Source organism: Paracidovorax wautersii (assembly GCF_900113035.1).
GTDB lineage: Bacteria > Pseudomonadota > Gammaproteobacteria > Burkholderiales > Burkholderiaceae_C > Paracidovorax > Paracidovorax wautersii.
Genome location: NZ_FONX01000009.1, coordinates 1 through 57,671 on the forward strand (window position 1 = coordinate 1; position 57,671 = coordinate 57,671).

37 protein-coding genes and 1 tRNA gene (1 of these 38 running past the window's edge) are annotated in these 57,671 nt (G+C 71.1%); 23 read left to right on the plus strand and 15 right to left on the minus strand.

The features are described from left to right. The 3 genes from BM070_RS13890 to BM070_RS13900 all read left to right on the plus strand — a co-directional run. Positions 1 to 7,233: non-ribosomal peptide synthetase (locus BM070_RS13890; RefSeq protein WP_139222831.1), on the plus strand; the 7,233-nt coding region annotated here is incomplete at its 5' end. After that, complete coding sequence (locus BM070_RS13895) at positions 7,233 to 15,152, plus strand: non-ribosomal peptide synthetase (protein ID WP_092940019.1); 7,920 nt, start codon at positions 7,233 to 7,235, stop codon at positions 15,150 to 15,152. The genes BM070_RS13890 and BM070_RS13895, both read left to right, overlap by 1 nt. Positions 15,153 to 15,157: 5 nt before the next feature. After that, positions 15,158 to 19,282, plus strand: a complete 4,125-nt coding sequence (locus tag BM070_RS13900) for a non-ribosomal peptide synthetase (RefSeq protein WP_092940020.1) — start codon at positions 15,158 to 15,160, stop codon at positions 19,280 to 19,282. 88 nt (positions 19,283 to 19,370) lie between these two features. Here the strand turns inward: BM070_RS13900 and BM070_RS13905 are convergent, their stop codons facing one another. Genes BM070_RS13905 through BM070_RS13915 form a run of 3 tightly spaced genes read right to left on the minus strand, consistent with a single transcriptional unit; the run spans position 19,371 to position 23,583 of the window. Beyond that, on the minus strand, positions 19,371 to 21,590 hold the full coding sequence (locus tag BM070_RS13905; protein WP_092940021.1) for a TonB-dependent siderophore receptor: 2,220 nt from the start codon (positions 21,588 to 21,590) through the stop codon (positions 19,371 to 19,373). Between the two features lie 32 nt (positions 21,591 to 21,622). Then, entirely contained in the window at positions 21,623 to 22,744 is a 1,122-nt protein-coding gene (locus BM070_RS13910) for a GNAT family N-acetyltransferase (RefSeq protein WP_092940022.1), read from the minus strand. Then, positions 22,741 to 23,583, minus strand: coding sequence for a formyltransferase family protein (locus BM070_RS13915; RefSeq protein ID WP_092940023.1), 843 nt, complete (start codon positions 23,581 to 23,583; stop codon positions 22,741 to 22,743). The genes BM070_RS13910 and BM070_RS13915 overlap by 4 nt, the downstream gene beginning before the upstream one ends. Before the next feature lie 347 nt (positions 23,584 to 23,930). Here BM070_RS13915 and BM070_RS13920 point away from each other — a divergent pair, with 347 nt between their 5' ends. The 4 genes from BM070_RS13920 to BM070_RS13935 all read left to right on the plus strand — a co-directional run bounded on the left by BM070_RS13920 (position 23,931) and on the right by BM070_RS13935 (position 28,249). Further along, entirely contained in the window at positions 23,931 to 25,634 is a 1,704-nt protein-coding gene (locus tag BM070_RS13920; RefSeq protein ID WP_092940024.1) for a cyclic peptide export ABC transporter, read from the plus strand. Positions 25,635 to 25,694: 60 nt separating this feature from the next. Further along, entirely contained in the window at positions 25,695 to 27,044 is a 1,350-nt protein-coding gene (locus BM070_RS13925; RefSeq protein WP_092940025.1) for a lysine N(6)-hydroxylase/L-ornithine N(5)-oxygenase family protein, read from the plus strand. Then, positions 27,037 to 27,822, plus strand: a complete 786-nt coding sequence (locus BM070_RS13930; protein ID WP_175518498.1) for a 4'-phosphopantetheinyl transferase family protein — start codon at positions 27,037 to 27,039, stop codon at positions 27,820 to 27,822. The genes BM070_RS13925 and BM070_RS13930 overlap by 8 nt, the downstream gene beginning before the upstream one ends. A gap of 247 nt (positions 27,823 to 28,069) precedes the next feature. Further along, a complete protein-coding gene (locus tag BM070_RS13935; protein ID WP_092940027.1) occupies positions 28,070 to 28,249 on the plus strand; it encodes a CsbD family protein in 180 nt (59 codons plus the stop codon). A 102-nt stretch (positions 28,250 to 28,351) separates the two neighbouring features. Here BM070_RS13935 and BM070_RS13940 read toward each other — a convergent pair whose 3' ends face one another. From BM070_RS13940 to BM070_RS25285, 10 genes are all read right to left on the minus strand, one after another. Beyond that, entirely contained in the window at positions 28,352 to 29,551 is a 1,200-nt protein-coding gene (locus BM070_RS13940; RefSeq protein WP_092940028.1) for a DUF2252 domain-containing protein, read from the minus strand. A 112-nt stretch (positions 29,552 to 29,663) separates the two neighbouring features. Beyond that, the gene (locus BM070_RS13945) at positions 29,664 to 30,212 is read right to left on the minus strand and encodes an Rrf2 family transcriptional regulator (RefSeq protein WP_092940029.1); all 549 of its coding nucleotides are present in this window, start codon (positions 30,210 to 30,212) and stop codon (positions 29,664 to 29,666) included. 228 nt (positions 30,213 to 30,440) lie between these two features. Beyond that, positions 30,441 to 30,800: a hypothetical protein gene (locus tag BM070_RS13950; protein WP_139222832.1), complete on the minus strand. Its 360-nt coding sequence runs from the start codon at positions 30,798 to 30,800 to the stop codon at positions 30,441 to 30,443. A 73-nt stretch (positions 30,801 to 30,873) separates the two neighbouring features. After that, complete coding sequence (gene kdpE / locus BM070_RS13955) at positions 30,874 to 31,605, minus strand: two-component system response regulator KdpE (protein ID WP_092940031.1); 732 nt, start codon at positions 31,603 to 31,605, stop codon at positions 30,874 to 30,876. A 32-nt stretch (positions 31,606 to 31,637) separates the two neighbouring features. After that, positions 31,638 to 34,352, minus strand: a complete 2,715-nt coding sequence (locus BM070_RS13960; RefSeq protein ID WP_092940032.1) for a DUF4118 domain-containing protein — start codon at positions 34,350 to 34,352, stop codon at positions 31,638 to 31,640. A 170-nt stretch (positions 34,353 to 34,522) separates the two neighbouring features. Further along, on the minus strand, positions 34,523 to 35,113 hold the full coding sequence (kdpC, locus tag BM070_RS13965) for a potassium-transporting ATPase subunit KdpC (protein WP_092940033.1): 591 nt from the start codon (positions 35,111 to 35,113) through the stop codon (positions 34,523 to 34,525). A gap of 16 nt (positions 35,114 to 35,129) precedes the next feature. Continuing rightward, positions 35,130 to 37,265 carry a potassium-transporting ATPase subunit KdpB gene (gene kdpB / locus BM070_RS13970; RefSeq protein ID WP_092940034.1) on the minus strand — a complete coding sequence of 712 codons (2,136 nt, stop codon included), beginning with the start codon at positions 37,263 to 37,265 and terminating at the stop codon, positions 35,130 to 35,132. A gap of 28 nt (positions 37,266 to 37,293) precedes the next feature. Beyond that, positions 37,294 to 39,102: a potassium-transporting ATPase subunit KdpA gene (gene kdpA / locus BM070_RS13975; protein WP_092940035.1), complete on the minus strand. Its 1,809-nt coding sequence runs from the start codon at positions 39,100 to 39,102 to the stop codon at positions 37,294 to 37,296. A gap of 1 nt (position 39,103) precedes the next feature. Beyond that, complete coding sequence (locus BM070_RS13980) at positions 39,104 to 39,199, minus strand: potassium-transporting ATPase subunit F (protein WP_092940036.1); 96 nt, start codon at positions 39,197 to 39,199, stop codon at positions 39,104 to 39,106. Continuing rightward, on the minus strand, positions 39,196 to 39,330 hold the full coding sequence (locus tag BM070_RS25285) for a hypothetical protein (RefSeq protein WP_281245421.1): 135 nt from the start codon (positions 39,328 to 39,330) through the stop codon (positions 39,196 to 39,198). Before BM070_RS25285 ends, BM070_RS13980 begins: the two co-directional genes overlap by 4 nt. Before the next feature lie 389 nt (positions 39,331 to 39,719). Between BM070_RS25285 and BM070_RS13985 the strand changes: the two genes are divergently transcribed. The 12 genes from BM070_RS13985 to BM070_RS14045 all read left to right on the plus strand — a co-directional run bounded on the left by BM070_RS13985 (position 39,720) and on the right by BM070_RS14045 (position 52,855). Next, complete coding sequence (locus BM070_RS13985) at positions 39,720 to 40,688, plus strand: ABC transporter substrate-binding protein (protein ID WP_245785227.1); 969 nt, start codon at positions 39,720 to 39,722, stop codon at positions 40,686 to 40,688. 41 nt (positions 40,689 to 40,729) lie between these two features. Further along, positions 40,730 to 41,578 (plus strand): ABC transporter permease, encoded by an 849-nt coding sequence (locus BM070_RS13990; protein ID WP_175518499.1) that lies wholly within the window; start codon positions 40,730 to 40,732, stop codon positions 41,576 to 41,578. Positions 41,579 to 41,754: 176 nt separating this feature from the next. Further along, complete coding sequence (locus BM070_RS14000) at positions 41,755 to 42,534, plus strand: ABC transporter ATP-binding protein (protein WP_092940039.1); 780 nt, start codon at positions 41,755 to 41,757, stop codon at positions 42,532 to 42,534. Positions 42,535 to 42,548: 14 nt separating this feature from the next. After that, positions 42,549 to 43,373, plus strand: coding sequence for a histidine utilization transcriptional repressor HutC (gene hutC / locus BM070_RS14005; protein WP_092940040.1), 825 nt, complete (start codon positions 42,549 to 42,551; stop codon positions 43,371 to 43,373). Positions 43,374 to 43,499: 126 nt separating this feature from the next. Next, positions 43,500 to 45,038 (plus strand): histidine ammonia-lyase, encoded by a 1,539-nt coding sequence (hutH, locus tag BM070_RS14010; RefSeq protein WP_092940041.1) that lies wholly within the window; start codon positions 43,500 to 43,502, stop codon positions 45,036 to 45,038. Positions 45,039 to 45,078: 40 nt separating this feature from the next. Beyond that, on the plus strand, positions 45,079 to 46,803 hold the full coding sequence (gene hutU / locus BM070_RS14015) for a urocanate hydratase (protein WP_092940042.1): 1,725 nt from the start codon (positions 45,079 to 45,081) through the stop codon (positions 46,801 to 46,803). Beyond that, entirely contained in the window at positions 46,803 to 47,462 is a 660-nt protein-coding gene (locus BM070_RS14020) for a HutD/Ves family protein (protein ID WP_245785228.1), read from the plus strand. The genes hutU and BM070_RS14020 overlap by 1 nt, the downstream gene beginning before the upstream one ends. Continuing rightward, positions 47,459 to 48,733: an imidazolonepropionase gene (gene hutI / locus BM070_RS14025; RefSeq protein WP_092940043.1), complete on the plus strand. Its 1,275-nt coding sequence runs from the start codon at positions 47,459 to 47,461 to the stop codon at positions 48,731 to 48,733. Before BM070_RS14020 ends, hutI begins: the two co-directional genes overlap by 4 nt. Further along, on the plus strand, positions 48,730 to 50,112 hold the full coding sequence (locus BM070_RS14030; RefSeq protein WP_092940044.1) for an FAD-binding oxidoreductase: 1,383 nt from the start codon (positions 48,730 to 48,732) through the stop codon (positions 50,110 to 50,112). The genes hutI and BM070_RS14030 overlap by 4 nt, the downstream gene beginning before the upstream one ends. Then, on the plus strand, positions 50,105 to 51,514 hold the full coding sequence (locus BM070_RS14035; RefSeq protein WP_092940045.1) for a formimidoylglutamate deiminase: 1,410 nt from the start codon (positions 50,105 to 50,107) through the stop codon (positions 51,512 to 51,514). Before BM070_RS14030 ends, BM070_RS14035 begins: the two co-directional genes overlap by 8 nt. A 54-nt stretch (positions 51,515 to 51,568) precedes the next feature. Next, entirely contained in the window at positions 51,569 to 52,399 is an 831-nt protein-coding gene (gene hutG, locus BM070_RS14040; protein WP_092940046.1) for an N-formylglutamate deformylase, read from the plus strand. Positions 52,400 to 52,612: 213 nt separating this feature from the next. Then, positions 52,613 to 52,855 (plus strand): hypothetical protein, encoded by a 243-nt coding sequence (locus BM070_RS14045; protein WP_245785229.1) that lies wholly within the window; start codon positions 52,613 to 52,615, stop codon positions 52,853 to 52,855. Here BM070_RS14045 and asd read toward each other — a convergent pair. Then, positions 52,848 to 53,705, minus strand: a complete 858-nt coding sequence (gene asd / locus BM070_RS14050; RefSeq protein ID WP_092940047.1) for an archaetidylserine decarboxylase — start codon at positions 53,703 to 53,705, stop codon at positions 52,848 to 52,850. The genes BM070_RS14045 and asd overlap by 8 nt on opposite strands. 354 nt (positions 53,706 to 54,059) lie before the next feature. On the opposite strand from asd, the gene infA reads away from it, so the two are divergent. From infA to BM070_RS14065, 3 genes are all read left to right on the plus strand, one after another. Continuing rightward, complete coding sequence (gene infA / locus BM070_RS14055; RefSeq protein ID WP_007856902.1) at positions 54,060 to 54,308, plus strand: translation initiation factor IF-1; 249 nt, start codon at positions 54,060 to 54,062, stop codon at positions 54,306 to 54,308. 118 nt (positions 54,309 to 54,426) lie between these two features. Beyond that, positions 54,427 to 54,503, plus strand: a tRNA-Pro gene (locus tag BM070_RS14060). 119 nt (positions 54,504 to 54,622) lie between these two features. Further along, on the plus strand, positions 54,623 to 55,408 hold the full coding sequence (locus BM070_RS14065; RefSeq protein WP_092940048.1) for an acetyltransferase domain-containing protein: 786 nt from the start codon (positions 54,623 to 54,625) through the stop codon (positions 55,406 to 55,408). A gap of 15 nt (positions 55,409 to 55,423) precedes the next feature. Here BM070_RS14065 and BM070_RS14070 read toward each other — a convergent pair whose 3' ends face one another. Then, positions 55,424 to 56,431 (minus strand): D-2-hydroxyacid dehydrogenase family protein, encoded by a 1,008-nt coding sequence (locus tag BM070_RS14070; RefSeq protein WP_092940049.1) that lies wholly within the window; start codon positions 56,429 to 56,431, stop codon positions 55,424 to 55,426. A gap of 325 nt (positions 56,432 to 56,756) precedes the next feature. Between BM070_RS14070 and BM070_RS14075 the strand changes: the two genes are divergently transcribed. Then, positions 56,757 to 57,671: the 5' portion of a long-chain fatty acid--CoA ligase gene (locus BM070_RS14075; protein ID WP_092940050.1), read on the plus strand. The gene runs 774 nt beyond the window's last position; only the first 915 of its 1,689 coding nucleotides appear in the window; it begins with the start codon at positions 56,757 to 56,759; its stop codon lies off the right edge, out of view.

Genomic DNA, 57,671 nt, shown 5'->3' on the forward strand with positions numbered 1-57,671 from the left:
CGGGGCTACCTGGGCCAGGCCGGCCTCACGGCCGAACGCTTCGTGGCCAGCCCGTTCGGGCAGGGCGAGCGGCTCTACCGCACGGGGGATCTGGTGAGATGGAATGCCGAAGGCCAGATCGACTACCTGGGGCGGCTGGACCACCAGGTGAAGATCCGGGGGCTGCGCATCGAATTGGGGGAGGTGGAGGCGCAGCTCTTGGGGCAGGCCGAGGTCAGGCAGGCCGTCGTCGTGGCCGACGAAGGCCCGGCCGGCACGCGCCTGCTGGCCTATGCGGCGCTGCAGCCTGGCGCGCAGGTGGATGCCGTCACGCTCCGGCAACGTCTGGCGCGCGCGCTGCCCGACTACATGGTTCCGGCTGCCGTGCAAGTCATGGACGTGCTGCCGCTCAATGCCAATGGCAAGGTCGATCGCCGAGCCCTGCCTGCGGTGCAGCTGGAATGCGCACAGGCCAGCGAGGCACCGCAAGGTGAACTGGAAACCGCCCTGGCAGCCGCCTGGGCCGAGACCCTGGCGTTGCCCCGCGTGGGCCGGCATGACCACTTCTTTGAACTGGGCGGCCATTCGCTGCTGGCGCTGCGCCTGCTGGAGCGCGTGCGGGCGCTGGGCTATGCCCCGCCCGTGCGCACGTTGTTCCAGCACCCCACGCTGGCTGCCTTCGCGCAGGCGCTGGCCGGCATGGCGCCGGGCACTTTGGCGCTGCCCGGTGCCGCAGCCGGCCCGCTACTGCGGCTGGACGCCGCGCAGGAAGCCATCATCGAAGCCGCCGTGCCGGGCGGCGCCGCGAACATTGCCGACATCTACCCGCTCTCGCCCCTGCAGGAGGGCATGCTGTTCCACCACCGGCTGCAGTCGCAGGGCGATACCTACATCACGCCGCTGGCCCTGGCTTTCGACAGCCGCGAGCGGCTGGAACGCTTCGTCGCCACGTTCGAGCGGCTGATCGCGCGCCACGACGCGCTGCGCACCGCGGTGCTCTGGGAAGGGCTGCCGGAGCCGGTGCAGGTGGTGTGGCGTGAAGCCCGGTTGCCGCTGCAATGGCTGACTTTGCAGCCGGGCGCCGATGCGGCGGCGGAGCTGGCCGCGCAGGTGCATCCCTCGCGCTACCGCATCGACCTGCGCCAGGCGCCCCTGCTGCGCGCCGTCGCGGCGCACGACGCTGCCGGCCAGCGCTGGCTGCTGCAGCTGCCCAGCCACCACCTCGTGCTGGACGCGGTTTCGCTGCGCCTGCTGGTGGAGGAAATCGCCGCCATCGACGCCGGCCGCGAAACCATGCTGCCACCCAGCCTGCCTTATCGCCGGCATGTGGAGCAGACGCTGCAGGCCCGGGCCGCGCAATCGCATGAAGCCTTCTTCAAAGACATGCTGGGCGATGTGGACGAGCCCACGCTGCCCTTCGGCCTGCACGACGTGCAGGGGGCGGCCGGGCGCGCCGACGAGGCCCGCTGCGCGCTGCCCGACGCGCTGGCCGCCCAGGTGCGACGCGAGGCGCAGCGCCATGGCGTAGGCGCCGCGGCGCTGTTCCATCTGGCCTGGGCGCTGGTGCTGGGCCAGGCCACCGGCCGGCGCGACGTGGTGTTCGGCACCGTGCTTTCGGGCCGCATGCAGGGCGAGGGGGCAGGGCGCGCCATCGGCCTCTTCATCAACACCTTGCCGCTGCGCGTGCGGCTGGGCAGCTGCAGCGTGGCTGAAGGCCTGCACCAGACCCACGACGCGCTGGCGCAGCTGCTGGAGCACGAGCACGCCAGCCTGGCGCTTGCGCAGCGCTGCAGCGCGGTGGAGGGCGCCGTGCCGCTCTTTTCCGCGCTGCTCAACTACCGCTCCCAGGCCCGCGGCGCGGCCGACCTGCAGCTGGGCGAGGGCGTCGAGGTGCTGGGCCTGCACGAGTTCAGCAACTATCCGTTCGACCTGTCCGTCGATGACCGGGGCGACGGCTTCGAGCTGGTGGCCCTCATCGACCGCTCGGTGGGCGCGCAGCGCGTTTGCGGCTGGGTGCTGTCCGCCGTGGCGGCCATCGTGCAGGCCTTGGCCACGCAGCCCGAGCAGGCCCTGTGCGCGCTCGACCTGCTGCCCGTGGCCGAAGCGCGTGAGCTGCAGGCCTGGGGCGCGAACCCGCTGCGCCATGCCGATGCGGAGCCCGTGCATCGCCTCATCGAACGCCATGCGCGGCAGACGCCCGAAGCAACGGCGCTGGTCTTCGGCGGGCAGGCCTACACGCATGCCGAACTCAATGCCTGGGCCAACCGCCTGGCGCACCATCTCATCGCCCAGGGCGTGGGGCCCGAGGTGCGCGTGGGTATCGCGCTGCCACGTTCGCCCGAGATGATCGTTGCCGTGCTCGCGGTGCTCAAGGCGGGCGGCGCCTATGTGCCGCTGGACCCGGCCTATCCCGCAGACCGGCTGGCCTGGATGGCCGAAGACAGCGGCGTCGCCCTGGTGCTGGCCGCATCGCAGGCCATGCCCGGCCTGCCGGCGCAACGGCTGCTGGCGATCGACGGGCTGGACCTGAGTGCTCAGCCGCAGCACGACCCCGAGCCCGCGCTGCATGCGGGGCAGCTCGCCTATCTGATCTACACCTCCGGCTCCACCGGCCGGCCCAAGGGCGTGGGCGTGCCGCACGGTGTGCTGGTGCGCCATGTGCAGGAATCCATACGCTTCTTCGGGCTGCAGGCGCACGACCGCATGCTGCAGTTCGCCACGCTGAACTTCGACGGTTTCATCGAGCAGACCTTTGCGCCGCTGGCGGCAGGCGCAGCCATCGTGCTGCGTGGCCCCGAGCTCTGGGACAGCGACGGCTTCCAGCGCGTGGTGGTGGAGCAGGGCATCACCGTGGCCGATCTCACGACCGCCTACTGGCTGCTGCTTGCGCAGGACTTCGCCCGCCGTGCGCCCTGCGCCCTGGGCGCGCTGCGCCGGGTGCATGCCGGCGGCGAGGCGATGGCGCCCGAAGGCCTTCAGGCCTGGCGCCAGGCGGGCCAGGGGCATATCGAACTGCTCAACACCTACGGCCCGACGGAGGCGGCCGTGACTGCATCGGTGCACGACTGCACGCCCTACCTGCACGGCCGCCCGGTGCCCCTACGCATGCCCATCGGCAAGCCGCTCGCTGAGCGCGAGCTGCACGTGCTGGGCCCGGACCTCGCGCTGGTGCCGCAAGGCGCGGCGGGCGAGCTGTGCATTGGCGGCGACCTGCTGGCGCGCGGCTACCTGGGCCGGCCGACCCTGAGTGCCGAGCGCTTCGTGGCCGACCCCTTCAGCGAACGGGGCGGGCGCCTCTACCGTACCGGCGACCGAGTGCGCTGGAATGAAGGAGGCGAGCTGGAGTACCTGGGCCGTATCGACCATCAGGTGAAGATCCGGGGCTTCCGCGTGGAGCTGGGCGAGATCGAGGCCCAGTTGCTGGCCCAGCCCGAGGTGCGCGAAGCCGTGGTGGTGGCCGATGCCGGCCCGCAGGGCCTGCGGCTGGCGGGCTATGTGTCGCTGCGTGAGGGGCAGGCCATCAATGCCACCGCGCTGCGCGATCGCCTGGCTGATGCGCTGCCCGACTACATGCAGCCTGCGGCCTTGATGGTGCTGCCGGCCCTGCCGCTCAGCGTGAACGGCAAGATCGACCGCAAGGCGCTGCCGGCGCCGCAGTGGGGGAGGGCGGGCGACGCAGGGCCCGGCCGCGAAGCGCCCGCCGGGCCGATGGAGACCGCGCTGGCCCAGGCCTGGTCCGAGCTGCTGGGTGTTCCGCTGGAGGGCATCGGCCGCGGCGACAGCTTCTTCGCGCTCGGCGGGCATTCGCTGCTCGCGCTGCGGCTCATGGAGCGCGTGCGCCTGCTGGGTCATGCCGTGCCGGTCCATGCGCTGTTCGCGCACCCTGTCCTGGCCGACTTCGCCCAGGCGGTGATGCAGCACGGCGTCAGCGAGCCGGTCGCCGTGCCGCCCAATGGCATTCCGCCCGGTTGCACGGCGATCGAGCCGGCCATGCTCACGCTGGTCGATCTGGATGCCGCGCAGATCGCGCGCATCGCCGCCGCCGTGCCGGGCGGCGCGGCCCACATCGCCGACATCTACCCGCTCGCGCCGCTGCAGGAGGGCATGCTGTTCCACCACCGCCTGCAGGAGCGGGGCGATGCCTACGTCACGCCGCTGGCGCTGGCCTTCGACAGCCGCGAGCGGCTGGAGCGCTTCGTCGCCTGCCTCAACCGCGTGATCGCGCGCCACGACATCCTGCGCACCGCCGTGCTGTGGGAAGGGCTGCCCGAGCCGCTGCAGGTCGTGCTGCGCGAAGCCACGCTGCCCATCGCCTGGCAGCCCGCCGCCGAGGCCGCCCCCGACGTGGCCCAGGCCCTGGCGGCGCTGGCCGACCCGGCGCATTTCCGCATCGACGTGCGGCAGGCGCCCATGCTGCGTGCCCTGGCCGCGCACGACCGCGCCCACGCCCGCTGGCTGCTGCAGCTGCCCAGCCACCATCTGGTGCTGGACCACACCACGCTGGAGCTGCTGGTCGAAGAGGTCGCGCTGATGCAGCAGGGCCGCGATGCCGAGCTGCCCGCGCCCGTGCCCTACCGCCGCTTCGTGGCGCAGGCGCTGAACGGCGTGAGCGCAGCAGAGCACGAGGCTTTCTTCACCCGCATGCTGGCCGATGTGGACGAACCCACGGCCCCCTTCGGCCTGCTGGACGTGCGCGGCGACGGAACCCGGGTGCGCGAGGCGCAGCGCCGCCTGCCCGCTGACCTCTCGCGCCGCCTGCGCGAGCAGGCACGGCGCCACGGCGTGGTGCCCGCCACGCTCTTCCACCTGGCCTGGGCGCTGGTACTGGGCCAGGCCACGGGGCGGGACGACGTGGTCTTCGGCACCGTGCTCTTCGGCCGCATGCAGGGCGGGCAGGACTCAGGGCGTGCCTGGGGCCTCTTCATCAACACGCTGCCGCTGCGCGTGCGCCTGGGCACCACCGGCACGGCCGACTGCCTGCACGCCACCCATGCGGCGCTGGCCGGGCTGCTGCGGCACGAGCATGCGCGTCTCTCGCTGGCCCAGCGCTGCAGCGGCCTGGCCGGCGGCGCGCCGCTCTTCACGGCGCTGCTCAACTACCGCTACACGCAGCCGCAGGCCGCGGGTGCCGAACTGCTGGAAGGCATGCAGGTGCTGGGCGCGGACGAGCGCACCAACTACCCCTTCACCCTGTCGGTCGATGACCTGGGCGAAGACTTCGAGCTGGTGGCGCAGATCCACGAGGCGGTGGACGCCGGCCGCATCGGCGCGCTGATGCAGGCCGCTTTGGCGGGCATCGCTGATGCGCTGCAAGGCGATGCGGCGCGGCCGGTCTGCGAGATCGCCTTGCTGGACGCCGAAGAGCGCGCCCGCATCGAACGCTGGAGCGTCAACGCCGAAGACTGCGGCGCCTTCGTTCCCGTGCATGCGCTCATCGCGCGCCGCGCGGCGCTGCAGCCGGATGCCGAGGCGCTGTGCCTGGGCGATGCCGTGATGCGCTACGGCGAACTCGACGCGCAGGCCAACCGCGTCGCGCACCGCCTGCGCGCGCTGGGCGTGGGGCCGGAAGTGCGGGTGGGCATCGCCATGGAGCGCTCGTTCGAGCTGGTCATCGGGCTGCTCGCCATCCTCAAGGCGGGTGGCGCCTATGTGCCGCTGGACCCGGACTATCCCGCTGACCGGCTGGCCTACATGGCGGAGGACAGCGGCATCGGCCTGCTGCTCACCCAGAGCCGCCTGGCGGAGCATCTCCCCGAGCCGCTGCGCGGGCTCCAGGCGCAGGTGCGTGTACTGGCGCTCGATACGCTCGACGTGTCGGCCGAACCGGCGCACGGGCCCGCCGTGCCGCTGCAGGCCGAAAGCCTGGCCTATGTGATCTACACCTCCGGTTCCACCGGCCGGCCCAAGGGCGCGGCCAACCGTCACGGCGCGTTGCACAACCGGCTGGCCTGGATGCAGTCGGCCTACGCACTCGCGCCCGGCGAGACCGTGCTGCAGAAGACGCCGTTCAGCTTCGATGTGTCGGTGTGGGAATTCTTCTGGCCGCTGATGGCCGGCGCCCGCCTGGCGCTGGCCGCGCCGGGCGACCACCGTGATCCGGCCCGGCTGGCTGCGCTGATCCAGCGCCACGGCGTGACCACGCTGCACTTCGTGCCGTCCATGCTGCAGAGCTTCCTGGCCCATGCGGACCTTGCCGCCTGCACCAGCCTGCGCCGCGTGGTCTGCAGCGGCGAGGCGCTGCCCGCCAGCGTGCGTGACGAACTGCTGCAGCGCCTGCCCGGCGCCGCGCTCTACAACCTCTATGGCCCCACCGAGGCGGCCATCGACGTCACGCACCACACCTGCACCGCCGATGGCCGCGCGCAGGTGGCGATCGGCCGGCCGATAGCGGGCCTGCGCACCTATGTGCTCGACGCCGCCATGCAGCTGGTGCCGCCCGGCGTGCCCGGCGAGCTGCACCTGGGCGGCCTGGGCCTGGGCCGGGGCTATGCGGGGCGCCCGGGGCTCACGGCCGAGCGCTTCGTGGCCGACCCTTTCGACGCAACTGGCGGCGGGAGGCTCTACCGCACGGGCGATCTGGTGCGCTGGAACGAGGACGGCGAGCTCGACTACCTGGGCCGGCTGGACCACCAGATCAAGCTGCGCGGCCTGCGTATCGAGCTGGGCGAGATCGAGGCCCAGCTGCTGGCCCAGCCCGAGGTGGGCGAGGCCGTCGTCGTCGCCCGGGAGGACGCAGGTGCCGGGGGCGCCACAGCGCTCGTCGCCTACGTGGCCGCGCGCCCCGGTGCGCCGGCGCCGGACACCGCGCTGCTGCGCCAGCGCTTGGCCCTGGCGCTGCCCGAGCACATGGTGCCCGCCGCCATCGTTCCGCTGGAGCGGCTGCCGCTCAACGCCAACGGCAAGCTGGACCGCAAGGCGCTGCCCGCGCCGGGCCAGGCGCTGGCGCGCGCCTTCGAGCCGCCGCTGGGCGACGCCGAAACCGCGCTGGCCGCGATCTGGGCCGAGCTGCTGGGCGTGCAGCGCGTGGGCCGCAGCGACCACTTCTTCGAGCTGGGCGGCCATTCGCTGCTGTCGGTGCAGCTGGCCGCGCGGGCCGAAGCCGCGCTGCAGCGGCCCCTGTCGCTGCTGGACATCTTCCGCCACCCGGTCCTGAAGGACATGGCGGCCGCAGCCCTGGACGCCGGCGACCGCAAGCCGCTGGCGCAGGCCCTCTCGGATATCGATTCGTTCATTGACAGCATGGAAGCCGCCTGATGCAGCAGCAGACGCCCCCCTCGGCCACTTACGACCACATCGGCCAGCGCTTCGCGCGCCTCGGCCCCGCGCAGCGGCGCGCGGTCTATCTGAAGATCAGCGCCGAAGGGCTCGGCATGGGGCAGTTCCCCGTCACCGTGCGCGATGCGGCGCTGCGCGAGGTTTGTCCGCCCTCGCATGCGCAGCTGCGGCAGTGGTTCCTGTGGCAGCTGGACCCGGAGAGCCCGGCCTATCACATCGCGGGCGGGCTGCGGCTGCAGGGGCCGCTCGACACTGCCTCGCTGCGGGCCAGCTTCGACGCGCTGGTGGCGCGCCACGAGGCGCTGCGCACCGCGTTCGCGGCCGATGCGCAAGGCGTGCTCGCCCAGCAGGTGCGGCCGAGCGGTACGGTGGATTGGCGCTTCACCGATCTGCGCGGGCGGCCCGATGCGCAGGCCGCCGCTGACGCGGCGGTGCGCGACTGCAGCGAGGCGCCGTTCGACCTCACCACCGGCCCGCTGCTGCGCGTGGGCGTGGTGCGCGTGGCGGATGACGAGCATCTGCTCGTGGTGGTCATGCACCACATCGTGTCCGACGGCTGGTCCATGCGCCTCGTAGTGGATGAGTTCGTGGCGCAGTACCGCGCCCGCGTGCTGGGCCAGCCGCTCGAAGCCCCGCCGCTGCCGGTGCAGTACGCCGACTGCGCGCTCTGGCAACGCCAGTGGCTCGAAGCCGGCGAGCAGGAGCGGCAGCTGCAGTACTGGAAGGCGCAGCTGGGCGAGGTCCATCCCGTGCTGCAGCTGCCCACCGACCACGCCCGGCGGGCGGACGGCCGCTACCGCGCCGCGCGCCACACGCTCGCGCTGCCGGCGGCGCTGGTCGCCGCGCTGCGCCAGCGCGCCCAGGCCGAAGGCGCCACGCTCTTCATGGCGCTGCTCGCGGCGCTGCAGGTGCTGCTCTACCGCTACACCGGCCAGCACGATGTGCGCGTGGGCGCACCGATCGCGGGACGCCGCCGTATCGAGGCCGAGGGCGTGATCGGGCTCTTCGTCAACACCCAGGTGCTGCGCAGCGTGATCGACGGCCGCACCCCGCTGCGCCATGCGCTGCATGCGGCGCGCGACGCCGCTTTGGGCGCGCAGGCGCATCAGGACCTGCCCTTCGAGGAACTGGTGGATGCGCTGCAGCCCGAGCGCACCCCCGGCACGCCGCCGCTGTTCCAGGTGCTGTTCAACCACCAGCAGGAGGATTTCACCGCGCTGCACACGCTGCCGGGCATCACCCTGAGCCCGCATGCGCTGGGCGAGCCGCCCGCGCACTTCGAGCTGGCGCTGAATGCGGTGGAGGACCGCGACGGCGCCCTGAGCCTGGGGCTGGACTATGCCCGCGAACTGTTCGAGGCGCCCACGGTGGAGCGCATGGGCGCGCATCTCCAGTGCCTGCTCGAAGCCCTGGCGCACCGGCCCGAGACCCCCGTCGGCGAGATCGACCTGCTGCAGGGCGCGGAGGCAGACGCGCTGGCGCTGTGGGGCAGCAATCTGCGCCCGGAAGGCAGCTGGGAGCCCGTGCATCGCCTGGTGCAGCGCCGCGCGCAGCAGGCGCCCGGCGCGACCGCGCTGATCTTCGGCGGCGAGCCGGTGAGCTACGGCGAGGTGGAGCGCCGCGCCAACCGCTTCGCGCAGCGGCTCATCGCGCTGGGCGTTCGGCCCGAGGACCGCGTGGGCATCGCGCTCGAACGGTCGGTGGAACTGGTCGTGGGCCTGCTCGGCATCCTCAAGGCCGGCGCCGCCTATGTGCCGCTGGACACCGAATACCCAGCCGAGCGCCTGGCCTACATGGCGCGCGACAGCGGCATCGCGCTGCTCGTCAGCCGGGGCCCGCTGCGTGCCCGGGTGCCGGTGGGCGAGGGCGTCCGCGTGCTGGACATCGAGCGCGACCAGGCCCTGGCCGATGGCGAAGACCCGGGCGCGCCCGCGCTCGCCGTGCATGCGGGCCAGCTGGCCTATGTGATCTATACCTCGGGCTCCACCGGCCAGCCCAAGGGCGTGATGGTGGCGCACGGGCCCTTCGCGGACCACTGCGTGGATACGGCCGCCATCTACGAGATGGGGCCGCAGTCGCGCGAGCTGCATTTCCTCTCGTTCTCGTTCGACGGCGCCCACGAGCGGCTCTTCACCGCGCTGTGCTGCGGTGCATCGCTGCTGCTGCGCGACGCCGCGCTCTGGAGCGCCGAGCAGACGCTGGACGCCATCGGCCGCCACGGCGTGACGCATGCGGGCTTTCCACCGGTCTATCTGCGGCAGCTGGCCGAATGGGCGCGGGAGACGGGCCATTGCCCTGACGTCGATCTCTACTCCTTCGGCGGCGAGGCCATGCCCCGCGAAGGCTTCGACGCCGTGCGCCGGCACCTGAAGCCCCGCCTGCTCATCAACGGCTACGGCCCCACCGAGGCGGTGGTCACGCCCATGCTCTGGAAGACCGATGCGAACGCGGCCTTCGGCGAAGGCTATGCGCCCATCGGCCGCCCCGTGGCCGGGCGCCGCGCGCTGGTGCTCGATGCCGACATGAACCGCGTGCCGCGCCAGGTGGCGGGCGAGCTCTATCTGGGCGGCACGGGTCTGGCGCGCGGCTACCTGGGCCGTGCTGCCCTGAGCGCCGAGCGCTTCGTGGCCGACCCGTTCGATACCGCCGGCGGGCGGCTCTACCGCACGGGCGACTGGGTGCGCTGGCGCGAGGACGGCCAGCTGGAATACCTGGGCCGCATCGACCACCAGGTGAAGGTGCGGGGCTTTCGCATCGAGCTGGGCGAGATCGAGGCGCGCCTGCTGGAGCAGCCCGAAGTGCGCCAGGCCGTCGCGGTGGCCGCGCCCGGCCAGCGCGGCACGCGGCTCGTCGCCTACGTCACGCCGAAGGAGGGCGCTGCCGTGGAGGCGGCAGCCCTGCGCGCCCGTCTGGCAGCGGCGTTGCCTGACTACATGGTGCCTGCGGCGATCATGGTGATCGCCGCGCTGCCGCTCGGCCCGGGCGGCAAGCTCGACCGCTCGGCCCTGCCGGCGCCCGAGCCCGAACGTGCAGCCGCCGGCGAGCCCCCGCGCGGCGCAGCCGAAGAGGCGCTGGCCGCCGTCTGGCGCGAGGTGCTGGGCCTGCCCCAGGTGGGGCGCGACGACAACTTCTTCGAGCTGGGCGGCGACTCCATCCTGAGCCTGCAGATCGTGGCGCGGCTGCGCCTGGCTGGCTGGAAGGCTTCGCCTCGCCAGGTGTTCGAGCGTCAGACGGTGGCGCTGCTGGCCGCCGTGATGGAGCCTGCCGGCTTGGCCGATGCCGCCGCGCCCGCAGGGGGCGTGCCAAGCCAGGTGGAAGGGGATGTTCCGCTGCTGCCCTTCCAGCGCGATTTCTTCGCCATGTCCATGTCCCGGCGGAACCACTGGAACCAGTCCGTGCTGCTCCAGGCGCGCGGAGCGATCGACGTTGCCGCGCTGCGCGATGCGCTGGCGGCCCTGGTGCAGCACCACGATGCACTGCGCCTGCGCTTCGAGCCGCTGCCGCAGGGCGGCTGGCGCCAGCGCTATGCGGCCTTCGATGCGGCGCAGCAGGCGGAACTGCTCTGGCTGCGCAGCGCCGCGGACGCCGCCGAACTGGAGGCACTGTGCGACCAGGCCCAGCGCAGCCTGGACTTGGCTGCCGGCCCGCTCTTGCGGGCCCTGGCCGTGGAGATGGCCGACGGCTCGCAGCGCCTGCTGCTGGCCATTCACCATCTGGTGGTCGATGGCGTCTCCTGGCGCGTGCTGCTGGACGACCTGCAGCGCGCCTATCGCCAGCGCCTGGCCGGCCAGCCGGTCGCCCTGCCGCCCAAGAGCAGCAGCGTGAAGGACTGGTCGCTCGCGCTGCAAGGCCATGTTGCCGCGCACGCCGACGAGATGGCGCACTGGCTGGCGCTGGGCGACGTGCCGGTGGGCTTGCCCTGCGCCCGCCCCGAGGCGCCCAACACGGTGCGCTACCAAGAGGCCATCGAAATACGCCTGGGCCGCGCCGATACCGAGGCACTGCTCAAGCAGGCGCCTGCCGCCTACCGCACACAGGTCAACGACCTGTTGCTGACCGCGCTGGGCCGGGCCCTTTGCGGCTGGAGCGGCCACACGCAGCTGCGCATCGACCTGGAAGGCCATGGGCGCGAAGACCTCTACGCGCACATCGATCTCTCGCGCACCGTGGGCTGGTTCACCGCGCTGTTCCCCGTGGCGCTGGCGCCGCTGGGCGCGTTGGGCGATGCCATCCGCCGCGTGAAGGAAGGGCTGCGCGCCGTGCCGAACAAGGGCCTGGGCCATGCGGTCTTCAGGCATCTGGGCAGCGCCCAGCAGCGCGAGGCGCTGGCGGCCCAGCCCCGGTCGCAGGTGGTCTTCAACTACCTGGGCCAGTTCGATGGCGGCTTCGGCGAAGAGGCGCTCTGGCGGCCCGCGCCCGAGGCCGGTGGCGCGCAGGTGGATGCCGATGCGCCGCTCACGCATGAATTCTCGGTCGATGGACAGGTGCTGGAGGGCGAGCTGTCGCTGCGCGTGAGCTTCAGCGCGGCGCGGCACGATGCGTCGCAGGTAGAGGCCTGGATGCAGGCCTTGCGCGAGGAGCTGCAGGCCATCGTCCGCCACTGCGCGGCCGGGCCACAGGGCTGCTCGCCATCGGACTTTCCGCTCGCGGCCCTGAGCCAGGCGCAGCTCGATGCGCTGGCGCTGCCGCCCGCTGCCGTGGCCGATCTCTATCCGCTCTCGCCCATGCAGTCCGGCATGCTGTTCCAGACCTTGCTGGAGACGGGCGGCGCGGCCTACCAAAACCAGCTGCGCCTGGACCTGCACGCGCTCGATGCCGCACGCTGGCGTGCCGCCTGGCAGTTCGTCTTCGGCCGGCACGAGGTGCTGCGCAGCGCTTTCGTGCAGCGCGAGGAGGGCCCGCTGCAGTGGCTGGACCGCACGGCGCTGCTGCCCTGGCGCGAGGAAGAGGGGCGCGGCCGGCCTGCCGCCGCGCTCGATGCGCTGGCGGCCGAGGAGGCCGCGTGCGGCTTCGACCTGGCCCGTGCGCCGCTCATGCGCTGCGTGCTGGTGCAGACCGGGCCGCAGCGCCACCATTTCATCTGGACCGTGCATCACCTGCTGCTCGACGGCTGGAGCACCGGGCTGCTGCTGGGCGACGTGCTGCGCCACTATGGCGGCCAGGTGCCTGCTGCACCCGCAGGCCGGTTCCGCGACTACATCGGCTGGATCGCCCGGCAGGACGCGGCGGCCAGCGAACGCTACTGGCGCGGCGAGATCGCCCGGCTGGATGGGCCTACGCGCCTGGCCGATGCGCTGCCCCGGCCGGCGCGGGCCCTTGAGGAGGACCGGGTCGAGGGCCACCGCTTCGGCGCCCTGCGCCACGACCTGAGCGCTGCCGAGACCCAGGCGCTGGTCGATTTCGCCCGGCGCGAACGCGTGACCCTCAACACCCTGGTACAGGCCGCCTGGGCACTGCTGCTGCAGCGCTACGCCCGGCAGGATGCGGTGGTGTTCGGCTCCACCGTGGCCGGCCGGCCGGCCGAACTGGCCGGGGTGGAGGGCATCGTGGGCCTTTTCATCAACACGCTGCCGGTGATCGTTTCCGCCCGGCCCGGCCAGGCCGTGGGCGACTGGCTTCGCGAGCTGCAGGCGCGCAACCTGGCCATGCGCGAGCACGAGCACACCCCGCTCTATGCCATCCAGCGCTGGGCGCAGGCGCCCGCGCCTGGGCTGTTCGACAGCATCGTGGTGTTCGAGAACTATCCCGCCGACCAGGCCCTGCATGCTGCGTTGCCAGGGGGGCTGTCGGCCGAGGTCGTGGCCCAGAACGAGGCCATGCATTACCCCATGACCGTCAAGGCGGTGCTGGAGCCTTCGCTGCAGCTGCAGTTCCACCATGCCCTGGCGCTGATCGGTGCGCCCCAGGCCCAGTCCATCGCCCGGCACACGGTGCGCCTGCTGCAGGCGCTGGCTGCCGATGCCGCACGGCCTGTCGGCGCCATCGGCCTGATGGACGACGCGGGTGCGGACGTGGCAGCGCTGCTGCTTTCCGGCCCCACGCCCGGCCTTGCCGCTGATGGGCCCGATGCGCCGCAGCCGCAGGCCCTGCACCAGCGGGTGGCAGCCTGGGCGGCGGCGCAGCCTGAGGCCACGGCAATGGCGTTCGACGGCCTGACGCTTTCCTACGGCGAGCTCGATGCTCGCGCCAACCGCATCGCGCATGCACTGATCGCCCAGGGCGTGGTGCCCGAAGACCGCGTGGGCGTGGCCTGCGAGCGCGGCATCGATCTCGTGGTTGCCCTGCTGGCCGTGCTGAAGGCGGGCGCGGCCTATGTGCCGCTGGACCCGCACTATCCGGCCGACCGCGTGGCCTACATGGCGCAGGACAGCGGGCTGCGGCTGGTGCTGGCGCAGGGCCATCTGCTGCCTGGCCTGCGGCTGCCGGCCGGCATCTCCGTGCTGGCGGTGGAGCCGCTGGTACAGGCGCCTTGCCCGGCCGCCGCGCCGGCCGTGGCGGTGTCGCCGGATGCGCTGGCCTACGTGATCTACACCTCGGGCTCCACCGGCCGGCCCAAGGGCGCGCAGCTGAGCCACCGCAACGTCACGCGCCTGCTGGACCGCACCGCGCCGTGGTTCGGCTTCGGCCCGCAGGACACCTGGACGCTGTTCCATTCCTACGCCTTCGACTTCTCGGTCTGGGAGATCTTCGGCGCTCTGTGCACTGGTGGCCGGCTGGTCGTCGTGCCCCACCATGTCAGCCGATCGCCGGAGGACTTCGAGCGGCTCCTGCGCCGAGAGCGGGTCACGGTGCTCAACCAGACGCCCTCGGCCTTCGGCCAGCTGGCCCAGCTGCCCCAGGCGCTGGCGCCGGGCCTGTCGCTGCGCTGGGTGATCTTCGGCGGCGAGGCGCTGGACCCGCAGCGCCTGCGCGGCTGGATCTCGCAGCATGGCGATGCGGCCCCGCAACTGGCCAACATGTACGGCATCACCGAAACCACGGTGCACGTCACCTTTCGCCGCATCACGGCGGCCGACGTGGCGGTCACGGGCAGCCCGATCGGCATGGCGATTCCCGATCTGGAGCTGCGCGTGCTCGATGCCCAGCTGCACCCGGTGCCGGTGGGCGTGGCCGGCGAGCTGCATGTGACGGGGGCCGGCCTGGCGCGCGGCTATCTGAACCGCCCGGGCCTGACGGCCGAGCGCTTCGTCGCCACCGCAGGCGGCGAGCGGCTCTACCGCACGGGCGACCTGGCGCGGCGCACGGCCACGGGCGACATCGAATACCTGGGCCGCATCGACCACCAGGTCAAGCTGCGGGGCTTCCGCATCGAGCTGGGCGAGATCGAGGCCGAGCTGCTGGCCCAGCCCGAGGTGCGCGAAGCCATCGTGCTGGCGCTGGGGGAGGGCGGCGCGATGCAGCTCGTGGCCTATCTCTCGGCCCAGCCGGGCCGCAGCATCGACACGGCCACGCTGCGGGCGCGCCTGGCCGGGCGGCTGCCCGAGCACATGCTGCCCTCCGTCTGCATGGTGCTGCCCGCGCTGCCGCTGAATGCCAACGGCAAGGTGGACCGCAAGGCGCTGCCGGCGCCCGAGCGCACGAGCGCCCGCGCCCATGCCGCGCCCCAGGGCGAGACCGAGCAGGCGCTGGCTGCCTCCTGGGCAGAGGTGCTGGAGATCGAGCGCGTGGGCCGCCATGACGACTTCTTCGAGCTGGGCGGCCATTCGCTCACCGTGCTGGGCGTGCAGGCGCGCATGCAGCGCCGCCTGGGCGTGCAGGCGCCGCTGCGGCTGTATTTCGAGCACCCGCAGCTCATGGCCCTGGCCGCCGCGCTGGATGCGGCCCGCCAGACGGCGCGCCAGGAAGCCGCCGAAGACCTGACGCAAATGGCTGCCCTGCTGGCAGCGCTGGAGGATTGACCCGCATGGACAGACAGGCCCTTGCCGAGCGTTTCGCCCGGTTGCCGCGCGAGAAGCAGCGCGTTTTCCTCCAAGCCCTGAGCCAGCAGGGCATGGACTTCGCGCTGCTGCCCATCGTCCCCGCCGCCCGCGCGTGCGATGCGGACGGCACGCAGCGTGCGGCGCTTTCCTATGCGCAGCAGCGCCAATGGTTCCTCTGGGAGCTGGACCCTGAAGCCTCCGCTTATCACATCGCCGGCGCGCTGCGCCTGCGCGGCAGGCTCGATGCCGACGCGATGCAGGCGTGCTTCGATGCGCTGGTGGCGCGCCACGAGGCGCTGCGCACCGTGTTCGATACCGATGCGGCAGGCCAGGTGTTCCAGCGCATCGCGCCCGCCGCGCCCTGCAGCTTCGAACGCATCGACGTGGAGCCGGACGCTGGTGAGGAGCAGGCCCGGGCTGCGGCCCGGCGGCTGACGGCCACGCCCTTCGATCTGCGCCGCGGGCCGCTGCTGCGCGTCGGCCTGATCCGCCTCGCGCCGGACGATCACGTGCTGGTGGTCGTCATGCACCACATCGTGGCCGATGGCTGGTCCAAGCAGGTGCTGGTCGAGGAGCTGATGGCGCTCTACCGCGCCCGTGTGCAGGGCACGGAAGACGCCGCGCTGCCCGCCCTGCCGGTGCGCTATGCCGACTACGCCGCCTGGCAGCGCCATTGGCTGGAAGCGGGCGAGGGCGCGCGGCAGCTCGATTACTGGCGTCGCCAGCTGGGCGGCACCAGCCCGGCGCTGCAGCTGCCGAGCGACCAGTCGCGCCGCGCCGACGGCCGCTACCAGGCCGCGGCCTTCGATGCCGAGCTGCCGCAGCCCCTGGTGCAGGCACTGCAGCGCCGGGCCCAGGCCAGCGGCGCGACGCTGTTCACGCTGCTGCTCGCCGGCTTCCAGGTGCTGCTGCACCGGCATTCCGGCGAGTCCGACATCCGCGTCGGCGTGCCTGTGGCCAACCGCCATCGGGCGGAGGTCGAGCGCGTGGTGGGCTTCTTCGTCAACATGCAGGTGCTGCGCAATGCCATCGATGGCCGCATGCCGCTGGCCCAGGTGCTGGCCCAGGCGCGCGAGGCCGCGCTGGGCGCGCAGGCCCACCAGGACCTGCCTTTCGAGCAACTCGTCGATGCGCTGCGCCCCGAGCGCAGCCTGAGCGTGAACCCGCTCTTCCAGGTCGCTTTCAACCACGAGCGCACCGACGGCCGCGCCTTCGAGGGGCTGCCGGGCCTGCAGGCCGAAGGCTATGCGCTGCCCGATCCCGCCGCGCAGTTCGAGCTGGTGCTCAACACCGCGGAGAGCCATGACGGGCGTGTTAACGCCACCTTCATCTATGCGGCGGAGCTGTTTACCGCCGAAGCGATGGAGCGCCTGAGCGGCCACTACACGGCTATCCTGCAGGCCCTCGCTGCCACGCCCGAGCTCGCCGTGGGCGACGTGGCCCTGCTGAGTGTCTCCGAGCAGGCCCAGCTGGCCGCCTGGTCCATCAACCCCGAGCGTGAACCCGCCTTCGAGCCCATCCACCGCCAGATCGCCCGCCAGAGCCCGCAGGCCACAGCGCTGCTCTTCGCCGATGAAGTGTGGACCTACGGCCAGCTCAACCGCCGATCCAGCCAGCTGGCCCACCGGCTGCGGCGCCAGGGCGTGGGCCCGGACACCCTGGTGGGCATCGCCATGCAGCGCTCGCCCGAGCTCATCGTCGGCATCCTCGCCATCCTCAAGGCCGGCGGCGCTTATCTGCCGCTGGACCCGGACCAGCCCGGGGCGCGGCTGGCCGCCATGGCGGGCGGCAGCGGCATCCAGCTGCTGCTGATCCACGAAGCCACCCGGGGACTGGTGCCTGAGCGAGCAGGACTTCAGTCCCTGGATATGGGCGAACTCGACCTGAACGCCGAGCCCGAGACCGAACCGGATATCCCCCTGCACGGCGACCACCTCGCCTACGTCATCTACACCTCCGGCTCCACCGGCCAGCCCAAGGGCGCGGCCATCCGCCACCAGGCCCTGCACAGCTGCATGGCCTGGATGCAGCGCAGCTATCGGCTGCAACCGCAAGCCGGCGACACCGTGCTGCACAAGGCCCCCATCGGCTTCGACGTCTCCTGCTGGGAAATCTTCTGGCCCCTGAGCTGCGGCGCACGACTCGTGCTCGCACAGCCCGGCGAGCAGCGCGACCCCGAACGCATCACCCAGCTCATCCGCCGGCACCAGATCACCACCCTGAACTTCGTGCCCGCCATGCTCCAGGCCTTCCTGGCGCACCCCGGCATCGAAGAACACACCCGGCTCAAACACATCATCGTCGGCGGTGAAGCCATGCCCGCGCAGACCCAGCGCCAGACCCTGCAGCGGCTCAAGAGCGCCAGCCTGCAGAACCTCTACGGCCCGACGGAGACCACCATCCACGTCACCCGCTGGACCTGCCGGGACGACGGCGCCAGCCAGGTGCCCATCGGCCGGCCCATCAGCGACACCCAGGCCCACATCCTGGATGCCGACCTGAACCCCGTGCCGCAAGGCGTGGCCGGCGAGCTCTACATCGGCGGCGTCAGCCTCGCCCGGGGCTACCTGGGCCAGGCCGGCCTCACGGCCGAACGCTTCGTGGCCAGCCCGTTCGGGCAGGGCGAGCGGCTCTACCGCACGGGGGATCTGGTGAGATGGAATGCCGAAGGCCAGATCGACTACCTGGGGCGGCTGGACCACCAGGTGAAGATCCGGGGGCTGCGCATCGAATTGGGGGAGGTGGAGGCGCAGATCCTGGGGCAGGCCGAGGTGCGCCAGGCCGTCGTCGTGGTGGCTGCAGGAACACTGGTGGCGTATGTCTCCGCGCAGCCGGGCAGCACGGTCGATGGCGATGCGCTGCGCGAGCGGCTCGCGCGGCTGCTGCCTGACTACATGGTGCCGCGCGCCATTGTGGTGCTGGACGTGCTGCCGCTCAATGCCAACGGCAAGGTCGATCGCAAGGCCCTGCCGGATGCGAGCCAGCTGCTGGCGGGCAGCCGCGCATTCGAGCCGCCCGGCGACGAGGCCGAGGCCGCTCTCGCGGCCCTCTGGCGCGAGCTGCTGGGCGTGCCGCAGGTCGGCCGGCGCGACAACTTCTTCGAGCTGGGCGGCGATTCGATCCTGAGCCTGCAGCTGCTCGCCCGGCTGCGCAGCACCCCGCCGGGCGGTACCGGTGCCACCCGCATCGCCCTGGCCGACGTGATGCAGGCCCGCGATCTGGCGGCCCTGGCCGCGCGCTGGCGCGAGTGCAGCGCAGGTGGAGAGGGCCGTTCGCTGCCTGCCGCCCCCGCTCACGGAGCGGTGTGTCTGCAGCCGGGCGGCGCGGGCATGCCGCTTTTTTGCCTGCCGGGCCTGATCGTCAACACCCGCGAATTCCTGCCGCTGGCCCAGGCAATGGCGGGCGAGCGGCCGGTGCATGCCTTCGTGAGCCATGTCTATACGGAGCAGCGCTGGCGCGGCTTCGCCATCGACACGCTGGCGGATGAATACGCGCGGTGCATCGCTGCGCAAGTGGGCGCTGGCGGGCGCTGCGCGCTGCTGGGCTGGTCCATCGGTGGCGACCTGGCTTTCGCCGTGGCCCAGCGCCTGCAGGGCCGAGTGGACGTGCGCCTGCTGGCGATGGTCGATGTCTTCGAGCCCGAGCCCATGCAGCCGGCGCACGCGCTCACCCCGGCCGAGGTCGATGCCGCGCTGCGGGCCTGGGTGGCCGGCTCCGGCATGCAGGCGCCTTGGCAGGATCTGCTGGCCCGCATGAGTGGCAGCGAGCGCCAGTGGGTCGCCGAGCAGCTGCGCGACCCGGCGCAGCCATTACCGCAGCGGGTCGCGGCGGGTGAACCGGGCGACGATGCCGCCGAACTGGCGCTCTGGGCCACGCTGGACAGCCGCGTGCGCCTGGCCCGCCATGTTCTGCCGCGTTCGGCGCAGCCGCTGCACGTGTTCCAGGCCGAACAGTCGCTGCGCATGGCCAGCCCCGGGCTGCGCGACTGGTCGCGCCACGCGCCGGTGGGGATGGCCGAAGTCGTGCCCGGCGCAGGCCATCTCGACGTCATCCGCCACCCGGCGCTGTGCGAGGCGCTGCGCCGGCATCTGCAGGAAGCGGATCGCTGATCCGCCAGGCCAAAGAAAAAGCCGGGGCCCTTGTGGGGCGCCCGGCTTTGCTTTGTCCATCAGCCGTTGCTGGCTGAAGGGCGGCTCATTACCAGCGATAGGTCGCCGTGGCGATCACGCGGCGCTGGTCGCCGTAGTAGCAGGTCTGCGCGGTGCCGTCGCAGTTGGCGAGATAGGTCTTGTTCGTCAGGTTGCGAACGTTCAGCGCCAGGCTCCAGTGCTCGAGGTCGTAGCCCACCATCGCGTCCACCAGCGTGAACGAAGGCACCTTGACCGGGGTGATGCCGCCGTTGCCGCGCGTGGAGCCGGTATAGCGCGCACCCAGGCCGATCTTGATGTTGTTGGGCAGGCGGTAGTCGGCCCACAGCGCCAGCTGGTTGCGCGGCACGGCCGTGTTCTGCTTGCCGATCTGCGCGGGGTTGGCGCTGGCGGTGACGTCGGCGCGCTGCATGTAGGTGTAGGCGGCCGTGAGGTTCATGCGCGGCAGCGGCTGCGTGGTGGCTTCGAGCTCGATGCCCCGCGTGGAGATCTCTCCGGTCTGGTAGGGCACGAAGTTCGGGGCGAAGGTCACGTAGTTGCGCCGGCGCAGGTCGAAGATGGCCGCGCTGTACATGTTGCGCGTTCCGGCGGGCTGGTAGCGCAGGCCGGCTTCGTACTGCCGGCCGGTCTCGGGCTCGAACGGCTTTTGCGTTACCGGGTTGATGGCGGTGATGGGGTTGAACGACTCGGTGTAGCTCACGTAGGGCGCGAGGCCGTTGGGCGCCAGGTACACCAGGCCGGCGCGGGTGGTGAACTTGTTGTCCTTGATGCTGGTGCGCGTTTCACCGCCCAGCCGGTCGAAGTAGTCGGTGCGCGCGCGGTCGTAGCGGCCGCCCAGGGTGAGCTGCCAGCGCTCGTTCCACTTGATCTGGTCCTGCACGTAGAAGCCCGTCTGCCGCAGGCGGGTGGAGTCGATCGCGTAGGGGGCGGGCACGTCGAAGGGACCGTTCGGGTAGCTGGGCGCGTTGATGTTCAGCACCGGGGCGCTGCCGCCGCTGAAGGTGTTCGACTCGAAGCGGCTGCGCTGGTAGTCGATGCCGAACAGCAGCTTGTGCTGCCAGTCGCCCGAGCGCAGGTCGGCCTGCAGCTGGTTGTCGATGCTGAAGGTGTTGGCCCATTCGGTGCTGCCGAACAGGGTGCGGCTCAGCGACTGGAAGTTGGCCGGGTTGAGCGGGTTGGCGTCGTCCACGGTGACGAAGCTGGGCGCCTGCAGGCCCTTGTAGTCGAGCTTCATGTGGCCCGCGCGCAGGTTCTGGCGGAAGGTGAGCTTGTCGTTCAGGCGATGCTCGAACTTGTAGCCGGCCAGTTCCTGGTCATGGTCGAAGCGGTCGAAGTTCGGGTTGCCCACGAAGAGCCCGCTGGGGATGTAGCTGCCGATGGCCGTGGGCACCAGCGAGCCGACCAGCGGGCGCGTGCGCGTGTAGACGCCCGCCCGGTTGCGCATGAACTGCGCATAGACGGTGAGCGAGGTGTCGCTGGAGAGATTCCATTTCAGCGACGGCGCCAGGTAGGTGCGGTTGTCGCGCTCGTCGCCCTCGGGCAGGTCGGCATTGCGCACCAGGCCCACCACGCGGTAAAGCAGCTTGCCTTCGGCATCCAGCGCGCCGGCGAAGTCGCCCGAGACCTGCTTGTGGCCGTGGCTGCCGTACTGCACCTGCAGTTCGCGGATGGGCGTGGTGGTGGGCAGCTTGCTCACCACGTCCACCACGCCGCCCGGGCTGCCCTGGCCGTAGAGCACCGAGGCCGGGCCGCGCAGCACGTCGATGCGTTCGGTGCCGTAGGGCTCGATCTTCCAGACGGCGAAGGTGTTGGCGTTGCGCAGCGGCAGGCCGTCCTGGTAGAAGCCGGGGCTGTAGGCGTCGAAGCCGCGGATGTTCAGCCAGTCGTAGCGCGAATCGGCGCCGTAGGGCGAGATGTTGATGCCCGGCGTGTAGCCCAGCGCGTCGCGCACGGTAGTGGCGCCGATGGCCTGGATGCGGTCGGCGGTGACGACCGATACGGACTGCGGCGTCTCGATGATCGGCGTGTCGGTCTTGGAGCCGGTGCGGCTGCGTCGTGCGCTGTAGCCGGTGACGCGACCGTTGTCGTCTTCCGCGCTGTCCTTGACGGTGACGGCGGGCAGCACAACCTTGGCTTCACCGGCTGCCGTGCCGGACGGAGTGCTGGTCTGCGCTGCCGCGGCGGCGCCCCAGAGCGTGACGGCCGTGCCGAAGGTGAGGACGAGTGCGGTGTTCAAGGGGCGAAGGCGTGGCCGTGCGTGAGATGGCATGTCGATGGTCTCTTGGGTTGAAAAAACGGGGGTCAGAGGGCCTGGGCCAGCGGCCGCCCAGAGACGGGCGCGGCGTCGTCGTGCGGCAGCCAGAGCGCATCGGTGAAATAGCGCTCGCGCAGCATCGAGACGAGCAGCGCGCGCTTGTGCGGCAGATCGAATTCCTTGACCTTGGCGTAGCCCGACTTGTCCAGGTTGCGGATCTGCTGCAGGTGGTCGATGCGCGGCTCGCCCATGGCGCGGCCGGTGCGCGCATCGCACAGGAAGATGTAGTGCGAGATGGAGGTGAGCCACGCGGTGGCGAAGGCGCGGCCGCGGAAGGCGGGTTCGCCCACCAGCACGTGCCAGCCGCGGTCGTAGTCGTGCACGTCGTAGAACGGTGCGATGCGGCTTTCCTTGGCCCAGTAGATCTCGAAGTAGGCGAAGGGCTCGCTGTCGAAGCTCGCCACCATCGAATGCATGTGCGGGTCGCGGCCGATGGCGTCGATGTAGGCGCGGTGCTGCTCTAGATCGCCGGCTTCTTCCCAGACGTGGGCCACGTCGGGGTCGTTCATCCAGCGGTGGAACATCGGCAGGTCGCGTTCGCGGTCGAAGCTGCGGAACGAGAAGGTCTTGCCGACCCAGGGCACGTAGCGCTGGTAGAGCAGGCCCTGGGGCTTCGGCGGGCGCACGGGGTGGCGCTTGCCGTCGGTGAGCGCGTGGCGCAGCGCCATGGGCGCATGGACTTCGGGCAGCCAGAGGCGCGGCTGCTGCCAGAGCGTGTCGCGCCAGGCGCGCAGGGCGCCGTCCGGGCCATCGGCCTCAGGCAGCAGCACGCCGCAGTGCCGGAGTTCGGCGAGGCTTTCCGTTCCATGCAGCACCAGGGAACGGCGGCCGGGCTGCAGCTCGAAAGCGGCCTGCATCGCGGCGAGGGTGTGCCGCTCTGCCTTTTGGCCGGCGCGTTCGCCCTCGCGCTGCGTGAGCGCCATGGGCTGCTGCGGCGGCACGTCCAGCTGCCAGAGGGAGGGCGAGCCGCCGTCAGCGGGATGGACCTGGAGCAGGCCGCCTGCGGTGCGGACCACCTCGTGCGCGCAGCCGTCGGGGTAGGCCACGAAGCGGTCGGTGGAGGCCGTGCCGGGCGCCGGGCCCGCTGTGGATGGGGTGTGCGATGTCATGCGGCTCCTCGGCGCACGTGCGGCGCCAGCAACGCCAGGCCCTGGTGCAGGGCCGGGAATAGGCTGCGGTGGAAGTTGTTCCAGCGCAGCTCCAGGATGGTGTCGGCCGGGTCGATGTCGGTGCCGAGCACGTCGAAGATCACCTCGCCGGAGTCGATGCCCGTGTCCACGTAGTGCAGCGAGGCGCCGGTCTTTTCCACCTGCGGCGCGGGCTCCGTCCGCAGGCTGCTCCAGTCGGCCACCTGCAGGCCGCGCGCGCCGTAGAGCGCGTCGAGCGTGGCATGGGCGCCGCGGCGCCGGTAGGGCGATTCGGTGCGTGTGATGCCCGGGTGGATGTTGACGATGCGGCGCTCGAAGCGGGCGCCGGGCCGCACCAGCGCATCGAGGATGACGAGCAGCCCGTCGAGCACGACCACATCGGCCTGCAGGGCGAGCAACTTGTCCTCCAGCGCCTCTTCGTAGGCGCGCTTGGCGGCCGGACGCTCCGGCGCATCGAGCGGCAGCGTGCGGTAGGTGGAGGGCACAGGGTGCAGGAGGTCGCGCAGCCGTCGGCCCTGGGCCTTGAGCTCGGGCGGAAAGATCCACGGCCGGCCCGGCGCCCAGGCGAAGCCGTAGTCCGCCAGCGCGGCCTGGTCCCGGGGGGATGCCGGGTCATCGTCATAGACGATGCCTTCCAGCGTGTATTCGTCGCCCAGCGGGGTGCTGTCCAGCGCCTCGGCCAGGTATTCGAGCGGCGACTTCATGTAGCGCGTGGCGCCACGGTAGTCCACGTGCTGGCCGGCCTTGTCTGCGGCGGCGTTGCGGAGCGAAAGGATATAGACGAGCTTGGCCTTGGGCATGTTGAGAGGCCGTGCCGGACCCGCCCCGCGCTGTGCGGGGATGGGCCTGCGCGACCTGGTTTTGCGGTGCGACAAAGACAAGACGAAACAGCGCGCGATCTGTTCACGCGATTTGTTACATGGCTTGCGAAATGGATCGTCTCGGGAGCGATCCGGGAGCGCTTCCAGGGGGCCTGGGAGCGCCGGGCCCGTGAACAACGGCGGCGCCCGCCCGTCATTGCAGCAACGGGTCGTTCCTCGCCGGAATTCCGCTTTCCTCGTCGCCCTGCACGCTGGTTCCTTCCGGCGCTGCGGTGCTGCCCATGCCGCCATCGCCCCTGCCGGGGCGCAGAGAGTTGGTCCGTCCTATGTCGTCTTCTGCCTCCAACGCACCCCCATCCCGGGCGAAAGCCAGCCCCGCCTCGGAGATCGGGCGCCTGCTCAAGCCCTTCGCGCCCTGGCTGGCACTTTCCGCCGTCACGGGCGTGGCCGCGGGCGCCGCCACGGTGGCGCTGCTGCGCACCATCAACCAGGTGCTCAACCAGCCCGGCGGCATGTCGGGCGGGCTGCTGATGACCTTCATCGCCCTGTGCGCCTTCGCGCTCTTCGGGCGCATGGCGTCCGACGTGTCGTCCAACTACGTGGGCCAGCGGCTGGTGGCGCAGGTGCGCAAGAGCCTGGCACAGAAGATCCTGGCTGCGCCCATCGATGCGCTGGAGCGCTACCGCACGCACCGCCTGATGCCGGTGCTCTCGCAGGACGTGGACATGATCAGCGACGTGGCCTTCGTGCTCTCGTCCATGCTGATCGCGTCGGCGGTGATGCTGGGCTGCCTGGCCTATCTGGCCATGCTCTCGCCCGCGCTCTTCGTGCTGCTGGTGCTCATGCTGGCCATCGGCGCCACGGTGCAGATCGCGGCGCAGGCGCGTGCGGAGACCGGCTTCTGGAAAGCCCGCGAGCATGAAGACCAGCTGCACAAGGCCTACCGCGCAATCAGCGAAGGCGCCAAGGAGCTGCGCATGCACCGCGCGCGCCGCTCGCAGATGCTGGGCGGGCAGATCGAGCGCATCGTGGACCTGATCCGCAGCGTCAACGGCCGCGCCATCAATCTCTACGTGATCGCCAATGCCTTCGGCTCGGCGCTGTTTTTCCTGCTGATCGCGGTGATCCTGGGCTGGGCCGCCTGGAAGAACACCGACCCGGCCGTGCTCAGCGGCTTCGTTCTGGTGCTGCTCTTTCTCAAGGGGCCGATCGACACCATCGCCAACGTGCTGCCCAGTGTGGGCCGGGCGCGCGTGGCGTTCCAGCGCATCGCCGACCTGTCGGCACGCTTCGCCACGCCCGAGCCGCACCTGCACCTGGAGCAGCCGGACGGTCCGGCCACGCTCCAGCACGGCATCGGCCTGCGCGGCGTGCGCTACGCCTTCGAGGCGGCCGAGGGCAGCGAACCCTTCGTGCTGGGCCCCATCGACCTGGAGCTGCGGCGTGGGGAAATGGTGTTCGTGGTGGGCGACAACGGTTCGGGCAAGACCACCCTCGTCAAGCTGCTGCTGGGCCTCTACGCGCCGCAGGAAGGCGACGTGCTGCGCGACGGCGAGGCCGTGGCACCGGAGGCGCGCGACGACTACCGCCAGCTGTTCACCACCGTGTTCTCGGACTTCTACCTGTTCGAAGACCTGGTCGGTGGCGGCGAAGGCTCGGCATCGCTGCCCCAGGCCGCGCTGCCCTACCTGAAGCGGCTGGAGATCGACCACAAGGTCAGCGTGCAGGACGGCTCCTTCAGCACGCTGGATCTCTCCACCGGCCAGCGCAAGCGCCTGGCGCTGGTGCATGCATATATGGAGGGCCGCCCGGTGATGGTGTTCGACGAATGGGCCGCCGACCAGGACCCGGCCTTCCGCCACCTCTTCTACACCGAACTGCTGCCCGAGCTGCGCGCCAAGGGCCACCTGCTGGTGGTCATCTCGCACGACGACCGCTACTTCCACCTGGCCGACCGGGTCATCACCATGCAGGCTGGCCGCATCGCCGGCATCCGCAGCCGTGCGGACCTGCAGGGCCTGGCCGCCTGAGCGCCAGGGTCTTCATGGCACGTCTTCCATCCTTCAACTTGTTCCAGGAACTGTCATCGCATGCAACCCATTCATGACCTGATCGGCATCGGCTTCGGCCCATCGAACGTGGCGCTGGCCATCGCCCTGGAAGAGCAGCGCGACGCCCACGGCCGGGCCGTGGCGCCGTTCTTCATCGAGCGGCAGCCGGCCTTCGCCTGGCATCCGCACATGCTGCTGGCACAGTCGCACATGCAGATCTCTTTCCTCAAGGATCTGGTCACGCTGCGCCATCCGCGCAGCCGCTTCACCTTTTTGAACTATCTGCACGAGCAGGGGCGGCTGCCGGACTTCATCAACCTGAAGAGCTTCTACCCGAGCCGCCAGGAATTCAACGACTACCTGCGCTGGGCCGCCGGCCATTTCGAAGACCGCTGTGCCTACGGCGAAGACGTGTTCGAGGTGCTGCCCGAGACGGCCGAGGACGGCAGCGTGCAGGCCCTGCGCGTGCGCTCGCGCGATGTGGCCGGGGCCGTGCACGAGCGGCTGGCGCGCAACCTGATCGTGGGCGTGGGCGGCAGTGCGCGCATTCCCGAGGTCTTCCGCGGCCTGCGCGGCGATCCGCGCGTGTTCCATTCCAGCACCTATCTGCGTGATATGGCCGCCTGCGGCGACGCGCGGCGCATCGCGGTGGTGGGCGCGGGGCAGAGCGCGGCCGAGATTTTCATGGATCTGCAGGGCCGCCCGCAGGCGCCCGAGGTGGACTGGGTGATGCGTGCCCGCGCTATCCGCCCCGCGGACGACAGCCCCTTCGTCAACGAAGTGTTCAACGCCCAGTTCACCGACTACATGTTCGGCTGCTCCTGCGCCCAGCGCGAGGCCCTGCTGCGCGAATACGCGCACACCAACTATGCCGTGGCCGACCTGGACCTGATCCAGCAGGTGTTCAAGGTGTTCTACGAACAGCGCGTCGCGGCATCGGAGCGCCTGCGCATGCTGCGCCAGCACGAGGTCACGGCGGCACAAGCCGATGCCTCGGGCATTCATTTCACGCTTCGCGACGGCGCATCGGGCCAGCAGCGGGTGGAGCGCTACGACGCGGCGGTGCTGGCCACCGGCTACGAGCGCGTGGCGCACCGCCAGGTGCTCGCTCCGCTGGCCCGCTATCTGGGCGATTTCACGGTGGACCGGCATTACCGCATCCAGGCGACGCCCGGTTTCAAGCCCGGCATCTTCCTGCAAGGGGCCTGCGAAGACAGCCACGGGCTCAGCGACACACTGCTCTCGGTCACGGCCGTGCGCAGCGGCGAGATCGGCGGCGTCATCGCCGCCTCGCTGCTGGGCGCTGAGGGCCCGCGGCATGCCGCAGCCGGCAGGCGCTCCGGCGCTGGTGGCGCGTCGGAGAGCGAAGAGACCGCCCTCTATGCCTGAGCCGGGCAGGGCCTGCATCGCGGCGCTGCCTGCCTCCGGCGCCATGCCGGAGGGCGTCGTGCTGTGGCTGCTGGCCCTGGACATCGAACGGCCTGCACCCGCGCAGGACTGGAGCGTGCTCTCGCCCGCCGAGGCGGCACATGCCAGGCGCTTTCACCAGGCGGCGGACGTGGTGCGCTCGGTCTGCACGCGGGCGGCATTGCGGCGGCTGCTGGGCGCGCGCATCGGCTTGGCTGCGCGCGATGTTCCGCTGGAGGCCGGGCGCTGGGGGCGTCCAAGGCTTGCTGGCATGCCGCAACTGGACTTCAACGTCTCCCACGCGGGGCAGCATGCGCTGATCGCCCTGGCGGAGGGCGGCTTGTCGGTGGGGGTGGACATCGAGTGCCATGCCGCTGCGGCACCCGCGGTCTGTGGCGGCCCTGAGGCCGGCAGTGCGGAGCGCGGAACTGCGCAGGATGCGCTCGAAGCCCTGGTGATGTCGCAGCGAGAGAAGGCGGCGCCGCACCAGCATGGGCTGGACTTCCTCACGCGGTGGACCGTAAAGGAGGCGGTGCTCAAGTGCCTCGGCCTGGGGGTGGCGCAGCACCTGGGCGCGATCTCGGTCAGTGCGCCGCCACTGGGCGACGGGCTCGACTGCGGAGCGAGAGCGCTGATCGTTCAGCTGGACGCCCCTTTGCACGCGCTGCCCATGCAGGCCTGCGCCTTGCCCGTGCCCGCAGGCTACGCCGCAGCCCTGGCGTGGACGGCAGCTGCCGCAGGCCTTGCTGGGCTGCGCTGATGTGCGGAATGCGTGGACGTGGAGTGCATTGAACAGGCGCTGGCCCTTCGCTGGCGGGACACCCGAGCCATCTGCCGGTTGATCGCTGGCACGCGTTTGCGCCCGTCCCGGCATCCCTGGTGTAGGCGCGTGCCGACTCCAAGCCGGGCTATGCGCTTTCCCGCGCCGCGAGCCCTGCGGCCTACGATGAAGTCCTGATGCAAAGCCAATCCGGCGAGCACACCATCCCACATCGAAAGGGTCAAGAATGAACACCGATCAAATCAAGGGCGCTCTGAAAGATGTCGCAGGCAAGGTCCAGCAAAAGACGGGTGAGCTGATCGACAGCCCCGAGCAGCAGGCCAAGGGTGTCGCCAAGCAAGTCGAAGGCACGGCCCAGAAGAACTACGGCGACGCCAAGGAAAAGATCAAGGACGCCACGAAGTGACGGGCGCCTGGCAGGCCTAGCCCAGGCCGGCCTGCCGATCTCCAGACCATGAAGCCCCGGTGCGAAAGCCCCGGGGCTTTTGTTTTGGTCTGGGCGGGTGCCTCAAAGCTGAAAGGCGCCCTGGTCGTAGGCCGCGTTGTAGAGGGCCGCGTCGCGCGCGTTCTGCGCGGCCATCTCCCTGGATGCGTCCTGCAGCTTGGCCTGCCACTTGCTGCGCCCGGCGTAGTCGATCAGTTCGTCCGCGATGGCCGAGCCCTGGCGGCCCGCGCTGCGCAGATGGCCCCAGGCCGTCAGCTGGCCCATGGAAGACACCACGCCGCGGACGTCCGACAGCCGCAGTCCGCCGCCGTCCAGCGTGACGCGGTCTTCGAGCGGCTGCAGGCCGCGCAGCACGTAGGGCTTGCCCTGCAGCGTGGCGGGCTGCAGGAAGGCCATGGACACGGCCTGCACGCGCCGCTGCACGGCCACCACGCGGTCGGCCTCGGATTCCCACCGCGGCTGCTTGACCTTGAGGTGAGGCACCAGCGAGGAGGGCAGGGCCTGCTTCAGGTCCAGCAGGTAGTTGCCGTCGGGCGAGCCCTTGCCCTCGACCAGGATGACGTAGCGGTCCACGCCCAGGCTGCCCGTGCCGGCGATGCGGCGGGCGACGTCGATCACGCGGTAGAAGTCCGGGTCGTGCTGCGTGGCCGCGAAGCTCTCCATGAAGGCCAGCACGTGCGCGCGCTGGGCGTCCGAGACGGGCAGGGCGCGGCGGCCGTCGGTGCGCAGCTTGCGCTTGCGGCCGCGGGTGGTCGTGCGGCTATCGAGGAAGGCGCTGCGCTGGCGGTCCCGCAGCCCGTCGAGCAGCTTGCGCACCAGCCCGTGGGCCGTCTGCGGCTCGGCCCAGTAGGCCTTGCCGCCGTGCAGGGCCTGCACGTAGGCGGCCAGCAGGGCCGCGCACAGGTCTTCCGTGTCGGCCGCTTCCAGCTGCAGGCTGGGGGCGGCGACGCGCAGGCTGGTCAGCAGGCGGACCAGATCCCAGGTGGCGGGTGCCAGGGCGGCTTCGTCGAAGTCGTTGAGATCGAAATACGCGATCCGGTTCTGGCCCTTGTAGCTACCGAAGTTCTCCAGATGCAGGTCGCCGCAGCACCACACGGGCGGAGCCGACTTGAAGATGCCGCCCTTGGGCAGGCGGGCATAGAAGAGGTGGCAGGCACCGCGCAGGAACACGAACGGATCGCTGCGCATGCGCTGGTACTTGAGCTGCAGCCGCTCGGGATCGCGGCCGGCGTTGTATTGGAGGATTTCCTGTACGACGTCCATGGTGGGAGATGTGCGCTTGCGGGATCGCCATTGTGCGCGCACCCCGAACCATCGAAGCCGGCGGATGCCCGGGCCTGCCCTGGCCGGGCCCGGCCAGGGCCCCGCGAACCTGTCAGGCCGAACCCAGCCGGCCCAGGGCGAACACCGAATTGGGCACGTTGCCCGAGGGCAGCTGGGTGCGCACGGACCTGCGCGATGCGCTGCGCGGGCTGCGGCCGGCCTGCGTCACGTCCCTGACGGCCTGCACGCCCTGCTGTTTGAGCAGGTCGGCCACGGTGATGGACTGCAGGTATTCCTTCACGCGGGAGTGGAAGGACGTCCACAGCTCCTCGGTCATCTCGGCCGAGGGCAGGTCGGTGGCGTCGTCTTCGGGCGCGGAGGCCTTGGTCGGGGGGCGCATCATGAACTTCTCCGACGCGGAGACGATTTCCGCGACGGACAGCTCCTGCGGCGCGCGTGTGAGCGTGTAGCCGCCGCCCGGTCCGCGGATGCTGGTGACCAGGCCGGCGCGCCGCAGGGCGCCGAAGATGTCTTCCAGGTAGGAGAGCGAAATGCCCTGACGGGTGCTGATGCCCGGCAGTGCGACGGGGCCGCCATGGGAACGCAGTGCCAGATCGGTGATGGCAGTGACGGCCATCTTGCCTCGGGTGGTCAGACGCATGGTGAGGGACTCCTTTGAAGAGTTCGGTGCGCGCCCGATGCAGGGGACGAGCCTCCGGCCTGGGGGATCTATCGGCCTGGATGGGCTCGTGCGGGCTGGGCCTTGCGGATCAGCCCCGTGCGGAGCGCGCGGAAAACGAAGGGGAAAAAGACGCGAGGGCCGGCGCACGTCGCCGTGCGCGGCAGGGGATGGCCTGGAGCGGATGCGGCGAGCGAGCGCCGTCCGCGGTCAGGCCGTGAGTGCGGAGCGGGGAGGTTTGCGCGGCGTGGCCGGCGCGTGCGAAGCGGTGCTCGCTTCGGCCCATTGCACGGGCGGATAGCTGGCGCCGGAACGGCGTACCAGGGCCCGCAGCAGATTCACGTCGTCCGGCAGATCGTCGGCGTCGTCAAAGAGTGCGTGGCTGAGTGCGAGGTCTTCCGATTCCGAGCCGTCGCCCGTGCCTGCGGCCTGGGCTAGGGCAGCCTGGGCCTGGGGGGCGGCAGCGTCATCGGTGGCAGCCTGCTGCGCGGCGGCTGCCTTGGCAGAGGCGAGGGCCGTGCCGCCCGCAATGCCATAGGGAATGGGTGCCATCGGTGCGGACTTGCCCACGGCCGACACTCCTACGCAGAGGAAGAAGTGAAGGGTGAAGACCGTGATAAACCACCGTAGCATCGTGGGTAAATTATAGCGAGGGGGTGCCCGCCCCCTCCGGCGGCGCATCCACGACGAGGCGATAGCCTACGCCGGTCTCGGTCAGCAGGTGCTGCGGCTGTGCCGGGTCGGCCTCCAGCTTGCGGCGAAGATGTCCCATGTGGATGCGCAGGTAGTGGCTGCGATCGACGTGGCCGGGGCCCCAGACCTCGGTGAGCAGCTGGCGCTGCGTCATCACCCGGCCGGCGTTGGCGGCCAGCACGGTCAGCATGCGGTATTCGATGGGCGTGAGGTGCACGGGCTGGCCGGCGCGCAGCACGGTGCGGGCGGCGCGGTCGATCTCCACCTCGCCGAAGGCGAAGCGCGGCTGGGCGTCGGCCTGGCCTTCGGCCTGCCGCAGGCGGCGCAGGTTGGCGCGCACCCGGGCCAGCAGCTCGCCGGTGCCGAAGGGCTTGGTCAGGTAGTCGTCGGCGCCGGCATCCAGCGCGGCGATCTTGTCGGCCTCGTCGGCGCGGGCCGACAGCACGATGATGGTGGCGGGCGACCAGGAGCGCGCGTCGCGCAGCAGGTCCAGCCCGTCGCCGTCGGGCAGGCCCAGGTCCAGCACCACCAGGTCGGGCTTGCGCGTGGCGACGGCGGCCAGCCCCGCCTGGACGGTGCCGGCCTCGTGCACCAGCCAGCCTTCGCCTTCCAGCGCGGCACGCACGAAGCGGCGGATCTGGGGCTCGTCCTCGATGACGATCACGGTACGGGGAGATTGCATGGGGCTATTGTCGGGTGATCGTGAACACGTTCTCAGGCGTCCGCGGGCATGTCGGGCGGCTCGCGGCGCGGCAGCGTCAGGTGGAACTGCGCGCCGCCGCCCTGGGCCGCGTCGGCGGTGATCTCGCCGCCGTGCGCCCGGGCGATGGCCTTGCAGATCGCCAGGCCCAGGCCGACGCCGGGGATGGCCGATTCGGCATGGCCGCGCGTGAACTTGTCGAAAGGCGTGCGCTCGGGGCCGCTGAGCGAGGGCGGCAGGCCCGGGCCGTGGTCGCTCACCACCAGGTGCAGCTGGGTGGCGTCGGTCCAGGCGCGCAGCTCGATCGGCGGGGCGCCGTACTTGGCGGCGTTCTCCAGCAGGTTGACCAGCACGCGCTCGATGAGCACGGCGTCGAACTCGACCAGCGGCAGGTCGGCCGGCAGCTGCGTGTGCACGGCCAGGCCGCCCAGCGCCGCCTGGCTGGCGCGGATGGACGAGCCCACCACTTCCTCCACCGATTGCCAGTCGCGCCGCAGCTCGGGCGCGCCGCCGGGTAGGCCGCCGTCCAGCCGTGCCATGTCGAGCAGGTTGGTGACCAGCGCATGCAGTGCACCGGCCTGCGCGACGATGGCCTGCGCCGTCTCGGCATGCCGTTCGGCGGGCTGCCCGGGCAGCGATTCGGCCAGGCCCCGCAGGGCGGTGAGCGGGGTGCGGATGTCGTGCGAGAGCGCGCCCAGCAGGGTGTTGCGCAGGCGTTCGGATTCCATCTCGACCACGGCCTGCTGTGCGATCTCCACGTAGTGCACGCGCTCCAGCGCGATGGCGATCTGGCGGCACAGCGTGTCCAGCTGCTGGGCGTGCTCGGGCACGGCGAGCATGCCCGGCTCGGGCAGGGTGAGCGCCGCCACGCCGCGCACGCGCATGGGCGCGGCCAGCGGCACGTAGCGCCAGGGCTGGGCCGACAGGGTGGCCGTGCCCAGGCCGGCGGGTTCGGCGTGGGCGAAGGCCCATTCGGCCACGCTCACATCCCAGCCCGGGGGCGCGGGCTGGGGCTGGTTCAGTCGGTCGTTGGCATCGGTGCGCATCACCCGCGCCTGGCCGCCGAAGTAGGCGCTGATGGCCTGCTCGCCCAGCTGCACCACCTGCTGGCTCTCCAGAGCGCCCGAGAGTTCGCGGGTCAGGTCGAACAGGGACTGCGTGCGGCGCTCGCGCTCGGCGGCCACGGCGGCGGACGAGCGCAGCCCGGCCGTGAGCTGGCCGATCAGCAGCCCCACGGCCAGCATCACGGCGAAGGTGACGAGGTACTGCGCGTCGCTCACCGCGAAGGAGCTGCGCGGCGGCACGAAGAAATAGTCGAAGGCCATCACGTTGAGCAGCGCGGCCAGCGCCGCGGGCGCACGGCCCCAGCGCAGCGCCACGCCCACCACGCCCAGCAGGAACAGCATGACGATGTTGACCAGGTCCAGCGTGTCGTCGAGCGGCTGCGTGGCCATGGTGAGCGCCATGCTGACCAGGGTGGCCCAGAGAAAGCCTGCGGCTTCGGGCCGCCGCCGGGCCGCGGCGGCGGACGCGATGGCCGCCGCAGTGCGCGGCAGGGCGCGGTTCTGGGGGGCGGGGGCGACCTGCACGATGTCCACCCACGGCACCCGCCGGGCCAGCTGCGCCTGCAGGCGGGCGCCGGCCCAGCGCCGCCGCCAGGCCGGCGCGCCGCTGCTGCCGCGCCCCAGCACCAGGGTGGCGCAGTTGAGCCGGCCGGCCTGTTCGGCCAGCCCGTCGGCCACGCTGGGCGCGGTATGCACGGCGGTTTCCGCGCCCATGCCCTGGGCTAGCTGCAGCGTGGCCAGGGCCTGTTCGCGCTGGGCGGCGGGCAGGCGGCGCTGCGGCGTTTCCACATGGATGGCATGCCAGCGCACGTTGAGCTGGCCGGCCAGCCGGGCGGCGGTGCGCACCGTCTGCGCGGCGGCGGGCTGGCCGCCCACGGCCACCAGCAGCGCGCCCGAGGTGTTCCAGGCCTGCGCCGTGCCGCTGCTGCCCGAATGCTCCACCCGCCAGTCGCGCATGTCGTCTTCCACATGCTCGGCGGTGCGGCGCAGGGCGATCTCGCGCAGCGCGATCAGGTTGCCGGTGCGAAAGAAGTTGCGTGCCGCCTGCTGGGCCTGGGCGGGCAGATAGACCTTGCCGGCTTTCAGACGGGCCTGCAGCTCGTTGGGGGTGACGTCCACCAGCACCACCTCGGCCGCGTCGTCCAGCACTGCGTCGGGCACGGTCTCGTGCACGCGGATGCCGGTGATGGTGCCCACCGTGCCGTTGAGGCTTTCCAGGTGCTGCACGTTCAGGGCGGTCCACACGTCGATGCCGGCGGCGAGCAGCTCCTGCACGTCCTGCCAGCGCTTGGCGTGGCGCGAGCCGGGCGCGTTGGAATGGGCCAGCTCGTCCACCAGCAGCACCTGGGGGCGGGCGGCGAGGGCGCCGTCCAGATCCAGCTCGTGCAAGACGCGCCCCCGGTAGGGCACGGCGCGCAGCGGCAGCACGGGCAGGCCATCGAGCAGCGCGGCGGTCTCGGCGCGGCCGTGGGTTTCGATCACGCCGATGCGCACGTCGCGGCCGGCCTGGCGCTCGCGCTGGGCGGCGCTCAGCATGGACCAGGTCTTGCCCACGCCGGCATTGGCGCCGAAGTAGATGCGCAGCCGGCCCGGCCGGTCCTCGTCGGATTCGGCGCGCAGCTGGGCGATCAGTGCATCGGGGTCGGGGCGTTCCAGTTCGGGCATGGGGCGTGATGATGGCTCGGAGCCGGGTGACGATAGCTCAAGGGGGCGCAGCGAGGGGGAAGGCTTAGGCGGGTGGGCCGCAACGCCGCGTGCCGCCCGCCCGCTCCGCTGCCCTTCGGGGCGGAGCGCATGCGGGCGGCAGCCCCGTCAGGCGAAGGCGATCAAGGCGCTCAAGGCGTACGCGGCGTGCCCAGGGCCAGGTTCAGCGCCAGCACGTTCACGCGCGGCTCGCCCAGCAGGCCCCAGAGCGGTGCCTCGGTGTTCTTGTCGATCAGGGTCTGCACGGTGGCTTCGGGCAGGCCGCGCAGGCGCGCCACGCGGGCGGCCTGGTAGCGGGCGGCGGCCGGGCTGATGTGCGGGTCCAGGCCGCTGGCCGAGGCGGTGACCAGATCGACCGGCACGGGCGCGGTGTTGCCCGGGTCGGCTTCGCGCAGGGCCTGCACGCGGGCCTGCACGGCGTCGGCGAGGGCCGGGTTCAGCGGGCCCAGGTTGGAGCCGCCCGAGGCGGCGCCGTTGTAGGGCATGGGCGCGGTGGCAGAGGGCCGGCTCCAGAAGTTGCGCGGGTCGGAGAACGGCTGGCCGATGAGCGCGGAGCCCACGGCCTGGCCGCCTTGCTCCAGCAGGCTGCCCTGCGCCTGCCACGGAAAGAGCGCCTGGGCGGCGCCGGTGACGGCGGCGGGGTAGAGCAGGCCGGTGAGGGCGCTGAGGCAGGCCAGCAGCACCAGGGCCGGGCGCAGGAGGGTGTTGAACATCGAGGTCATGATGGTTTGAGTCCTTTCAGGCAAGGCCGGCTGCCACCAGCAGCAGGTCGATCAGCTTGATGCCGATGAACGGCACCACGAGGCCGCCCAGGCCGTAGATGGCCAGGTTGCGGCGCAGCAGCGCGGCGGCGCCCACGGGGCGGTAGCGCACGCCCTTGAGGGCCAGAGGGATCAGGAACACGATCACCAGCGCGTTGAAGATCACCGCCGACAGGATGGCCGACGAGGGGCTGGCCAGCCGCATGAGGTTGAGCGCGTCGAGCTGCGGATAGGTCGCGGCGAAGAGCGCCGGCACGATGGCGAAGTACTTGGCCACGTCGTTGGCGATGGAGAAGGTGGTGAGCGAGCCGCGCGTCATCAGCAGCGCCTTGCCGGTTTCCACCACCTCCAGCAGCTTGGTGGGGTTGGAGTCCAGGTCCACCATGTTGGCGGCTTCCTTGGCGGCCTGCGTGCCGCTGCCCATGGCGACGGCCACGTCGGCCTGGGCCAGCGCGGGGGCGTCGTTGGTGCCGTCGCCGGTCATGGCGACGAGGTGGCCTTCGGCCTGGTACTTGCGGATGCGGGCGAGCTTGTCCTCGGGCGTGGCCTCGGCGAGGAAGTCATCCACGCCGGCCTCGGCGGCGATGGCGGCGGCGGTGAGCCGGTTGTCGCCGGTGATCATCACCGTTTGGATGCCCATGCGGCGCAGCTCGGCGAAGCGCTCGCGGATGCCGGTCTTGACCACGTCCTTGAGCTCGACGATGCCCAGCACGCGGGCGCCTTCGGCCACGGCCAGCGGCGTGCTGCCGCGCCGGGCCACGTCGTCGGCTGCGGCGCGCACGGCGGCGGGCACCTGGCCGCCCAGGGCCTCGACATGGCGGCACACGGCCTGCACGGCACCCTTGCGCACGGGGGTGGGGGCCCCATCGGCGGACTGCGCGGGCAGGTCGATGCCGCTCATGCGCGTCTGCGCGGTGAAGGGCACGAACACGGCGCCTTCGGGCGCATCGGCCCGCACGCCGCCCTGGTGGGCCAGGGTGACGATGCTGCGGCCCTCGGGCGTTTCGTCGGAGAGGGATGCCAGCAGCGCGGCGCGGGCCAGCGCGGCGCTGTCGCAGCCCGGCGCGGGCACGAAGGCGCTGGCCTGGCGGTTGCCGTGGGTGATGGTGCCGGTCTTGTCCAGCAGCAGCACGTCCACGTCGCCGGCGGCCTCGACGGCGCGGCCCGAGGTGGCGATCACGTTGGCCTGCATCATGCGGCTCATGCCGGCCACGCCCACGGCCGACAGCAGCCCGCCGATGGTGGTCGGGATCAGGCAGACCAGCAGCGCGATCAGCGAGGCCAGCGGCACGGCGCCGCCGGCGCCCGCGGCATGCACGCTGAAGAGCGAGAAGGGCAGCAGCGTGGCGGTGACCACCAGGAAGACGATGGTCAGCGCCACCAGCAGGATGGTGAGCGCGATCTCGTTGGGCGTCTTCTGCCGGCGTGCGGCCTCGACCATGCTGATCATGCGGTCGAGGAAGGACTCGCCCGGGTTCACGGCGATGCGCACCACCAGCCAGTCCGACAGCACGCGGGTGCCGCCCGTGACGGCGGAGAAGTCGCCGCCCGATTCACGCACCACGGGGGCCGATTCGCCGGTGATGGCGCTTTCGTCCACCGAGGCCACGCCGTCCAGCACCTCGCCGTCCAGCGGGATCACGTCGCCGGTCTCCACCATCACCACGTCGCCGCGGCGCAGGTCGCTGGCCTGCGCGGGCAGCCAGCTGCGGTCTGCCGAGGGCCAGTTGGCGGACTTGAGCTTCTTGGCCCAGGTGTCCTTGCGCAGGCCCTTGAGCGATGCGGCCTGGGCCTTGCTGCGGCCTTCGGCCAGCGCCTCGGCGAAGTTGGCGAAGAGCACCGTGAACCACAGGCCCAGCGCCACGGCCAGGATGAAGTTCGGCGACAGGCCGCTGGCCTGGGCCGCGGCCGGCGCTGCCAGGGCCTGGGCCCAGAGCAGCGTGGTCATGATGCTGCCGACGTAGACGACGAACATCACCGGGTTGCGCCACTGCGCCGCGGGGTTCAGCTTGGCGAAGGCGCCGCGCAGGGCCGGGGCCAGCAGCGCCGAGTCCATCAGCGAGCGCGTGGAGGAAGAGGGCACCGACGGTGCCTGGGAAGAAGGGGTTTGCATGGTTGTCTTTCCGTGGGGCGGCTGCGGCTCAGTGGGCGGGCCAGAGCATCAGGTGTTCGACCATCGGCCCCAGAGCCAGCGATGGCACGTAGTTCAGCAGGCCCACCAGCAGCACGACGGCCACCAGCAGCGCCACGAAGAGCGGGCCGTGCGTGGGCAGGGTGCCGCCGGTGACGGGCAGCCGCTGCTTGGCCGCCAGCGAGCCGGCGATGGCCAGCACCGGCACGATCATCCCGAAGCGGCCCAGCCACATCGCCAGGCCCAGCAGCGTGTTGTAGAAGGGCGTGTTGGCCGACAGGCCCGCGAAGGCGCTGCCGTTGTTGTTGGCCGCCGAGGTCAGGGCGTAGAGCACTTCGGAGAAGCCGTGCGGTCCGGGGTTGGCGATGCCGGCGGTGCCCGCACCCACGCTCACGGCCACGGCCGTGCCCAGCAGCACCACGATGGGCGTGATCAGGATGGCCAGCGAGACGAGCTTCATCTCGCGCACCTCGATCTTCTTGCCCAGGTATTCCGGCGTGCGGCCGATCATCAGCCCGGCGATGAACACGGCCAGGATGGCGAACACCAGCATGCCGTAGAGCCCGCTGCCCACGCCGCCGAAGACCACTTCGCCCAGCTGCATCAGCACCATGGGCACCAGGCCGCCCAGCGGGGTGAGCGAATCGTGCATGGCCGTGACGGCGCCGCACGAAGCGGCCGTGGTGATGGCGGTGAAGAGGGCGGTGGCGTCGATGCCGAAGCGCACTTCCTTGCCTTCCATGTTGCCGCCGCTCGACCAGGCGCTCGCCGCCTGGTCCACTCCCAGCTTGCCCAGCAGCGGGTTGCCGGCCTGCTCGGCCGCCGTGAGGGCGACCACCGCCGCCACGAACAGCACCGTCATGGCCGCCAGCAGCGCCCAGCCCTGGCGCTCGTCGCCCACCAGGCGGCCGAACGTGAGGCACAGCGCCGCCGGGATCAGGAAGATCGCCAGCATCTGCACGAAGTTGGTCAGCGCCGTGGGGTTCTCGTAGGGGTGGGCCGAGTTGGCGTTGAAGAAGCCCCCGCCGTTGGTGCCCAGCATCTTGATCGCCTCCTGCGAGGCGACCGGGCCCATCGACAGCGTCTGCTGGTGCGTCTGGGCGCTGTCGGTCACCGGGGCGCCCTTGGCGTCCAGCACCGGCTGGCCTGCGGTGTCCAGGCGCGGCGCCTGGTAGGTGGTGGTTTCCAGCGTGGTCACCACGGCGTCGGGCTTGAAGTTCTGGATCACGCCCTGGCCCGCGAACAGCAGGGCGATGGCGAAGGACAGGGGCGCCAGCACCCAGAGGGTGATGCGCGTCACGTCGGCCCAGAAGTTGCCCACCAGGCCCTGGCTGTCCGCCCGGCGGCCGGCAAAGGCGCGCGTGAGGGCGAAGGCCACGGCGATGCCGGTGGCGGCCGAGAGGAAGTTCTGCACCGTCAGGCCCAGCATCTGCGTGAGATGGCTCATGGTGGACTCGCCCGCGTAGCCTTGCCAGTTGGTGTTGCTCACGAAGCTCACCGCCGTGTTGAACGCCGAATCGGGCGCCACGGCGGGCATGTTCATGGGGTTGAGCGGCAGGCGGTTCTGCAGGCGCTGCAGGCCGTAGAGCAGCAGCGTGCCCGCGCCGTTGAAGGCCAGCAGGCAGAGCGCGTAGCGCTGCCAGGGCATGCCCGCATCGGGCTGCACGCCGGCCAGGCGGTAGAGGGGGGCTTCGATGCGCTGCAGCAGGCGCGGCAGGCGGCCGGCGCAGATCGCGGCCAGCGCGCGCGACAGCGGCCAGGCCAGCACCACCAGCGCGGCGAGGAACGAGGCCAGCAGGCCCCAGGCGGAGGCGTCCATCTCAGAACTCCTCGGCGCAGATCAGCGCGAAGACCAGATAGGCGAAGAGCAGCACGGCCACCATGCCGGCCAGCCCGTAGAGCACGTCGGTATTCATTGCGCGCCCTCCTTGTTGTGCGGCCATGCGGCGCGGTGCAGCCACAGCGCGGCTTCGGCCGTCGCCACCCACAGCACCGCGATCGCGGCGATCCAGAGCCAGTCCATCGAATCACTCCCGTTGTCAGACATGGCGGCGATTCTGGAAATTCGGGTGCAAAGACGGTGCAGAGACTGCCGGGCGGGGTGTATAGAAAGCGTAAAGATCGGCGTTTGCTCTGCTTTTCGTAGCGCATTGCGCAGGTGGCGCAAGGGCTGCGGCCGCAAAAAGGCCTAGGGGCCCGGCGTGCGCCGGGCCGGGCGCGCCGTCATTCCGCGCAGATGCCTATACAGGTTGGCCCATCTCTTGCGTGTCCGCGGGCAGGCCGCGCCGCGATGCACCCCTTCGGTGCCTCGTGTGCAGGTGCGGTGGCCGGGTTTTGCGGGGCGCTTGCGCGTTTACCCTGTATAGACAGGAGGGCGCGGCGCGCATCATTCCGGCGCACGGAGTTTCCCCACATTCATGAACGAGGAGCAGTCAGATGGACCGAAAGATGGGTTGCAAGGTGGCGTCGCTGGTGGCGGCAGGGGCGTGCCTGCTGGGCGCTGCCACGGCGGCGCAGGCCGAGGACACGAAGATCGCGCTGGGCATGTCGGGCTGGACGGGCTTCGCGCCGCTGACGCTGGCCGACAAGGCCGGCATCTTCAAGAAGAACGGCCTGGACGTGGAGCTGAAGATGATCCCGCAGAAGGACCGCCACCTGGCGCTGGCCTCCAAGGCCATCCAGTGCGCCGCGACCACCGTGGAAACGCACGTGGCCTGGAACACCAATGGCGTGCCCATCGTGCAGATCTTCCAGATGGACAAGTCCTACGGCGCCGACGGCCTCGCGGTGCGCAATGACATCAAGAGCTTTGCCGACCTCAAGGGCAAGACCGTCGCCGTGAGCGCGCCGGGCACGGCGCCGTACTTCGGCCTGGCCTGGATGCTCTCCAAGAACGGCATGAGCCTCAAGGACGTGAAGACCGTCTCGCTGGAGCCGCAGCCCGCAGCCCAGTCCTTCGTCGCCGGCCAGAACGATGCGGCCATGACCTATGAGCCCTATCTCTCCACCATCCGCGCCAACCCGCAGGCCGGCAAGATCCTGGCCACGACCATCGACTACCCCATGGTGATGGACACCGTGGGCTGCGCCCCCGACTGGCTCAAGGCCCACCCCAAGGCCGCCCAGGCGCTCGCGCAGTCGTACTTCGAGGCGCTGGACATGATCAAGGCCGACCCGGCCAAGGCCAACGAGATCATGGGCGCTGCCGTCAAGCAGACGGGCGAGGCCTTCGCCAAGTCGTCCGCCTACCTGCGCTGGCAGGACAAGGCCGCCAACCAGAAGTTCTTCGCGGGCGAGCTGCAGCAGTTCATGAAGGATGCCGGCGCCATCCTGCTGGAGGCCGGCGTGGTGCGCAAGCAGCCCGAGAACTTCGGCGCCATGTACGACGACAGCTTCATCAAGTGAGCTGAGATGGATTGCCGAGCCCTGCCGTGGAGACCCGCCCGATGAGCCGAACGATGGGCGCCATGCCCGCCGATACCCCCGCCGCGCCGCCGGCGGCCCCGCTGCGCCGCCGCGCGCTGCGCCCGCTGGAGCCCGTGGGCCGCCACGCGCGCTGGCTGCTGGGCGCGGCGTTCTTCCTGCTGTTCGTCGCCGTGTGGTCGGTGGCCACGCTGGGCGGCTACGTGTCGCCGACCTTCCTCGCCAGCCCCGTCACCATGGTGCAGGAAGGCTGGCTGCTGTTCACGCAGTTCGGCTTCCTGAACGACATCGGCATGACGGTGTGGCGCGTGCTGGGCGGCTTCATCCTGGCCGCCATCGTGGCCGTGCCGCTGGGCATCGCCATGGGCGCGCACAAGGGCGTGGAGGCCTTCCTGGAGCCCTTCGTCTCGTTCTGCCGCTACCTGCCGGCTTCGGCCTTCATCCCGCTGCTCATCCTCTGGGCGGGCCTGGGCGAGCTGCAGAAGCTGCTGGTGATCTTCATCGGCTCGGTGTTCCAGATCATCCTGATGGTGGCCGTCATCGTCGGCAACGCCCGCAAGGATCTGGTCGAGGCCGCCTACACGCTGGGCGCCACGCCCACCGGCATCGTGCGCCGCGTGCTCATTCCCGGCGCGGCGCCCGACATCGCCGAGACGCTGCGGCTGGTGCTGGGCTGGGCCTGGACCTACGTGATCGTGGCCGAGCTGATCGGCTCATCGTCCGGCATCGGCCACATGATCACCGACAGCCAGGCCTTGCTGAACACCGGGCAGATCATCTTCGGGATCATCGTCATCGGCCTGATCGGGCTGGTGTCGGACTTCCTCTTCAAGGCGATCAACCGCCGCCTCTTCGCCTGGAGCACCATCTGAAATGAAGCAACACCCCCCTGAGGCCCTGCGGGCCTTCCCCCCGCTCTCGCCTTGCTGCGCAAGGCGGGCAGGGAGACGCAGCCCTCGCTGCGGGGCGGCCCTTGCTCGGCTGCCCGCGCGTGGGATGTGCCAGTTGCGTGGGCCGTGGATGGCGCACGGCGCCATGGAGAACCGAGATGAGTGAGCTGATGATCCAGGGTGTCTCGCGCACCTTCACCTCGGCCAAGGGGCCGGCCACGCAGGCCCTGCTGCCGGTCGATTTCCACGTGGCCGACAACGACTTCGTCACCATCCTGGGCCCGTCGGGCTGCGGCAAATCGACCATGCTGCGCATCGTGGCGGGGCTGGACCGGCCCACCAGCGGCCGCGTGCTGCTCGACGGCCGGCCGGTCGAGGGCCCGGGCGCCGACCGGGGCATGGTGTTCCAGAGCTACACGCTGTTCCCCTGGCTCACCATCGAGCAGAACATCCGCTTCGGCCTGCGCGAGCGGGGCATGCCGGAGGCGCAGCAGAAGGAGCGCGCCGCGTACTTCATCGCCAAGGTGGGGCTGCGCGGCTTCGAGCAGCACTTTCCCAAGCAGCTCTCCGGCGGCATGCAGCAGCGCACGGCCATCGCCCGCGCGCTGGCCAACGACCCGAAGATCCTGCTCATGGACGAGCCCTTCGGCGCGCTCGACAACCAGACCCGCGTGCTGATGCAGGAGCTGCTGCTGGGCATCTGGGAGGCCGAGCGCAAGACCGTGATGTTCGTCACCCACGACATCGACGAGGCCATCTTCATGGCCAGCCGCGTGGCGGTGTTCAGCGCCCGGCCCGGGCGCATCAAGACCGAGATCGCGGTCGATCTGCCGCATCCGCGCCACTACACGCTCAAGACCTCGCCCGAGTTCATGGCGCTCAAGGCCCGGCTGACCGAGGAGATCCGCGCCGAGTCGCTGGCGGCCGAGGCGCATTGATACAGTCCCGCGCCATGACGACGCCGACCCCCACCCGCAAGCGAGCAGCCCCGAGAAGCGCCACCCCCCGCGCGAAAGCCGGCGCTGCCGAACCCGCAGCGCCCCCCGCCGCCGAACCCGCGCTGGCGCTCTACCAGCAGATCAAGGACCACATCGCCCGCCGCATCCAGGACGGCTCCTGGCGCGCGGGCGACCGCCTGCCGTCCGAGAACGAGCTGGTGCAGCAGTTCGGCATGTCGCGCATGACGGTGAACCGCGCGCTGCGCGAGCTGGTGGAGCAGGGCCGCATCGTGCGCGTGGCGGGCGTGGGCAGCTTCGTGGCCGAGGTCAAGCCGCAGTCCACCCTGCTGCAGATCGCCAACCTGGCCAGCGAGATCCGCCAGCGCGGCCACGACTACCGCTGCGACGTGCTGACGGTGGAGCGTGTGGCCGCGCCGCTGGACATCGCCGCCGCGCTGGACCTGCGCACGGGCGAGTCGGTGTTCCATGCCGTCTGCGTGCACCGCGAAGACGGCGTGCCGGTGCAGCTGGAAGACCGCTACGTGAATCCGCGCATGGTGCCGCAGTTCGGCGCGCAGGACTTCACCCAGCTGCAGCCCTCCGAATACCTGGTGCGCAACGTGCCGTTCGACCAGATGGAGCATGTCGTCGATGCCGTGCTGCCCACGGCCGAGCAGGCCCGCCTGCTCGACATGGCGCCGGCCGATCCCTGCCTGCTGCTCACGCGCCGCACCTGGTCGCGCGGCGTGCCGGTCACGCTGGTGCGCTGCCTGCATCCGGGCGCGCGCTACCGGCTGGGCAGCCGCATCCGGTCCGACGGGCAGGCGGTGGTGGGGTAGCGGGGCGATGAAAATTGCTGTCAACCTGTCTATACAAGTTGGCGGCTTCGTGATCCAATCCGGGCATCGGGTGGCTGTAGGGCCGCTTTATTTTTCTCGATCTACTTGTCTATACAGGATGAACCGATGACAGCTGCAACCACCTTCACGCTTTGCCCCGGCCAGGTCTCCCTGGCCCAGCTGCGCACCATCGCCGCCGGCGGCGTGCGGCTGGTGCTGGATGCCTCCGCCCTGGCCGGCATGCAGGCCGCCCAGGCCACCGTGGACCGCATCGTGGCCGAGGACCAGGTGGTCTATGGCATCAACACCGGCTTCGGCAAGCTCGCGAGCACGAAGATCGCCCACGACCGGCTGGCCGAGCTGCAGCGCAACCTCGTGCTCTCGCACAGCGTGGGCACGGGCGATCCGCTGCCGGACGACGTGGTGCGCATGGTGCTGGCCACCAAGGCCGTGAGCCTGGCGCGCGGCCATTCGGGCGTGCGCCCGGCGCTGGTGGATGCGCTGCTGGCGCTGGCCAATGCCGACGTGCTGCCGGTCATTCCCGCCAAGGGCTCGGTGGGCGCGTCGGGCGATCTGGCGCCGCTCGCGCACCTGGCCTGCGTGCTGATCGGGGAGGGCGCGGCCAAGGTGGGCGGCCAGGTCGTCTCCGGCCGCGAGGCCATGGCCGCCATCGGGCTCGAACCCTTCGTACTCGGCCCCAAGGAGGGCCTGGCGCTGCTCAACGGCACGCAGGTCTCCACCGCGCTGGCGCTGGCGGGCCTGTTCGCTGCCGAGAGCGTGTTCGCGGCCGGGCTGGTGTCGGGCTGCCTCACGCTCGAAGCCATCAAGGGCTCGGTCAAGCCCTTCGATGCGCGCATCCACGAAGCGCGGGGACAGGCCGGCCAGATCGCCGTGGCTGCGGCGGTGCGCGCGCTGCTGGAAGGCAGCGCCATCGACCCTTCCCACCCGAACTGCGGCCGCGTGCAGGACCCGTATTCCATCCGCTGCGTGCCCCAGGTCATGGGCGCCTGCCTGGACAACCTGGCGCATGCCGCCCGCGTGCTGCGCATCGAGGCCAATGCCGCCTCGGACAACCCGCTGGTCTTCACCGACACGGGCGAGGTGATTTCCGGCGGCAACTTCCACGCCGAGCCGGTCGCCTTCGCGGCGGACATCATCGCGCTGGCGCTGTCGGAGATCGGCGCTATCTCGGAGCGCCGCCTCGCGCTGCTGCTGGATACGGGCCTTTCCGGCCTGCCGGCCTTCCTGATCCGCGACAGCGGCGTCAATTCCGGTTTCATGATCGCCCAGGTCACGGCCGCGGCCCTGGCCGCCGAGAACCAGTGCTTGGCCCACCCCAGCAGCGTGACCAGCCTGCCCACCTCGGCCAACCAGGAAGACCACGTCTCCATGGCCACCTACGCCGCCCGCCGCCTGCTGGACATGGCGCGCAACACGGCCGTGATCGTCGGCATCGAGGCCATGGCCGCCGCGCAGGGCATGGAGTTCGACCGCAGCCTCAAGTCCTCGCCGCTGATCGAAGGCCAGTTCGCCGCCATCCGCGAGCGCGTGGCCTTCCTGGAGCAGGACCGCTACCTCGCGCCCGACATCGAGGCCGTGCGCCTCTGGGCCAGCACATCGGCCTGGCCCGCGCCGCTCGCGGCCTGCCTGCCCAGCTTCCAGTAAGCCACCCGACCCCGCACACCAACGCCCAAGGAGCGATGCCATGAACGCCAACGACGCCATCCTGTCCGCCGCCACCGCAGCCGACCCCCGCCACGACCCCACGCGCGTCATCCGCGCGCCACGCGGCAGCGAGCTGCACTGCAAGAACTGGCTGGCCGAGGCCGCCTGGCGCATGCTGCAGAACAACCTCGACCCGGACGTGGCCGAGAACCCGCAGTCGCTGGTGGTCTATGGCGGCATCGGCCGCGCGGCGCGCAACTGGGAATGCTTCGACCAGATCCTGGCATCGCTCAAAACCCTTGAGGCGGACGAATCCCTGCTGATCCAGTCCGGCAAGCCCGTGGGCGTGTTCAAGACGCACGAGAACGCGCCCCGCGTGCTGCTCGCCAACTCCAACCTGGTCCCGAAGTGGGGCACCTGGGAGCATTTCAACGAGCTGGACCGCAAGGGTCTCTTCATGTACGGCCAGATGACGGCCGGCAGCTGGATCTACATCGGCGCCCAGGGCATCGTGCAGGGCACGTTCGAGACCTTCGTCGAAGCCGGCCGCCAGCATTACGGCAACGACCTGTCGGGCCGCTGGATCCTCACCGCCGGCCTGGGCGGCATGGGCGGCGCGCAGCCGCTGGCGGGCGTGCTGGCCGGCGCCTGCGTGCTGGCCGTCGAATGCAAGCAAAGCAGCATCGACTTCCGCCTGCGCACGCGCTACGTGGACAAGCAGGCCAAGGACATCGACGACGCGCTGGCGCTCATCGCCCACCACACGGCCCGGGGCGAGGCGGTGTCGATCGCGCTGCTGGGCAACGCCGCCGAGGTGCTGCCCGAGCTGGTGAAGCGCGCCCGTGCCGGCGGGCCCAAGCCCGACATCGTGACCGACCAGACCTCCGCGCACGACCTCATCAACGGCTACCTGCCCGTGGGCTGGAGCGTGGAGCAATGGCAGGCCGCAGCCGCCGACCCGGCCCAGCATGCCCGCCTGAAGAAGGCCGCGGCCCAGGGCTGCGCCGCGCATGTGCAGGCCATGCTCGACTTCCAGGCCATGGGCATTCCCACGGTGGACTACGGCAACAACATCCGCCAGGTGGCCTTCGACGAGGGCGTGGAGAACGCCTTCGACTTCCCCGGCTTCGTGCCGGCCTACATCCGCCCGCTGTTCTGCGAGGGCAAGGGCCCGTTCCGCTGGGTGGCGCTCTCGGGCGACCCGGAAGACATCTACAAGACCGACGCCAAGATCAAGGAGCTGTTCCCCGAGAACAGGCACACCCACCGCTGGCTGGACATGGCCCGCGAGCGCATCGCCTTCCAGGGCCTGCCCGCGCGCATCTGCTGGCTGGGCCTGGGCGAGCGCCACAAGGCGGCGCTGGCCTTCAACGAGATGGTGAAGAACGGCGAGCTCAAGGCCCCCATCGTCATTGGCCGCGACCATCTGGACACCGGCTCCGTCGCCAGCCCCAACCGCGAGACCGAGGCGATGAAGGACGGCACCGACGCGGTGAGCGACTGGCCGCTGCTGAACGCGCTGCTCAACACCGCCGGCGGCGCCACCTGGGTCAGCCTGCACCACGGCGGCGGCGTGGGCATGGGCTATTCGCAGCACGCCGGCGTGGTCATCGTGGCCGACGGCACGGATGAAGCCGCCGCGCGCCTGGCCCGCGTGCTGTGGAACGACCCGGCCACCGGCGTGATGCGCCATGCCGACGCGGGCTACGACATCGCCATCGCCACCGCGAAGAAGCACCACCTGCATCTGCCGATGGTGAAGTGATGCCGCGCGCCCGGGACCCTGCCACGTCGCTGCAGCGTTTCGACCTGGCCGCCATCGCGCCCATGCCCTGGAAGAACGGCGGCGGCGCCACGCGCGAGATCGTCTGCTGGCCGCCCGGCGCGGGGCTGGAAGGCTTCGGCTGGCGCGTGAGCGTGGCGAGCATCGACCGGTCCGGCCCGTTCTCGGCCTTCCCCGGCGTGGAGCGCGAGATCATGCTGCTGGCCGGCGACGGCGTGCATCTGCAGGGCCCGGGCATCGACCACCGGCTGAACGTGCCCGGCCAGCCCTTCGCCTTCGCGGGCGAGCGGCCGCTGGACTGCACGCTGCTGGGCGGTGCTTCCACCGACTTCAACCTCATGCGCCGCCGCGATGCCTGGGCGGGCCGCATCGACATCCTGGCCCATGCCGTGGCCCCCGGCAGCGCGCCGGCCGGCCTGTGCATGGTGCTGGCGGGTGCCTGGCGCGATGCCGGGGGCGGCGAACTGGGCCCGGGGCAGGGCCTGTGGTGGAGCGCGCCTGCGCCGCAGGCCGGCGGGCTGGTGCCCGTGCCGGGTACGGGGGCCCGGCTGGCCTGGATAGCCATGGCGCCCGTCTTGGCGCCAAAATGCCCTGCAGCGCTTATGGATAGGGCGCCTATAGCTATGGAATCAATAGCATGACATCTTGGAACCCCGTGCCCTCCTTGCCCGCGAGCCTGCCCAGCGCCGATGGCGTCTGGACCGATCTGCGCCTGGCGCCGGGCCTGGCCCTGCCCGATGTGGCCGTGCCCGAAGGCGCCGCCGCCTGCGTGGTGGTGGAGGGCGGCCGGGTGCGCTGGGTCGGCCCCGCCGCCGCGCTGCCTGCGGCCTACGCCCCCCGGCCCCGCCATGCGGGCGGCGGCCTGCTCGCCACGCCGGGGCTGGTGGATTGCCACACCCATCTGGTCTATGGCGGCCACCGCGCGAACGAATTCGCCATGCGGCTGGCGGGCGCCAGCTACGAAGAGGTGGCCCGGGCGGGCGGCGGCATCGTCTCGTCCGTGAAGGCCACGCGCGCGGCGACCGAAGACGAACTCGTCGCCCAGGCCCTGCCGCGGCTGCAGGCGCTGCTGGACGAGGGCGTCTGCGCCATCGAGATCAAGTCCGGCTACGGCCTCGCGCTGGAGCACGAACGCAAGCAGCTGCGTGCGGCGCGCCGCCTGGGCGAGATCGCCGGCGTCACCGTGCGCACCACCTTCCTGGGCGCGCATGCGCTGCCGCCCGAATACGCCGGCCGCAGCCAGGACTACATCGACCTCGTCTGCCGCGAGATGCTGCCCGCGCTGGCCGCGGAGGGCCTGGTGGATGCGGTGGACGTGTTCTGCGAACGCATCGCCTTCAGCCTGGCCGAGACCGAGCAGGTCTTCCAGGCCGCGCAGGCGCTGGGCCTGCCCGTCAAGCTGCATGCCGAGCAGCTTTCCGACATGGGCGGCGCGCAGCTCGCGGCGCGCTACGGGGCGCTTTCGTGCGACCACATCGAGCACCTGTCGGCCGAAGGCATCGCGGCGATGAAGGCGGCCGGCACCGTGGCCGTGCTGCTGCCCGGCGCCTACTACACGCTGCGCGACACGCAGCTGCCGCCCATCCAGGCGCTGCGCGAGGCGGGCGTGCCCATGGCCGTCTCCACCGACCACAACCCGGGCACCTCGCCCGCGCTGAGCCTGCGGCTCATGGCCAACATGGCCTGCACGCTGTTCCGGCTCACGGTGCCCGAGGCGCTGGCCGGCATCACCACCCATGCCGCGCGCGCCCTGGGCCTGGAGGGAACGCACGGCCTCATCGCCGCCGGCCGCCCGGCCGACTTCGTGCTCTGGCCGGTGCAGGAGGCCGCCGAGCTGGCCTACTGGTTCGGCCAGGGCGCCGCCCACACCATCGTGCGCCAGGGCCGCATCGCCAAGGGCGACTGCGCATGAGCGGCTTCCTGGCCGCCCTCGCGCAGGTAGTGGGCGCCGATGGCGTGCAGACCGGCGACGCCATTCCCCCGCGCCACCGCACCGACTGGAGCGGCGCGGCCCCGGTGCAGCCGCTGGCCCTGGTACGCCCGCGCAGCACCGAGCAGGTCAGCGCCGTGCTGGCGCTCTGCACCGCGCACCGCGTGCCCGTGGTGCCCCAGGGCGGGCTGACGGGCCTGGCCGGCGCCGCCGTGCCCTGCGAGCAGGGCATCGCGCTCTCGCTGGACCGCATGCAGGCCATCGAAGCCGTGGATGTGCGCGCCGCCACGCTCACCTGCCAGGCCGGCGCCACCGTGCAGTCGGTGCAGGAGGCCGCCGCCGCAGCCGGCCTGCAGCTGGGCGTGGACTGGGGCGCGCGGGGCTCCGCGCAGATCGGCGGCGGCATCGCCACCAATGCCGGCGGCAACGGCGTGCTGCAGTTCGGGATGATGCGCGAGCAGGTGCTGGGCCTGGAGGTGGTGCTCGCCAGCGGCGAGGTGCTGCCCATGCTGCGGCCCATGCTCAAGAACAACACGGGCTACGACCTCAAGCACTGGTTCATCGGCGCAGAAGGCACGCTGGGCATCGTCACCCGCGCCGTGCTGCGGCTGCGGGCCGCGCCCCGGGCGCGCGCCACGGCGCTGGTGGCGCTGCCGCATTTCGAGGCCGCGCTGGAGCTGCTGGCGCGGCTGCAGGCGGACTTTCCCGGTGCGCTGTCGGCCTATGAGCTGATGTGGCGCGACTTCGTCGCCGCCTCGCTGGCCTGGCAGGAGCTGCGCGAGCCCTTCGCCGCCCCGCACCCCTTCGTGGCGCTGATCGACGTGGGCGGCGCGGAGGAGGGTGCCCTGCAGTCCGCGCTGGAAGCCGCCCTGGGCGAGGCCATGGAGGCCGGCGTGGCGCTGGATGCCGCCATCGCCCAGTCGCATGCCCAGGCACGCGCCTTCTGGAAGATCCGCGAGGCCACGGCCGAACTGCCGGCGCACATGCACCCGCCCATCAACTTCGACGTGTCGCTGCCCCTGGCCGACATCGGCCGCTTCGCCGAAGCCTGCCGCGCCCAGCTGGATGCGCGCTGGCCCGGCCACCACACCGTGTTCTTCGGCCATGTGGGCGACGGCAACCTGCACCTGACCACCGACGCCGCCACCGTGGGCGGCGACGAGGCCGGCGTCGAGGCGCTGGTGTACGCAGAGGTGGCGCGCTTTGCCGGCAGCGTGTCGGCCGAGCACGGCATCGGCCTGCACAAGAAACCCTATCTCGGCGCCAGCCGCACGCCGGCCGAACTCGCGGCCATGCGGGCCATCAAGCAGGCGCTCGATCCCCTTCATCTTCTCAATCCCGGCAAGGTCTTCGATGTCTGATGCTTTCGCTGATCGCGGCGCGCTGTTCGCGCCGCAGGCGCTCCTGCCCGGCGGCTGGGCCCGCGATGTGCTGCTGGAATGGGACGCCACCGGCCAGCTGACCGCCGTCACGCCCGGCGCGCACCCGCCGCAGGGCACGCCCGTGGCGCCCGGCCCGCTGATCCCGGGCATGCCCAACCTGCACTCGCACGCCTTCCAGCGCGCCTTCGCGGGGCTGACCGAATACCGCGCCGGCGGCGCGTCGGACAGCTTCTGGAGCTGGCGTAACCTCATGTACCGCTTCGCGGCGCGCATCACGCCCGCCTCGCTGGAGGCCATCGCCACCTGGCTCTACGTGGAGATGCTGGAGGCGGGCTACACCTCGGTCTGCGAATTCCACTACGTCCACCACGACCAGGGTGGCATGCCCTACGCCGACGACGCCACGCTGGCCCACGCGCTGCTGCGGGCCGCGCGCACGGCCGGCATCGGCTTCACGCTGCTGCCGGTGCTCTACCAGACCAGCGGCTTCGGCAGCAAGCCGCCCCGGGCCGACCAGGCCCGCTTTCTGCGCAGCACCGATTCCATGCTCTCCTTGTTGGAGCGCCTCGCGCCCGTGCTGCAAGGGCCCGCAGCCCGCCTGGGCCTGGCGCCGCATTCGCTGCGCGCCGTGCCGCCCGACAGCCTGCGCGCCGCCGTCGCGGGCCTGGCGGCGCTGGATGCCGGCGCGCCCATCCACATCCACATCGCCGAGCAGACACAGGAAGTGGCCGACTGCCAGGCCTGGAGCGGCCAGCGCCCGGTCGAATGGCTGCTGGACCATGCCCCGGTCGATGCCCGCTGGTGCCTGGTGCACGCCACCCACATGACGCACACCGAATACGCCGCCGCCGCGGCCACCGGCGCCGTGGCGGGCCTGTGCCCCAGCACCGAGGCCAACCTGGGCGACGGCCTGTTCGACGTGCCCCGCTGGCTGCGCCACGGCGGGCGGTGGGGCATAGGCTCCGACAGCCATGCCTGCGTGAACGCGGCCGAAGAGCTCATGCTGCTGGAATACGGCCAGCGCCTGGCGACCCGCCAGCGCAACGTGCTGGCGGCCAGCGGCCAGCCCGACGTGGCCACCGCCATGACCCTGCAGGCCGTGCAGGGCGGGGCGCAGGCCACGGGCCGCCCGGTGGCCGGCCTCGCCGTGGGCCAGCAGGCCGACTGGGTGGCGCTCGATGCCGGCCATGTCGCGCTCCAGGGCCTGCCGGCCGAACAGCTGCTGGGTGCCCATGTGTTCGCCAGCCACCGCACCTCGGCCGTGCAGGGCGTGTGGGTCGCCGGGCGCCAGCGCGTGCAGGCGGGGCGCCATCCCCTGCATGCGGCAGCCGCTCACGCCTTCGTCCAGGCACGCGCGGCCACGATCCGCGCTGACGACTGAGCGGGTGCATCCGGCACCGCCCGCATCCCGTTACCGAAAGCTATCCTGTCCGCCATGACTGCAGCCCTCCAGACCGACGACCACCCCGCCTTCACCTTCCACCAGGGCAGCGCGCCGCTGCTGGTCTCCATGCCGCATGTGGGCACCCATGTGCCGCCCGCCATCGCCAGCCGCCTGACCGACGAGGCCCGCCAGGTGCCCGACACCGACTGGCACCTGGAACGCCTCTACGGCTTCGTGCGCGAGATAGGCGCCTCGGTGCTGGTGGCGACGCATTCGCGCTACGTCATCGACCTGAACCGCCCGCCCGACGGCGCCAGCCTCTATCCGGGCCAGAGCGTGACGGGGCTGTGCCCGGTCGATACCTTCGACGATACCCCCCTCTACCGGGACGGCGCCGTGCCCGACGAAGCCGAGATCGCCGCCCGCCGCGAAGCCATCTGGGTGCCCTACCACGCGCAGCTGCAGCGCGAACTGGAGCGCATCCGCGCCGCGCACGGCGTGGCGCTCCTCTGGGACGCGCATTCGATCCGCTCGGTGCTGCCGCGCTTCTTCGAAGGCCGGCTGCCCGACCTGAACCTGGGCACGGCCAACGGCGCCAGCTGCGCCCCCGGGCTGGCGCGCCAGCTGCTGGAGATCGGCGAGGCGAGCGGCTACCCCTCGGTGCTCAACGGCCGCTTCAAGGGCGGCTACATCACGCGCCAGTACGGCCGCCCCGAGCAGGGCGTGCACGCGGTGCAGCTGGAGATGACGCAGTCGAGCTACATGCAGGAGGCTCTGCCGTTCGACTACCTGCCCGATGTGGCCGCGCGCGTGCAGCCCACGCTGCGCCGCATGCTGGAGGCAGCGCTGGAATTTGCCCGGGAGCGGGCAGGGCGGCGGTGAAAGCGGGGCGAGCCATGCCTGCAGCGCCGCCGTACCCAGGGAATTCACCGATTCCGCGAAAAATCAGCCAATCGACAGCCTGCTGACATGTAACAAGGATTAACATTCGGCATGCCCGACGTGCAACCCCTTATCTCCCGCCCTGCGGAATCCGTTCAGCCGGTTCCTGGTGCTGTCCAGGCCCCGCTGCCCGGCTGGGAGGAGACGTTCGCGATGCCGCTGTTTCGCCCCGGCACCCAGGTGCGGATGGGCGGCAATCTGGAGACGGTGAGCCACATCGTCCTGCGCCGGCAGGAGCTGCTGGTGCATCTGGTGGGGCGCGAGGGCGCCATCGACCCCTCGCGCATCCAGCTGGAGCCCACCGTGTTCACGACCCGGCGGCGCCCCGAACGCCATTCGAGCCAGGCCGCCATCGCCCCCCCAGCGGCGGAATCGGCGGCGGCTGCTGCTACATAGCCTGGGCCGGGCGCCGGGCCATCGCCTCGCCCAGCCGCGTCGGGCGCAGCGCCTGCCAGCCGGGCTCGAACTGCACGGCGCCGCGCTGGAACAGCAGCACGATGGTCGAACCCAGCATGAAGCGGCCCATTTCCTCGCCCTGGGCCAGCGTGATGGGCTGGGTGGAATAGTCCCAGCTGCGCAGCTTGCCCGTGCGTGGCGGGTTGACCTGCCCGTGCCAGACGGTCGCCATGCTGCCCACGATGGTCGCACCCACCAGCACCAGGGCCATCGGGCCCAGCGGAGTCTGGAAGTGGCACACCACGCGCTCGTTGCGGGCGAAGAGCCCCGGCACGCCGCGCGCCGTCAGCGGGTTGACCGAAAAGAGCGCGCCCGGCACATGCACCATCCGCAGCAGCCGGCCGGGGCAGGGCATGTGGATGCGGTGGTAGTCGCGCGGGCTGAGATAGATGGTGGCGAAGCTGCCGTCCTTGAACTGCTCGGCCATCGCGGCGTCGCCGCCCAGCAGCGCGGTGGTGGTGTAGCGGTGGCCCTTGGCCTGGAAGATCTGGTCGTGCTCGATGGCGCCCAGCTGGCTCACCGCGCCGTCCACCGGGCAGATCACCGCGGCGGGCGCGATCGGGCGGGCGTCCGGGCGCAGCGCGCGCGTGAAGAAATCGTTGAAGGTGGCGTAGCTGGCGATGTCGGGATCGGCCGCCTCGCTCATGTCCACGCCGTAGCGCGCCACGAAACGGCGGATGGCCGACGTGGTCAGGCTGCCTGCGCGCGCCGAGGCGAACCGGCCCGCGATCATGGTGAGCAGTTGCTTGGGCAGCAGGTACTGGGGGAGGACGGCGAGGCGATCGGACACGTGGGGGAGATCCTTGTTCGGTAGGGCGGGGCCCCTGGGGCCACTCGATAGGGCCGGTGATTCTAGGCGGCTGGAAGGAGGCGGCCCGCCCCGGCTTGGCGCGAATAAGCATAGCGCGGTACAATCGACAGGCTAATGCACAGCGACTCGCCTGTCCATTGAAGCCGTCTCCCCGGCCCCCACGCCTGCTGCGCTCCGGGTGCAGCGACTCCCCTGCATGTCATGCCCGCGCTGTCGAGCCTCTGAGAGAAGGCCCGATCGCTTGGTGTTTCCGTGGCCCGGGCATTGCAGGCGCGCCCACGAACACGCAGGTGCGCTCCCAGAATATTTGTTGTTTGGAACTCGACTTAAAACATGGCAAAAGAAGAACTGATCGAAATGCAGGGCTCCGTGACGGAAGTTTTGCCTGACTCGCGTTTTCGCGTCACGCTGGACAACGGCCACCAGCTCATCGCCTACACCGGCGGCAAGATGCGCAAGCACCACATCCGCATCCTGGCCGGCGACAAGGTCTCGCTGGAAATGTCGCCCTACGATCTGAGCAAGGGCCGCATCACCTTCCGCCACCTGGCCGGCCGCGGCCCGGGCCCGAGCAGCCGCTGATGCGCTGCGCATCGATGGCGCCTGCCGGCACCATCGATCGATCAATCATCAATAAATATCGGCATTTGCCCCCAATTTGCCCCGAGGGGCGGGCGGCGCCGGTTAGAATGCTAGTTGTCGGAGCGTAGCGCAGCCTGGTAGCGCATCTGCTTTGGGAGCAGAGGGTCGCGAGTTCGAATCCCGCCGCTCCGACCATTGATTCAAGGGGTTGTGCCGCAAGGTGCAACCCCTTTGTCATTTCCGCCGGGCACTCTCGCGGTGCCGCTCCTGGGCCCGTCGATTCCGTCGTTGGCGTAAAGCAGCACTCAAGCAGCATGTCCCACGTTCCTCCGCCGCTCCCATCCTCCTCGCCCGCCCCGGCCGGCCGCATGGACGCCGTGGATGCGCTGCGCGGCGTTGCCATGCTGTGGATGACGGTCTTTCACTTCTGCTTCGACCTGAGCCACTTCGGCTACTGGCCGCAGAACTTTCTCTCGGATCCGTTCTGGACGCTGCAGCGCGTCATGATCGTCAGCCTATTCTTGACCTGCGCCGGCCTGGGGCAGGCGCTGGCCTCCGCGCAGGGGCTGGGCTGGCAGCGTTTTCGCCGCCGCTGGCTGCAGGTGGTGCTGGCGGCCTTGCTGGTCACCGGCGGGTCGATGCTGATGTTCCCGCGCAGCTTCATCTATTTCGGCGTGCTGCACGGCATGGCCGTGATGCTCCTGATCGCCCGGTTCAGCGCGCCGGCGGGCCGCTGGCTCTGGCCGCTGGGGTTGGTCGCCTTGCTGCTGCCGACTGCGGGCGCCTGGGCGCTGGGCGGCCCGCTGCAGGGCTGGGCGGAGCTGTTCGACAGCCGTGCGCTCAACTGGCTCGGGCTGATCACGCGCAAGCCCTTCACCGAAGACTATGTGCCGGTGCTGCCCTGGCTGGGCGTGATGTGGTGCGGCATGGCAGCGGGGCAGTGGCTGCTGGGCCGCAGCCCGGCCTGGCTGGCGCGGCCGGTGCCTGCCGCGCTGCGCTGGCTGCCGGCGCTGGGCCGGCACAGCCTGAGCTACTACCTGCTGCACCAGCCGGTGATGATCGGCGCGCTGATGGCCTTCGGCGCGCTCACCGGGCGGTGAGTTGCAGGGCCTGGCTCAGCGCCGGACCTGCAGCGCGCCCGGGTTGACGATGTTGGTCGGCGTGCCGCGGATGTAGTTCACCACGTTGTCGAAGGCCGCGCCGAAATAGAGCTCGTAGCTGTCCTGCTCCACGTAGCCGATGTGCGGCGTGCAGATGCAGTTCTCCAGCCGCAGCAGGGCATGGCCCTGCAGGATGGGTTCGCTCTCGAACACGTCCACCGCCGCCATGCCGGGGCGGCCCCGGTTCAGGGCGGCGATGAGCGCATCGGGCTGGATCAGCTCGGCGCGCGAGGTGTTCACGATGAGCGAGGTCGGCTTCATGGCCGAGAGGTCTTCCAGCGTGATGATGTTGCGCGTCTCGTCGTTCAGGCGCAGGTGCAGCGAGACCACGTCGCATTGCGAGAAGAATTCCTCGCGCGTGGTGGCCACCTGCAGGCCGTCGCTCAGCGCCTGCACGCGCGAGGCCTCGCGGCCCCAGACGCGCACGTTCATGCCGAAGGCGCGGCCGTAGCCCGCCACCAGCTGGCCGATGCGGCCATAGCCCCAGATGCCCAGCGTCTTGCCGCGCAGCACGGTGCCGATGCCGAAGTTGGGCGGCATGGAGGCCGCCCGCAGGCCGGACTGCTGCCAGGCGCCGTGCTTGAGGTTGGAGATGTACTGCGGCAGCCGGCGCATGGCCGCCATGATGAGCGCCCAGGTGAGTTCGGCCGGCGCGACCGGCGATCCCACGCCCTCGGCCACGGCCACGCCGCGTTCGGTGCAGGCGGCCACGTCGATGTGGCTGCCGATCTTGCCGGTCTGCGCGATCAGTTTGAGGCGCGGCAGCTTTTCGACCAGCTGGCGCGTGATCTGCGTGCGTTCGCGCACCAGCACGATGATGTCCGCATCCTTCAGGCGCACCGAGAGCTGGCCCAGTCCCTTGACGGTGTTCGTGTAGACCTTGGCGGAGTAGGGGTCCAGGCGGGAGGCGCAGTGCAGCTTGCGCACTGCGTCCTGGTAGTCGTCGAGTATGACTATGTTCATGTTGTCCGTTGCATGCGCACCGGAACGATCCGGCGGGCCGGTGCGCTACGGCGCCACCGGCTGCAGCTGTCAAAAAAGGGGAAATCGGCGGGCCGGCTGCCGGCTCGCCGCATTGCGCGTGCATTGTCCTTCATCGGCGTTCAAAGGCCCCGGTTCAGGCCGCCTGCAGCGCCCTCAGGGGACACACCGTTACAAAACAATGGTGTCCTGATGGTGTCTCCGCGCGCGCCGAAGTTCCTCCGTCACCTGCGTGACGCCGCATTGGTGCGATCCCCAATACGCAGGCCGACGCGCCCGCCTAGGCTAGGCGGCAAAGGAAACGTTCATGCGACCTCACTACCGATTCTGGCCGCGCCGGCTGCCGCACGCGCTGCGGGTGCCCGCCACCTCGCTCTGGGACAACCTGGCGACCAACGCCCGCCGCTATCCGGACAAGGCCGCACTGGTCTTCTTCGGCGCACAGATGTCCTATCGCGAGCTGGCCGATTCCGCCGAGCGTCTGGCCGCGCGCCTGCACGCCCTGGGCGTGCGCAAGGGCGACCGCGTGATGCTCTGCATGCAGAACTGCCCGCAGCTGGTGGTGGCGCATTTCGCCATCCTGCGGGCCAACGCGGTGGTGGTGCCCGTGAACCCCATGAACCGGGCGGAGGAACTCAAGCACTACATCACCGATCCCGACAGCCGCGTGGCCATCACCACCGCCGACCTGGCGGCCGACATCTGCCAGGCCAGTGCCGGGGTGCCGCCCGCGGCAGGCCTGCGCCATGTGATCGTCACCCATTTCACCGATGCGTTCGACCCCGATGCCGGCGGCGCCGATGCCGTGCCCGCCCACTGGCGCGACTGGCTGTGCGGCCGGCACGCGCTGCCCGCGCTGGCGGGTGGCGAGGTCCATGCCTGGACCGATGCGCTGGCCTGTACCGAGCCTGCGCCGGCGCACGAGGTGGTGTCAGGCGACCTGGCCGTGCTGCCCTACACCAGCGGCACCACCGGCCTGCCCAAGGGCTGCATCCACCCGCACCGCAGCATCATGCACAACGCCGTCGCCGGCAGCCTGTGGGGCACGGCCTCGCCCGAGAGCGTGGTGCTGGCAGTGGTGCCCATGTTCCACATCACTGGCATGGTGAGCATGATGCACACCACCATCTACTGCGGCGGCACGCTGGTCATCATGCCGCGCTGGGACCGAGACCTTGCCGGCCGGCTCATCTCGCACTACCGCGTCACCAGCTGGACCAAT

What these genes read in the sequence shown, in the direction of transcription:
- BM070_RS13900 (WP_092940020.1), top strand. Translation starts at nt 15,158, where the DNA reads ATGGACAGACAGGCCCTTGCCGAGCGTTTCGCCCGGTTGCCGCGCGAG.
- BM070_RS13935 (WP_092940027.1), top strand. Translation starts at nt 28,070, where the DNA reads ATGAACACCGATCAAATCAAGGGCGCTCTGAAAGATGTCGCAGGCAAG.
- BM070_RS14035 (WP_092940045.1), top strand. Translation starts at nt 50,105, where the DNA reads ATGTCTGATGCTTTCGCTGATCGCGGCGCGCTGTTCGCGCCGCAGGCG.
- BM070_RS13945 (WP_092940029.1), bottom strand. Translation starts at nt 30,212, where the DNA reads ATGCGTCTGACCACCCGAGGCAAGATGGCCGTCACTGCCATCACCGAT.
- BM070_RS25285 (WP_281245421.1), bottom strand. Translation starts at nt 39,330, where the DNA reads ATGTCTGACAACGGGAGTGATTCGATGGACTGGCTCTGGATCGCCGCG.
- BM070_RS13920 (WP_092940024.1), top strand. Translation starts at nt 23,931, where the DNA reads ATGTCGTCTTCTGCCTCCAACGCACCCCCATCCCGGGCGAAAGCCAGC.
- hutC (WP_092940040.1), top strand. Translation starts at nt 42,549, where the DNA reads ATGACGACGCCGACCCCCACCCGCAAGCGAGCAGCCCCGAGAAGCGCC.
- BM070_RS13990 (WP_175518499.1), top strand. Translation starts at nt 40,730, where the DNA reads ATGAGCCGAACGATGGGCGCCATGCCCGCCGATACCCCCGCCGCGCCG.
- hutH (WP_092940041.1), top strand. Translation starts at nt 43,500, where the DNA reads ATGACAGCTGCAACCACCTTCACGCTTTGCCCCGGCCAGGTCTCCCTG.
- hutU (WP_092940042.1), top strand. Translation starts at nt 45,079, where the DNA reads ATGAACGCCAACGACGCCATCCTGTCCGCCGCCACCGCAGCCGACCCC.
- kdpE (WP_092940031.1), bottom strand. Translation starts at nt 31,605, where the DNA reads ATGCAATCTCCCCGTACCGTGATCGTCATCGAGGACGAGCCCCAGATC.
- hutG (WP_092940046.1), top strand. Translation starts at nt 51,569, where the DNA reads ATGACTGCAGCCCTCCAGACCGACGACCACCCCGCCTTCACCTTCCAC.
- BM070_RS14045 (WP_245785229.1), top strand. Translation starts at nt 52,613, where the DNA reads ATGCCGCTGTTTCGCCCCGGCACCCAGGTGCGGATGGGCGGCAATCTG.
- BM070_RS13940 (WP_092940028.1), bottom strand. Translation starts at nt 29,551, where the DNA reads ATGGACGTCGTACAGGAAATCCTCCAATACAACGCCGGCCGCGATCCC.
- BM070_RS13915 (WP_092940023.1), bottom strand. Translation starts at nt 23,583, where the DNA reads ATGCCCAAGGCCAAGCTCGTCTATATCCTTTCGCTCCGCAACGCCGCC.
- BM070_RS13910 (WP_092940022.1), bottom strand. Translation starts at nt 22,744, where the DNA reads ATGACATCGCACACCCCATCCACAGCGGGCCCGGCGCCCGGCACGGCC.
- BM070_RS13905 (WP_092940021.1), bottom strand. Translation starts at nt 21,590, where the DNA reads ATGCCATCTCACGCACGGCCACGCCTTCGCCCCTTGAACACCGCACTC.
- hutI (WP_092940043.1), top strand. Translation starts at nt 47,459, where the DNA reads ATGACATCTTGGAACCCCGTGCCCTCCTTGCCCGCGAGCCTGCCCAGC.
- BM070_RS13985 (WP_245785227.1), top strand. Translation starts at nt 39,720, where the DNA reads ATGGACCGAAAGATGGGTTGCAAGGTGGCGTCGCTGGTGGCGGCAGGG.
- kdpB (WP_092940034.1), bottom strand. Translation starts at nt 37,265, where the DNA reads ATGCAAACCCCTTCTTCCCAGGCACCGTCGGTGCCCTCTTCCTCCACG.
- BM070_RS14030 (WP_092940044.1), top strand. Translation starts at nt 48,730, where the DNA reads ATGAGCGGCTTCCTGGCCGCCCTCGCGCAGGTAGTGGGCGCCGATGGC.
- BM070_RS13925 (WP_092940025.1), top strand. Translation starts at nt 25,695, where the DNA reads ATGCAACCCATTCATGACCTGATCGGCATCGGCTTCGGCCCATCGAAC.
- BM070_RS13930 (WP_175518498.1), top strand. Translation starts at nt 27,037, where the DNA reads ATGCCTGAGCCGGGCAGGGCCTGCATCGCGGCGCTGCCTGCCTCCGGC.
- BM070_RS14020 (WP_245785228.1), top strand. Translation starts at nt 46,803, where the DNA reads ATGCCGCGCGCCCGGGACCCTGCCACGTCGCTGCAGCGTTTCGACCTG.
- kdpA (WP_092940035.1), bottom strand. Translation starts at nt 39,102, where the DNA reads ATGGACGCCTCCGCCTGGGGCCTGCTGGCCTCGTTCCTCGCCGCGCTG.
- infA (WP_007856902.1), top strand. Translation starts at nt 54,060, where the DNA reads ATGGCAAAAGAAGAACTGATCGAAATGCAGGGCTCCGTGACGGAAGTT.
- BM070_RS14000 (WP_092940039.1), top strand. Translation starts at nt 41,755, where the DNA reads ATGAGTGAGCTGATGATCCAGGGTGTCTCGCGCACCTTCACCTCGGCC.
- BM070_RS14070 (WP_092940049.1), bottom strand. Translation starts at nt 56,431, where the DNA reads ATGAACATAGTCATACTCGACGACTACCAGGACGCAGTGCGCAAGCTG.
- BM070_RS14065 (WP_092940048.1), top strand. Translation starts at nt 54,623, where the DNA reads ATGTCCCACGTTCCTCCGCCGCTCCCATCCTCCTCGCCCGCCCCGGCC.
- BM070_RS13895 (WP_092940019.1), top strand. Translation starts at nt 7,233, where the DNA reads ATGCAGCAGCAGACGCCCCCCTCGGCCACTTACGACCACATCGGCCAG.
- BM070_RS13980 (WP_092940036.1), bottom strand. Translation starts at nt 39,199, where the DNA reads ATGAATACCGACGTGCTCTACGGGCTGGCCGGCATGGTGGCCGTGCTG.
- BM070_RS13960 (WP_092940032.1), bottom strand. Translation starts at nt 34,352, where the DNA reads ATGCCCGAACTGGAACGCCCCGACCCCGATGCACTGATCGCCCAGCTG.
- kdpC (WP_092940033.1), bottom strand. Translation starts at nt 35,113, where the DNA reads ATGACCTCGATGTTCAACACCCTCCTGCGCCCGGCCCTGGTGCTGCTG.